General features: G+C 69.1%; 50 protein-coding genes, 2 tRNA genes and 5 pseudogenes (1 of these 57 running past the window's edge). 33 read left to right on the forward strand and 24 right to left on the reverse strand.

Features of this window, described 5'->3' with window-relative positions:
• A pseudogene (locus ACLBX8_RS25390) lies at nt 1–118 on the forward strand (IS5/IS1182 family transposase); the annotation flags it as partial.
• A 152-nt stretch (nt 119–270) separates the two neighbouring features.
• On the opposite strand, the gene ACLBX8_RS25395 reads toward ACLBX8_RS25390, so the two are convergent.
• Entirely contained in the window at nt 271–1,275 is a 1,005-nt protein-coding gene (locus ACLBX8_RS25395) for a helix-turn-helix transcriptional regulator (protein ID WP_447715929.1), read from the reverse strand.
• A 278-nt stretch (nt 1,276–1,553) separates the two neighbouring features.
• Between ACLBX8_RS25395 and ACLBX8_RS25400 the strand changes: the two genes are divergently transcribed.
• Both ACLBX8_RS25400 and ACLBX8_RS25405 read left to right on the forward strand, forming a co-directional pair.
• Nucleotides 1,554–1,967 carry a MucR family transcriptional regulator gene (locus ACLBX8_RS25400; RefSeq protein ID WP_447715930.1) on the forward strand — a complete coding sequence of 138 codons (414 nt, stop codon included), beginning with the start codon at nt 1,554–1,556 and terminating at the stop codon, nt 1,965–1,967.
• Nucleotides 1,968–2,128: 161 nt separating this feature from the next.
• Nucleotides 2,129–2,260, forward strand: a complete 132-nt coding sequence (locus ACLBX8_RS25405; protein ID WP_447715967.1) for a hypothetical protein — start codon at nt 2,129–2,131, stop codon at nt 2,258–2,260.
• On the opposite strand, the pseudogene ACLBX8_RS25410 reads toward ACLBX8_RS25405, so the two are convergent.
• Nucleotides 2,257–2,481 (reverse strand): annotated as a pseudogene (locus tag ACLBX8_RS25410) (integrase core domain-containing protein); the annotation flags it as partial. The gene ACLBX8_RS25405 and the pseudogene ACLBX8_RS25410 sit on opposite strands and share 4 nt — an antisense overlap.
• A 61-nt stretch (nt 2,482–2,542) precedes the next feature.
• Here ACLBX8_RS25410 and ACLBX8_RS25415 point away from each other — a divergent pair.
• Both ACLBX8_RS25415 and ACLBX8_RS25420 read left to right on the forward strand, forming a co-directional pair.
• Nucleotides 2,543–2,815, forward strand: a pseudogene (locus ACLBX8_RS25415) (IS3 family transposase); the annotation flags it as partial.
• Nucleotides 2,816–3,006: 191 nt separating this feature from the next.
• Nucleotides 3,007–3,812, forward strand: a protein-coding gene (locus tag ACLBX8_RS25420; RefSeq protein WP_091981788.1) for an IS5 family transposase whose coding sequence is annotated in 2 segments (ribosomal slippage) — nt 3,007–3,337 and nt 3,337–3,812 — 807 coding nt in all. Because the reading frame shifts where the segments join, the coding sequence is not laid out codon by codon here.
• Nucleotides 3,813–3,941: 129 nt separating this feature from the next.
• Here ACLBX8_RS25420 and ACLBX8_RS25425 read toward each other — a convergent pair.
• Nucleotides 3,942–4,301, reverse strand: a pseudogene (locus ACLBX8_RS25425) (transposase); the annotation flags it as partial.
• Between the two features lie 83 nt (nt 4,302–4,384).
• Between ACLBX8_RS25425 and ACLBX8_RS25430 the strand changes: the two are divergent.
• From ACLBX8_RS25430 to ACLBX8_RS25440, 3 genes and pseudogenes are all read left to right on the forward strand, one after another.
• A pseudogene (locus tag ACLBX8_RS25430) lies at nt 4,385–4,636 on the forward strand (IS256 family transposase); the annotation flags it as partial.
• A gap of 355 nt (nt 4,637–4,991) precedes the next feature.
• On the forward strand, nt 4,992–5,312 hold the full coding sequence (locus ACLBX8_RS25435; protein WP_447715931.1) for a hypothetical protein: 321 nt from the start codon (nt 4,992–4,994) through the stop codon (nt 5,310–5,312).
• A gap of 134 nt (nt 5,313–5,446) precedes the next feature.
• Nucleotides 5,447–5,707 carry a hypothetical protein gene (locus ACLBX8_RS25440; RefSeq protein WP_447715932.1) on the forward strand — a complete coding sequence of 87 codons (261 nt, stop codon included), beginning with the start codon at nt 5,447–5,449 and terminating at the stop codon, nt 5,705–5,707.
• A 23-nt stretch (nt 5,708–5,730) separates the two neighbouring features.
• Here ACLBX8_RS25440 and ACLBX8_RS25445 read toward each other — a convergent pair whose 3' ends face one another.
• Both ACLBX8_RS25445 and ACLBX8_RS25450 read right to left on the reverse strand, forming a co-directional pair.
• Nucleotides 5,731–7,131, reverse strand: a complete 1,401-nt coding sequence (locus tag ACLBX8_RS25445; protein ID WP_447715933.1) for a DUF2254 family protein — start codon at nt 7,129–7,131, stop codon at nt 5,731–5,733.
• Between the two features lie 1,034 nt (nt 7,132–8,165).
• Nucleotides 8,166–9,419: a cation:proton antiporter gene (locus tag ACLBX8_RS25450; RefSeq protein WP_447715934.1), complete on the reverse strand. Its 1,254-nt coding sequence runs from the start codon at nt 9,417–9,419 to the stop codon at nt 8,166–8,168.
• 83 nt (nt 9,420–9,502) lie between these two features.
• On the opposite strand from ACLBX8_RS25450, the gene ACLBX8_RS25455 reads away from it, so the two are divergent.
• Complete coding sequence (locus ACLBX8_RS25455; RefSeq protein ID WP_447715935.1) at nt 9,503–10,795, forward strand: DUF2254 domain-containing protein; 1,293 nt, start codon at nt 9,503–9,505, stop codon at nt 10,793–10,795.
• 178 nt (nt 10,796–10,973) lie between these two features.
• Here the strand turns inward: ACLBX8_RS25455 and ACLBX8_RS25460 are convergent, their stop codons facing one another.
• A complete protein-coding gene (locus ACLBX8_RS25460; RefSeq protein WP_447715965.1) occupies nt 10,974–12,452 on the reverse strand; it encodes a methyl-accepting chemotaxis protein in 1,479 nt (492 codons plus the stop codon).
• Nucleotides 12,453–12,925: 473 nt separating this feature from the next.
• Nucleotides 12,926–14,077, reverse strand: coding sequence for a diguanylate cyclase domain-containing protein (locus ACLBX8_RS25465; protein ID WP_447715936.1), 1,152 nt, complete (start codon nt 14,075–14,077; stop codon nt 12,926–12,928).
• 480 nt (nt 14,078–14,557) lie between these two features.
• Between ACLBX8_RS25465 and ACLBX8_RS25470 the strand changes: the two genes are divergently transcribed.
• Both ACLBX8_RS25470 and ACLBX8_RS25475 read left to right on the forward strand, forming a co-directional pair.
• Complete coding sequence (locus ACLBX8_RS25470) at nt 14,558–14,974, forward strand: DUF3768 domain-containing protein (RefSeq protein WP_447715937.1); 417 nt, start codon at nt 14,558–14,560, stop codon at nt 14,972–14,974.
• A gap of 191 nt (nt 14,975–15,165) precedes the next feature.
• A complete protein-coding gene (locus ACLBX8_RS25475; RefSeq protein ID WP_447715938.1) occupies nt 15,166–15,429 on the forward strand; it encodes a hypothetical protein in 264 nt (87 codons plus the stop codon).
• A gap of 12 nt (nt 15,430–15,441) precedes the next feature.
• Here the strand turns inward: ACLBX8_RS25475 and ACLBX8_RS25480 are convergent, their stop codons facing one another.
• Nucleotides 15,442–16,284 (reverse strand): hypothetical protein, encoded by an 843-nt coding sequence (locus tag ACLBX8_RS25480; protein WP_447715939.1) that lies wholly within the window; start codon nt 16,282–16,284, stop codon nt 15,442–15,444.
• The gene (locus tag ACLBX8_RS25485; RefSeq protein ID WP_447715940.1) at nt 16,281–16,646 is read right to left on the reverse strand and encodes a hypothetical protein; all 366 of its coding nucleotides are present in this window, start codon (nt 16,644–16,646) and stop codon (nt 16,281–16,283) included. The genes ACLBX8_RS25480 and ACLBX8_RS25485 overlap by 4 nt, the downstream gene beginning before the upstream one ends.
• A gap of 152 nt (nt 16,647–16,798) precedes the next feature.
• On the opposite strand from ACLBX8_RS25485, the gene ACLBX8_RS25490 reads away from it, so the two are divergent.
• Both ACLBX8_RS25490 and ACLBX8_RS25495 read left to right on the forward strand, forming a co-directional pair.
• Nucleotides 16,799–17,059, forward strand: coding sequence for a helix-turn-helix transcriptional regulator (locus ACLBX8_RS25490; RefSeq protein WP_447715941.1), 261 nt, complete (start codon nt 16,799–16,801; stop codon nt 17,057–17,059).
• Nucleotides 17,060–17,624: 565 nt separating this feature from the next.
• Nucleotides 17,625–17,882 carry a hypothetical protein gene (locus tag ACLBX8_RS25495; protein ID WP_447715942.1) on the forward strand — a complete coding sequence of 86 codons (258 nt, stop codon included), beginning with the start codon at nt 17,625–17,627 and terminating at the stop codon, nt 17,880–17,882.
• Nucleotides 17,883–18,964: 1,082 nt separating this feature from the next.
• Here the strand turns inward: ACLBX8_RS25495 and ACLBX8_RS25500 are convergent.
• Complete coding sequence (locus ACLBX8_RS25500) at nt 18,965–19,831, reverse strand: hypothetical protein (protein WP_447715943.1); 867 nt, start codon at nt 19,829–19,831, stop codon at nt 18,965–18,967.
• A gap of 180 nt (nt 19,832–20,011) precedes the next feature.
• Nucleotides 20,012–20,087: transfer RNA gene (locus ACLBX8_RS25505), tRNA-Glu, on the reverse strand.
• Nucleotides 20,088–20,249: 162 nt separating this feature from the next.
• Here ACLBX8_RS25505 and cobU point away from each other — a divergent pair.
• The 5 genes from cobU to ACLBX8_RS25530 all read left to right on the forward strand — a co-directional run bounded on the left by cobU (nt 20,250) and on the right by ACLBX8_RS25530 (nt 24,572).
• The gene (gene cobU / locus ACLBX8_RS25510; RefSeq protein WP_447715944.1) at nt 20,250–20,792 is read left to right on the forward strand and encodes a bifunctional adenosylcobinamide kinase/adenosylcobinamide-phosphate guanylyltransferase; all 543 of its coding nucleotides are present in this window, start codon (nt 20,250–20,252) and stop codon (nt 20,790–20,792) included.
• Entirely contained in the window at nt 20,789–21,391 is a 603-nt protein-coding gene (gene cobO, locus ACLBX8_RS25515) for a cob(I)yrinic acid a,c-diamide adenosyltransferase (protein WP_447715945.1), read from the forward strand. Before cobU ends, cobO begins: the two co-directional genes overlap by 4 nt.
• Before the next feature lie 35 nt (nt 21,392–21,426).
• The gene (locus tag ACLBX8_RS25520; protein ID WP_447715946.1) at nt 21,427–22,869 is read left to right on the forward strand and encodes a cobyric acid synthase; all 1,443 of its coding nucleotides are present in this window, start codon (nt 21,427–21,429) and stop codon (nt 22,867–22,869) included.
• A gap of 78 nt (nt 22,870–22,947) precedes the next feature.
• Complete coding sequence (locus tag ACLBX8_RS25525) at nt 22,948–24,294, forward strand: MFS transporter (protein ID WP_020095589.1); 1,347 nt, start codon at nt 22,948–22,950, stop codon at nt 24,292–24,294.
• 101 nt (nt 24,295–24,395) lie between these two features.
• The gene (locus ACLBX8_RS25530; protein WP_010687019.1) at nt 24,396–24,572 is read left to right on the forward strand and encodes a hypothetical protein; all 177 of its coding nucleotides are present in this window, start codon (nt 24,396–24,398) and stop codon (nt 24,570–24,572) included.
• A gap of 41 nt (nt 24,573–24,613) precedes the next feature.
• Here the strand turns inward: ACLBX8_RS25530 and ACLBX8_RS25535 are convergent, their stop codons facing one another.
• Together ACLBX8_RS25535 and cbiB are read right to left on the reverse strand one after the other, a co-directional pair.
• Entirely contained in the window at nt 24,614–25,528 is a 915-nt protein-coding gene (locus ACLBX8_RS25535; protein WP_447715947.1) for an NAD(P)-dependent oxidoreductase, read from the reverse strand.
• 175 nt (nt 25,529–25,703) lie between these two features.
• Nucleotides 25,704–26,699, reverse strand: a complete 996-nt coding sequence (cbiB, locus tag ACLBX8_RS25540) for an adenosylcobinamide-phosphate synthase CbiB (RefSeq protein WP_447715948.1) — start codon at nt 26,697–26,699, stop codon at nt 25,704–25,706.
• On the opposite strand from cbiB, the gene cobD reads away from it, so the two are divergent.
• Nucleotides 26,691–27,725, forward strand: a complete 1,035-nt coding sequence (cobD, locus tag ACLBX8_RS25545; RefSeq protein WP_447715949.1) for a threonine-phosphate decarboxylase CobD — start codon at nt 26,691–26,693, stop codon at nt 27,723–27,725. The two genes, cbiB and cobD, sit on opposite strands and share 9 nt — an antisense overlap.
• Here the strand turns inward: cobD and ACLBX8_RS25550 are convergent.
• Nucleotides 27,718–28,893 (reverse strand): MFS transporter, encoded by a 1,176-nt coding sequence (locus ACLBX8_RS25550; RefSeq protein ID WP_091683150.1) that lies wholly within the window; start codon nt 28,891–28,893, stop codon nt 27,718–27,720. The genes cobD and ACLBX8_RS25550 overlap by 8 nt on opposite strands.
• A 332-nt stretch (nt 28,894–29,225) precedes the next feature.
• Here ACLBX8_RS25550 and ACLBX8_RS25555 point away from each other — a divergent pair, with 332 nt between their 5' ends.
• The 3 genes from ACLBX8_RS25555 (at nt 29,226) to ACLBX8_RS25565 (ending at nt 32,717) form a co-directional block, all read left to right on the forward strand.
• A complete protein-coding gene (locus ACLBX8_RS25555) occupies nt 29,226–29,417 on the forward strand; it encodes a hypothetical protein (protein WP_012318462.1) in 192 nt (63 codons plus the stop codon).
• 256 nt (nt 29,418–29,673) lie between these two features.
• Nucleotides 29,674–31,083 (forward strand): malonyl-CoA decarboxylase, encoded by a 1,410-nt coding sequence (locus tag ACLBX8_RS25560; protein ID WP_447681831.1) that lies wholly within the window; start codon nt 29,674–29,676, stop codon nt 31,081–31,083.
• Between the two features lie 116 nt (nt 31,084–31,199).
• Nucleotides 31,200–32,717 carry a malonate--CoA ligase gene (locus ACLBX8_RS25565; protein WP_447715950.1) on the forward strand — a complete coding sequence of 506 codons (1,518 nt, stop codon included), beginning with the start codon at nt 31,200–31,202 and terminating at the stop codon, nt 32,715–32,717.
• A 175-nt stretch (nt 32,718–32,892) separates the two neighbouring features.
• On the opposite strand, the gene ACLBX8_RS25570 is transcribed toward ACLBX8_RS25565, so the two are convergent.
• The 4 genes from ACLBX8_RS25570 to ACLBX8_RS25585 all read right to left on the reverse strand — a co-directional run bounded on the left by ACLBX8_RS25570 (nt 32,893) and on the right by ACLBX8_RS25585 (nt 35,225).
• Entirely contained in the window at nt 32,893–33,720 is an 828-nt protein-coding gene (locus tag ACLBX8_RS25570) for a hypothetical protein (protein WP_447715951.1), read from the reverse strand.
• Nucleotides 33,721–33,848: 128 nt separating this feature from the next.
• A complete protein-coding gene (locus ACLBX8_RS25575; protein WP_020095580.1) occupies nt 33,849–34,220 on the reverse strand; it encodes a DUF3618 domain-containing protein in 372 nt (123 codons plus the stop codon).
• A gap of 5 nt (nt 34,221–34,225) precedes the next feature.
• The gene (locus ACLBX8_RS25580) at nt 34,226–34,675 is read right to left on the reverse strand and encodes a phage holin family protein (RefSeq protein ID WP_170855257.1); all 450 of its coding nucleotides are present in this window, start codon (nt 34,673–34,675) and stop codon (nt 34,226–34,228) included.
• Between the two features lie 4 nt (nt 34,676–34,679).
• A complete protein-coding gene (locus tag ACLBX8_RS25585) occupies nt 34,680–35,225 on the reverse strand; it encodes a hypothetical protein (RefSeq protein ID WP_447700082.1) in 546 nt (181 codons plus the stop codon).
• Between the two features lie 430 nt (nt 35,226–35,655).
• Between ACLBX8_RS25585 and ACLBX8_RS25590 the strand changes: the two genes are divergently transcribed.
• Both ACLBX8_RS25590 and glgX read left to right on the forward strand, forming a co-directional pair.
• Nucleotides 35,656–37,077, forward strand: a complete 1,422-nt coding sequence (locus ACLBX8_RS25590; RefSeq protein WP_042672419.1) for an alpha,alpha-trehalose-phosphate synthase (UDP-forming) — start codon at nt 35,656–35,658, stop codon at nt 37,075–37,077.
• A 54-nt stretch (nt 37,078–37,131) separates the two neighbouring features.
• Complete coding sequence (glgX, locus tag ACLBX8_RS25595) at nt 37,132–39,255, forward strand: glycogen debranching protein GlgX (protein ID WP_447715952.1); 2,124 nt, start codon at nt 37,132–37,134, stop codon at nt 39,253–39,255.
• Between the two features lie 45 nt (nt 39,256–39,300).
• Here the strand turns inward: glgX and ACLBX8_RS25600 are convergent, their stop codons facing one another.
• Together ACLBX8_RS25600 and ACLBX8_RS25605 are read right to left on the reverse strand one after the other, a co-directional pair.
• Entirely contained in the window at nt 39,301–40,245 is a 945-nt protein-coding gene (locus tag ACLBX8_RS25600) for a ribose-phosphate pyrophosphokinase (RefSeq protein ID WP_012318471.1), read from the reverse strand.
• A gap of 226 nt (nt 40,246–40,471) precedes the next feature.
• On the reverse strand, nt 40,472–40,708 hold the full coding sequence (locus ACLBX8_RS25605; protein ID WP_020095575.1) for a DUF4170 domain-containing protein: 237 nt from the start codon (nt 40,706–40,708) through the stop codon (nt 40,472–40,474).
• Nucleotides 40,709–40,916: 208 nt separating this feature from the next.
• Here ACLBX8_RS25605 and ACLBX8_RS25610 point away from each other — a divergent pair, with 208 nt between their 5' ends.
• Nucleotides 40,917–41,312, forward strand: a complete 396-nt coding sequence (locus tag ACLBX8_RS25610; RefSeq protein WP_447715953.1) for a hypothetical protein — start codon at nt 40,917–40,919, stop codon at nt 41,310–41,312.
• Between the two features lie 22 nt (nt 41,313–41,334).
• On the opposite strand, the gene ACLBX8_RS25615 is transcribed toward ACLBX8_RS25610, so the two are convergent.
• A complete protein-coding gene (locus ACLBX8_RS25615) occupies nt 41,335–41,595 on the reverse strand; it encodes a hypothetical protein (protein WP_056524639.1) in 261 nt (86 codons plus the stop codon).
• 210 nt (nt 41,596–41,805) lie between these two features.
• Nucleotides 41,806–41,898: transfer RNA gene (locus ACLBX8_RS25620), tRNA-Sec, on the reverse strand.
• A gap of 131 nt (nt 41,899–42,029) precedes the next feature.
• Between ACLBX8_RS25620 and ACLBX8_RS25625 the strand changes: the two genes are divergently transcribed.
• The 8 genes from ACLBX8_RS25625 to ACLBX8_RS25660 all read left to right on the forward strand — a co-directional run bounded on the left by ACLBX8_RS25625 (nt 42,030) and on the right by ACLBX8_RS25660 (nt 52,688).
• Entirely contained in the window at nt 42,030–44,480 is a 2,451-nt protein-coding gene (locus tag ACLBX8_RS25625; protein ID WP_100253347.1) for a sensor histidine kinase NtrY-like, read from the forward strand.
• On the forward strand, nt 44,477–45,841 hold the full coding sequence (ntrX, locus tag ACLBX8_RS25630; RefSeq protein WP_020095571.1) for a nitrogen assimilation response regulator NtrX: 1,365 nt from the start codon (nt 44,477–44,479) through the stop codon (nt 45,839–45,841). The genes ACLBX8_RS25625 and ntrX overlap by 4 nt, the downstream gene beginning before the upstream one ends.
• 196 nt (nt 45,842–46,037) lie before the next feature.
• A complete protein-coding gene (hfq, locus tag ACLBX8_RS25635) occupies nt 46,038–46,289 on the forward strand; it encodes an RNA chaperone Hfq (protein ID WP_007563033.1) in 252 nt (83 codons plus the stop codon).
• Nucleotides 46,290–46,538: 249 nt separating this feature from the next.
• A complete protein-coding gene (gene hflX, locus ACLBX8_RS25640; protein WP_020095570.1) occupies nt 46,539–47,951 on the forward strand; it encodes a GTPase HflX in 1,413 nt (470 codons plus the stop codon).
• Entirely contained in the window at nt 47,951–49,276 is a 1,326-nt protein-coding gene (locus ACLBX8_RS25645) for an adenylate/guanylate cyclase domain-containing protein (RefSeq protein WP_447715954.1), read from the forward strand. The genes hflX and ACLBX8_RS25645 overlap by 1 nt, the downstream gene beginning before the upstream one ends.
• Nucleotides 49,277–49,432: 156 nt before the next feature.
• Complete coding sequence (locus tag ACLBX8_RS25650) at nt 49,433–50,407, forward strand: putative selenate ABC transporter substrate-binding protein (RefSeq protein WP_447715955.1); 975 nt, start codon at nt 49,433–49,435, stop codon at nt 50,405–50,407.
• Between the two features lie 5 nt (nt 50,408–50,412).
• A complete protein-coding gene (locus ACLBX8_RS25655; protein WP_447715956.1) occupies nt 50,413–51,129 on the forward strand; it encodes an ATP-binding cassette domain-containing protein in 717 nt (238 codons plus the stop codon).
• On the forward strand, nt 51,129–52,688 hold the full coding sequence (locus ACLBX8_RS25660; protein WP_091683138.1) for a PhnE/PtxC family ABC transporter permease: 1,560 nt from the start codon (nt 51,129–51,131) through the stop codon (nt 52,686–52,688). The genes ACLBX8_RS25655 and ACLBX8_RS25660 overlap by 1 nt, the downstream gene beginning before the upstream one ends.
• A gap of 154 nt (nt 52,689–52,842) precedes the next feature.
• Here ACLBX8_RS25660 and ACLBX8_RS25665 read toward each other — a convergent pair whose 3' ends face one another.
• Both ACLBX8_RS25665 and ACLBX8_RS25670 read right to left on the reverse strand, forming a co-directional pair.
• Nucleotides 52,843–55,089, reverse strand: coding sequence for a TonB-dependent siderophore receptor (locus ACLBX8_RS25665; protein ID WP_447715957.1), 2,247 nt, complete (start codon nt 55,087–55,089; stop codon nt 52,843–52,845).
• Nucleotides 55,090–55,318: 229 nt separating this feature from the next.
• A protein-coding gene (locus ACLBX8_RS25670; protein WP_447715958.1) for an alpha/beta hydrolase crosses the window boundary here: on the reverse strand, nt 55,319–55,406 show its final stretch. The gene runs 1,277 nt beyond the window's last position; the window shows 88 of its 1,365 coding nt (coding positions 1,278–1,365); its start codon lies beyond the right edge, outside the window; the stop codon is at nt 55,319–55,321.

The raw sequence follows: 55,406 nt of genomic DNA on the forward strand, positions 1-55,406 counted from the left end.
CGCCCAGTTCCGTCGCCTCGCCATCCGCTACGAGCGGCGACACGACATCCATCTTGCCTTCTCCACCCTGGCCGCAGCCCTCATCGTCTGGCGCTTCATCGAACGATGGTTTTGTTAGGCGCTCTAAAGCAGATGCAGGGATACCTGTTCAGCAGGCCGATTCCTATCGAGCAAATCTCCGAGCTGATGTCGATAAATATCAGCGCATCCAATCATGAGAGCGATATTTATTCAGCTAATAATAATTATAATTCTACTTCCTTATCAAAATTATAATGTCGATCTCCGTGTTTCAGACGGCGTACAGCCATACTGCATGCGATAACGTCTGGAGAAATCACTCATGTAAACAAAACCCCACGCACGAGCTATTTCAGATATAGACAAGTCTCGGTTTTTGTCGGATAGAATGTCCTCGTGCGCGCGTGCCAATCTTCGGCTAATTATGTATTTTATCGGCGTCTGGCCGATTTCGATTTTGAACTTATTTTGAAGCGACCGAACGCCAGTGCCCGCTGCAGTTGCGACATCGACTAGCGTTAGCGGAGAGGAAAGATGCGTTTCGATGTAATCGATTGCTAACCTAAGCTGCCGTGGCACTGCAAGCTCATTTAAAACTGGCGCAGTTTTTGCTGCTTTTTTCGGCCAGAAAGACAATATTTGGTAGCTAATTACTTCCCTTATCAAAGGTACTATTAAATCAGATTGCCCATCAAGATTGTCAAGTCTATCCTGCAAGATGCGAATGGTGCATAACAGGGCTGTCATGCCGGGAAACGACATACTAGCAACCCGTTCCAACAGCGGAAGACCAGTATATTCATTACCCGCAAGGGCCTTTTGCGCGGCTGCGAGAGTTTCAACCGCGATCGTCGCGCTCAAAGCGCAGACCGCACCGGGCGCACGAACTTCACGAAGGCTATCAAAGCCCGTCAAGACGGCAATCATTCTTGACGCGATCTTGTCGCCGGTTTGATCCGCATAAACAATATGGCCGTCCGTGACGAACCGAAACGTCAGAAGGCCTGCTGCAAATTTAGGCTTTGAAATGAATCCACTCGAAGAGGTGGTTTTCCAGAAGCTAAATGTTTCGGCTTGGCTGCCGCAAACACTTATATTTGGCCTACCAGCTGTATTTACATCGAGATACACGGCAATGCCGCCCGTATCGTTGAACAAATCAATCTGCTTTTTCGATTTCAAATTTGCCGAAAAACTCGCTTGAGGCCGCCAAATACTGGGGTCGCGCCGCAACTGAGCCAACTTCACACCCATAAAACAAGATTTAGAGTCACGGATTCATGCCACAGCCAAACGGACGTTGGGCGCCCTTACAGAAAAAAACTCTCCAGATCAAGCCCAACCAACAGAGTGGATAGTTCAAATGCGCGAAAAGTATAATATTTGCGAAAACATGCAAATATAGCGCAACACGAGTCCTGTTGGTTTGCTAAATAATTATTGCTCAACCACAGGCGAAGATGTATATGGTATAATCTCTCGTTGATCAGGCGCTCCTGAGATAGCGAGCATCCAATGGATGGGACCGCACAATGAGCATTGCAACCTCGGGATCGAAGTCGGCATCAATGATGACGCTGACCGCTGCCCTAGCCGCGGCCTATGTTTCGCGAAACGCTGTCACTTCGGCAGACATGCCGATGATGATCAAGTGCATCTACTCGGCGTTGATGTCGTTGCAGACCAAGACACTGCCCGATCGAACACACGCGCCTCGCAGCAAGTCGGAGATCGCTGATTCGATCCGTTACGATCGCCTCGTCAGTTTCATTGATGGCAAGGAGTACAAGTCGATCAAACGCCATTTGTCCGCCCACGGGATAACGCCTGATGAGTACCGCAGCCGATACGGCCTTCCGCGGGATTACCCGCTAGTTTCTCCTGGGTATGCCGCAGCTCGATCACATATTGCCAAGAAAATTTATTGCCGTCACCAAGTCCATTAAACGATGCCATTCCGTAATATCATTATCCTTACCGATCGACAGGACCGCTGTCGTACCTTCTTCGAAGCAGCACGCCCTGTCTGCCGTCAGCACTCCTGAGACAGATTGAGGGTCTTCACGAACAGAGGGTGTCTGGTTCATCGTAGCCCCCAGGAGCGAAGATGAAACAGACGTCCAGGCCGGCACAAAAGCCGGCAGAAGCCGTAATCAAGGACATCCGCCGCGCGACACGGCGGCAGTTCTCGGCCGAGGAGAAGATGCGCATCGTGCTGGAAGGTGTTGTTGCCCCCTAAAGACCGGACAGGGTCTCCTGGGTTGATCGGGCGATGAACTCGCGCGGCGAACGGTAGCCGAGCGCACGATGAGGATGAAGGTCGTTATAGTGCGCCAGCCAGACAGGAAGCTGGCGCAGCACGCTCTCGGCGTCCGGTAGCACCGAGACACGTACGTAATCGCGTTTCAAGGTTCGCACGAACGCCTCGGCCATGCCGTTGCTCTGCGGGCTCTCCTGACCTGACCGGCTGGCTTTGGACCGGACTGATTGAGAGGATCAGCCAGGACCGAAGGAGTCGGACATGCGGCGAGGTCAGAAGACGAGCGCGGAGCAGGTCGTGCTGAAGCTGCGCCAGATCGAGGTGCAGACAGCCTAAGGCAATAGTTTAGTGCTGGCGTGCAAGTAAAAGGAAATATACGAGCAAAATTGCTATCGCTAGCGCAAGTAGTACTGCGACCTACAAGTGGACCAGACCAGGAAGATGAAGGACCTCGAGCGCGAGAACGCGCGGCTGCGGCGGCTGGTAGCCGATCTATCCTTGGTGGGTCAGGTGCTGGCGGACGTCGCCTCGGGAAACTCGTTCTCTATTCGGGGTTCATCGGTCAACGCCCTTTCGTGCGCATCCTGGTTCGACGCGTGATCGGTCCTTTGGAGCTCTTGCTTCTCTCGGAGGTCAGCGAGCGCCGCCTCATGATGGGGTTAGAGGGAGTGGGCGGATCCATCTAAGAGCCTCTAACAAAACTGGGTTTCGCGCGTTGAGGGGAGATGGCGAGACCGCTCCTTCCCGATGGCCTGTGGGCCGAGATCGCACCGCTGCTTCCGCCTGAACGGGCCAAGCCGAAGGGCGGTCGGCCTCGAACCTCCGACCGCGCGGCACTGACGGGGATCCTGTTCGTGCTGCGCTCGGGCACGCCGTGGGAGCTGCTGCCCCGGGAGATGGGCTGCGGTTCGGGGATGACCTGCTGGCGGCGCTTGCGGGATTGGCAGAAGGCCGGAGTGTGGGACCGTCTGCAGCACGCGCTGCTCGACCGGCTCGGTCGCCAGAACGGCATCGACTTCAGTCGAGCTTCCCTCGACAGCGCCTCGATCGCCGCCAAAAGGGGGGCCCGGCGACGGGCCCGAACCCGACCGATCGGGGCAAGCCGGGCACGAAGCGCCACATCGTCACCGATGCGAAGGGCATCCCCCTCGCTCTGAAGCTGACGGGGGCGAACGTCCATGACAGCCGGATGCTGGAGGCGGTCGTGGATGCCATCCCGCCGATCCGCTCATGCTGGGGACCGCCGCGCACGCGTCCCTCGAAGCTGCACGCCGACAAGGCCTACGACCATCGCCGCTGTCGTCAGGCGCTGACCCGCCGTCGCATCCAGCCCCGCATCGCCCGGCGCGGGATCGAGAGCAGCCAGCGGCTGGGACGTCACAGGTGGGTCGTCGAGCGCACGCTGGCTTGGTTCGCTCAGTTCCGTCGCCTCGCCATCCGCTACGAGCGACGGGCCGACATCCATCTCGCATTCTCGACGCTGGCGACCGCCCTCGTCGTCTGGCGCTTCATCGAACGATGGTTTTGTTAGGTGCCCTAAGCCGCGCGCTCGGCAGAACCGACGCTCGAGTTTCCTCGGTCTCACCCGCTCCCGTCGTCCCCACAGGGACCTCCTCCACGCCGGAGGAGCTCGGTGTTACGTGATGCTGATCCGTAAGCTTCAGGCCGCCGTCGCGGCTTCGGTCGACCAGCGGAAGTCCATCTCGTCGCGCCACATGCGATGCAGCACAATCGCCAGCTTGCGAGCGACGACCACGAGGACCTTCTGCATGCCTCTGCGCTTGGCCACAGCCAGCCCCCAGAACTTCAGCGAGGACCATCGAACCCGAGGGCCAGTCAGCAGCACGAGCGCGGCCTCATACAGTGCGGCGCGCATCATCGTGTCGCCGCACTTCGAGACCCGGCCGACCCGCAGCGTCTCGCCGGACAGGTAGAGCCGCGGCGTCAGACCATAATGCGCCCCGACGCATTGCGATCGTCCGAAGCGGGCTGGGTTGTCGACGCAGGAGCTATGCGGGAGATTGGGTGACGACGGTGAGTTGAAGGCGGCGTATCGAGGCGGGTGTCGAGCCTGCCAGAACCTCTCAGCGAGAGCGATACGCCATGGAGACACCTACCAACGTCGTCCGACTTCGTCATCCCGAAGACCTCGACGATCCCCTGACCGAGGTGCTGCGGGCCGGCGCCCGCCGGCTGCTCGCCCAGGCTGTCGAGATTGAGGCGGACGCCTTCTTGAGCGCAATGCAGGATCTGCGGCTGCCGGACGGACGCGCGCGGCTGGTGCGGCACGGTTACGGGCCGGAGCGGGCGATCCAGACCGGCATCGGCCCGGTGCCGGTCGCGCGCGTTCGCCTGCCGAACTCGGACGAACGCTTCCTCCCCGGCCAGTTCGTGGGGGCCCGAGTGAAGACCGGGACAGAGGAGATGGTTCTCATCCCGACGATCGCCCTCTCAGCGCAACTCGCTCAGCAGATCGTCTACGTGGTCGACGACAAAGGCGTGGTGCATCAGAAGCCGGTGACGACCGGCGACAGCTTCGGAGAGTGCACCGCCATCGTCGCGGGTCTCAAGCCCGGCGAGAAGGTGGTTACGGACCACATCCAGGACATGCGCCAAGATCTCAAGGTCGAGACAAAGGCGGTGGAAGCCAGTTCGTCGGACGAGCCGCCGGTGAACGGGCCCCCCTCCGGCCAGCCGGGGTGAGACGCCGATGCGCAAGAAGATCCTCGTCCCAATCTCGCTCGCCCTGATGCTCGCCGCATCGGCCGCCGACGCAGCTCGGTCCCCAGCGCGAGGCCCTGCCGCGTCGACCGCGCCCAATACACCGCTCTCAAGCACGGCATGCGTTACAGCCATGTCCGCGACCTGCGTCGGCTGCGGGGGACGGCGCGTCTCGCATCTCACCATCGGCCGCGAGAAGCGCGCGACCTATTCCTGGCGCGGTCGCGGAACCTACGGCGCCAATCTCACGCTGACGTTTCGCAACGACCGGCTGACGGACAAGTTGCAACTTGGGCTGAGCGCGGACTGAGCCGTCCGCAGTGCGCGGGCGTCGAACGTCGGACTGATCGTGAGATCGAAACAGCGATGCGTGGACGCGCTTCCCTGTGCCGACGAACCGATCTGATTCTTACGCGTTGCGGCAGGCCTTTTTCGGAGACCATCATGCTTGCACGGGTTCTCACTGCTGCAGCCCTGGTCGTCGTCGCGACGGACCTCGCGCGTGCGGAGACCGCTGCGCCGAACGCCGCCGGAACGGCAACCATGACGACCCGGAAGGCTCCGTCCTCCGGCGCCGGAGCGCCCACCGGAAACCCGCCGGCCTCCTCCGTGGGCGGCGGAATCATCGGTAGCGATGCCGTGCACGGCACGGGCGCCCATGAGGCGAAAGGCCTGTCCCCCCAAGCCGTCGCGCGCCTCGCCTGAGAAAGAGTGACGGGCGACCCTGCTCAGGCGGATGTAGGCACGCGCGTCCCGCGTGAGTTGAGCGTGCCGATGCTCTCGGCGAGCGTTTCGGCCGCCACCCGAATGGCCTCGGCGGCATCCGGCTCGCCTCTGTTCTTCAGGCTCTGACGGCAGCGGCACAGCTCCTCGCCGAGATCACGGGTCAGGACGTGATCCCCGAGGCTGGATAGGAGCCGTCGCACCGTGTCGGTCAGCGCCGGCAACCGTTCGCCCGGTGCATCATCGATCAACGTCGCGAGGGTCCGCCAGACCTCGGCAGCCAGCGTGCTCTGCATGCTCTCAGAAGCGACGACGCCGATCGAGGCGATTGCCAGGATCGCATCGTCCACCCCCCGATCGGCATAGACGACGCGGGACGCACTGTTCTCCGGGATCGTATCGGTGCGGCTCCAACGGGCGATGATGTCCCGCAGGCAGTGGCACACGAGGATCGCGGGTTGCGGGTTCTGCTTCGACGTCGAGGCGGTCGTCCAGGCGATCGAATAAAGCTGCTCGATCCCGAAGCCGGCATCGCTGTCGATGGTGCGACGCGGTTCGATCGTGATGGCGGCTGTCACCGCCTTCTCCAACGCCAACAGCGCGTCGGCCGATGGCGGCCGTGCGGCATGGATACGGAAGAGCGGGTCGCGGAAGGCGAGATTGGTGCCGACGCGGCCAATAATCTCGATATCGGCGCCATGCTCCTCTGCGGACCGTTCGATCGTCGACAGATCGATGCCGCAAACCACACCGTACGCGTCCGTTCGGACCGTCTGCGACCATGAAAGACCGGCACGGAGAGATCGGCGAGTGCCCTTGATCATGCGCCCGTCCACCGCGCGGGCCTTGATCGTATGATCGTGGATCGCGGTGATGACCGAGTGCGGCCGCATCTGATCGATGGTGCTGTAGATCAGGATCACCACCATGCACAGCGCCGCGCCCGTCATCAGGAGCGATAGCAGCGCTCCGATAATCGGTTTGTGGTCGGGGTTGGCGCTGCCGAGCGTCAGCAGCACGAAAACGCTGAGTCCGACGAAGAAACCAAAACTGAGTTTATTCGAGCGTCGCTGGATGAACTGGTCGTAGACGTGCGTCGAGAGCGTCGAGGCCGTCTGCTGCACGGCGATCAGGAGAAGTGAAAAGGTGATCGAGGTCACCGTGATCATGCCGGACGCAACGGTGCTCAGCAGGCTGGCGATCGCAGCCGTGTCACCGAGCAGATGGGCCAACCAGGCAATCGGCGCGGGCCCGGGACCACCCCACAGCGTATCGTCGAGCAGATAAGTGAGTGCGAACAGGCCAAGAAATGCACCGACCACCAAAAGTGGAAGACCGATGAATTCCTGCAATGATCGCCGGATGAGCACGAGAAAACGGTCGCGATCCTGATTTACGATGTTCATCCGGCGATATCGAATACGGTTGCCGCTGCTGTGTCACGCTCAAGTCTTTCAGCAGCGCGATATGTGGCCAGCAGGAAACCGTTCTCCCGCCGGCCGCTGATCATTCAGCTTGGTCCGGCCGATTACCGCTTCATGTTCTCGGGCAGATGCTGGATCGGATTGACCGTGCCGCTGCTCCCGCCCCCCTGGACGGGGCCTCCCTGCATGACATCCGTGGACGAGCTAATCGCGCTCGGCGGCGCGACACGCCCGGTCGGCTGGTTTGCTGGCGCTGTGGAGCTGTCCGTGTTGTGAGTCCCGGCGGGCAAGGTTCCTGGGGTCGGCTGATCGATCCGGCTGCCAACCGACTGCGCCTGTGCTGCGCACGGAATCGCCAGGATCAACAGGCCCAGTCCGCTCGTGACGGCAAAGCGGATCGAAGAGCTACGTGCGTGTCGCATCGACAAGGGACTACCTTTCGTCGCGTGGCGGGATGACCGGCCATGCGCAAGCGCGTGCATGGCCGAGGTGATGACGTTGGAACCGCCGCAGGCACCGCCAACCTATCGGCGACGAAGCCGGTCGCGACGTCTTACTTGACGCCGCTCGGCTGGCCGGTCGGACCCATCCCGTACCCGCGACCATTCGGTGCCGACGCCGAAGCCGTTCCCGCTCCCCTATTCCGGTATACCCGACGACCCATCTTCGAGCGGTGGCCGGTCATCCTGGCCCAGCTTGTCGGCGTGTCTTTCAAACCTGCTGCTCGATCGACACCGTTTGCCGAAGCCGGGGTTGTGAAACTGAACGCTGCGAGCGTGAGACCCGCTGCTATACCCAGGAACCGAACCGTCATACCACCACCCTCAAAGTCCTAGAAACACTCCGGAAACAATCGCCTAACCCAAGGTGTAGCGGTAGGTTCCGAGAAGTCTGGATCATCACTGATGAATGCGATGCATCTGAGCGGACGTTGTCGCCAGATCCTCACGCGCCTCAACAGGCCCCTCGTGATTCCGTCTGTTGGTTCGCTTTGGCCGAGCGAAAGTCGCTGACGGTTAGTTTGCTCGAAGGGTTCGCCGCGCCACGAGACCAAGGGTCGAGCCCTGCACGATGGTGGTGAACAGCACGACAGCGTAGGTTGCCGCCAGGATGGCCGGCTTGGCATCGCTTTCCGGGATCGAGAGTGCCAGCGCCACCGAGATGCCGCCGCGCACCCCCGCCCAGGTCAGGAACGGCACGTTGCCGAGCGAGAGGTTGCCGCCCCAGCGGAACAGCAGGACCGGTGTCGAGACCGCGACGAGGCGGGCGAACAGCACGATGGGGGCGGCGCAGGCGGCCAGGGCCAGGCCGGCCACCTGGAAGCGCAGGACGAGTACCTCCAGGCCGATGAGGAGGAACAGGACCGAGTTCAGCACCTCGTCGATCAGGGTCCACAGGGCGGAGACGTACCTCTGGGTTGTGTCGCTCATCGCGTAGCGCGGCGCGCGCTCGCCGATCAGCAGCCCGGCGGCCACCACCGCGAGCGGCCCGCTCGCCCCGAGCTTCTGCGCGATGGCGTAGGTGCCGGTCACGAGGGCCAGGGTGATCAAGACCTCCACGGGGAAGTCGTCGAGGGCCTTCATCGCGCGGTAGGCGACGTAGCCGGTCACGATGCCCAGCAGCACGCCGCCCCCGGCCTCGTGGAGGAGCAGCGTCGCCACACCGCCCGCGCTCGTCGCCTCGCCACCTCGGCCGGACGCGAAGGCGACGAGCACGGTGAACAGCACGATGCCGATGCCGTCGTTGAACAGCGCCTCGCCTTGCATCTCGACTTCGAGGGCTTCCGGCACCTCCACGTTCTTCAGGGTGGCCAGCACCGCGACGGGGTCGGTCGGGCTGATCAGCGCGCCGAACACCAACGCCCAGGCCAGCGGCACCGGGGTTCCGAGCGCCTGTCCCGCCGCCCAGAACGCCCCGCCGACCAGTGCGGTCGAGATGACGGTCCCAAGCAGCGCGAGCGTCGCCACCGCCATGGCCCGCTCACGGAGCGCCCGGAGGTCGAGGTTCATCGCCCCGGCGAACAGCAGGAAGGCCAGCATGCCGTTCATGACAACGCCGGTGAAGTCGACCTGGTCGAGGACGCGGGTGAGGTCCTGGTAGAGGTGTTGCGCCGGGAAGGCGACGTCGACGAGCACAAGCGCGAGCGAGGCGAGGAGCCCCATCACGAGCAGGCCGATGCTGTGCGGCATGCGCAGGAAGCGGCGGTTCAGCCAGCCGAACAGCGCCGACAGCGTCAGCAGCATCGCCGCGAGGTCGAAGATCGAGATCAAGGGCCGTCCTTCTCGCCAGCGGTCATCCGGAACGCCCCATCGTGCCGGTCGTTGCCGGGCTCGGAAGGGGTCGGTCCGTAACGATGAACGCGCGCGTCAAAGCTTGGCTGGAAATCCTCGGCGACATGTTCTGGCTCCGGCCGGCCCTCGTCGTCCTCGGCTGCATCCTGTTGGCTCAGTTCGGGGTCTGGCTGGAGACGGCCCACGTCGCCGGCTTCGACCCCTCCTCGCCGGACACGAACTGGGGCTACTCCGGCGGGGCCGAGGGTGCGCGGGCGCTGCTGAGCGCCATCGCCTCATCGAACATCGGGGTCGCCGGCACGACCTTCTCCATCACCATCGCTGCCCTGACCCTGGCCTCCGGCCAGATGGGTCCCCGACTCTTGCGTAACTTCATCCGCGATGGCCGCAATCAAACGGTGCTCGGCATCTTCCTCGGGACCTTCGCCTACGCGCTGATGGTCCTGCGCACGGTGCGCACCGTGGAGGAGGACCCCTTCGTCCCGCACCTCGCCATCACCGGTGCCCTCGTCCTGGCGCTGGTCGCGGTCGGCACGCTGGTCTGGTTCGTCCACCACATCGCCACGAGCATCAACATCGAGACCGTGGTCGACGCCGTCCAGCAGGACCTGTGCAAGGCCATCGCGACCCATACCCGGGACGAGCCGGGGATCGCCCGCCCCGGTGATGCCCCGACAGGAAGGGCCCCTGCCGCAACCGGCGGCGGCTACGTCCAGGCCATCGACGAGGATGCCCTGGCGGACTGCGCCCACGAGCGCGGGATCAAGGTCACCCTGCGGGTGCGACCCGGCGACTACGTGCCGAGCGGTTTCCCCATCGCGTTCCTGTCGGGCGAGACCGAGGGCGCCGAGGCCGCCGTCCTCGACGCGGTGACGCTCGGACGCCGCCCCGCCGCGCTCCAGGACCCGGAATACTCGGCGCGGCAGTTGGTCGAGATCGCGATCCGCGCGCTCTCACCCGGCATCAACGATCCGTTCACCGCCGGCAGCGTGGTCGACCATCTCGGCGACGCCCTGTGCCGAATCGCGCCGAGGCACCTGCCGACCGGCGTGACGGTCCGCGACGGTCGCACCGTGCTTGTCCACCCAGTCACGGATTACGATGGTCTATGCGATGCCATGTTCCACATGATCCGGCAGAACGCCGCCGGTTCGGTTCACGTGCTCGGCCGGATGCTCGTAGTGCTCGCCCGCGTCGCCGAGGTCGAGAGGCGGCCCGATCGGGCGGCGGAACTCTCCCGTCATGCCGGCCTCGTCATCGCCGCGGCCCGCCGCGACGTGGCGGACCCGTCCGACCTCGTCGACCTGGAAGACCGCTACGGACGGTTCGGCGGTGTTGACACAGTCGGCACCTAGTATGCCCCCACATCGGGATGTTCAGAAGATTGCCGCAGCTCGTCTGCTTTGAGGGATGTCCGCGGGGCCGCCCAATGACTGAATTGGGTCGACACCGGAATGGCGGCTCGGGGTGATTTCTCGACAGTCTACAATCGGCCAGTTACTTGGCCGAAGCAGACGTAGCGGGATCAGGCATCTAAGCGACCATGGCTCGCGATGCTTCGCGCACAAGCCGCGTGGAAGCATCGATTTCTTGGGTCGAGCCGGCGATCATGCTGACGTTACGGCTGATCTCTCCCACGGCCTGGGTCATGGCCTGCATGTTCGCCGACATTTCCTGGGCGACGGCAGCCTGCTGTTCCACGGCTGTCGAGATAGCCGAGGAAATCTCGTTGACCTCGCCGATCGTCTGCCCGATGCCGGAGATGGCAGTGGCAGCTTGGTTCGCCGCGGCCTGAGTCTGCGCGATCTGACTGCTGATGCTCTCGGTCGCCTTGGCGGTCTGCGTTGCGAGGGACTTCACCTCGGAGGCCACCACCGCGAAACCCTTGCCCGCTTCGCCGGCCCGGGCCGCCTCGATGGTCGCGTTAAGCGCCAGCAGGTTGGTCTGGCCCGCGATCGTCTTGATCATCTCGACCACCTCCCCGATGCGCTGCGCGGTGGAGGCTAGTCCAGCAACGACTGTCGAGGTTGCAACCGCCTGCTCGACCGCCCGACCAGTTACCTGCAACGCACGGTTCACCTGGGCGCTGATCTCGCCAACCGACGCGGCCAGCTCCTCTGATCCGGCAGCCACGCTCTGCGTATTACCAGAGGCCTCTTCAGCGGCGCTTGCTGCGCCGACCGCCTGTTGCGATGCCTGAGATAGCGCTATGGCAATGCCGTCCAGGTCGCGGTCGACGCCCCGATGCAGTTCTGCCCGCCGCAGTCGGTCGGCAACTGCCTCAGTGATGTCGGTAGCGAATTTCACCACCTTTACGAGGCGGCCCGCAGCATCACGAACCGGATTGTAGGTGGCCTGGATCCAGGCCTCTCTACCGCCCTTTCCGATGCGCTTGTACTCGGCTTGTTGGAACTCGCCGCGCCTCAACGTTTCCCAGAAAGTGCGATAGGCTGCACTGTCGCGCTCTGCTGCATCGACGAACATCGCGTGGTGCTTACCCTTCACCTCGTCAAGGCTGTAGCCAACCACCGCAAGGAAGCTGGCGTTGGCGGTGATGACCATTCCGTCGAGGTTGAATTCGATAATGCCCTGCGAGCGGTCGAGGGCATTCATCTTGCCCTCGAAATCAGCGTTTCGCAGCGTCTGCGCAGTGACGTCGGTGGCACATTTGAACACGCCGTACGGCTTGCCGTTACGGCCGATCAGCGGACTGTAGCTTCCTTGGATCCACACCTCGCGACCGCCTTTGCCGACTCGCTTGTACTCGGCGACCTGATGATCACCTCGGCGTAACGCCGCCCAGAACTCCTTGTAGGCTGGGCTTTCGCGCTCGGTGGGATCGACGAATAGGGAGTGATGCTTCCCGCGGATCTCATCTAGTTCATAGCCGAGAAGCGCCAGAAAGTTTCTATTGGCGGAGATGACTTTGCCCGCGAGGTCGAACTCGATCAGAGCATGCGCGCTGTCCAACGCAGTCAACTTGGTCTGGCTATCAGAGCGGTTCAGCAGCATCACGGCCTACAACTGTCAATTGCACAGGGTGCCTTAATAAATCATAGATCATTTAATATAATTTTAACTCAGGCTCGTGACTGCAATAGCGAGGCGCAAATTAAGTCTTCTCTTTTTTTGAGATCCAAGCTCACCTCATTGTCATGAGCGTGACTTGATTCTCGGTCGCAACCTATTGCGATGGCAAGCGCTTCGACGAACCAAGCCGCTCCTCCTAATTCTGATTTGTGATAGGGGTTGGCCAGCATCCGCGCGCACGTCCGGCCTAGGATCGCCGAAAGCCGCTGCCAGCGGGAGTTCGATTGGATTGATAGGGGGCTGTCTGCTTTTTCGGCAGACAATCTCCGAAATAGAGTAGTCGCTAACGCAAATTCCACCCCTGCAGACGGCGCGAGCAAACGTCTGGTTAGATGAAAAGCTGCATTCCCGATTGCGGATTGAATATAGTGCGAGGCTGATCAGTCGGCTGTGGCTTAGACGTGACCGCGACGAACTGAGTCAGCTCGATCTTCCGGCAGCCCGCGTCGGCGAATTGATTTCATTCTGTAGGATTCTGCATCTGCTCGAATAAGCAACTTGTCGAGATCTGTCGGCTTGAAGGATGACGCGGCGCAACCGACGCTGGCGCCGATCGTGACCTCTTGGTCGCCGAGAGGGAATGGTTTGTGCAGGCATTCCATGATCTGCTCGACGTGGGCCGCGAGATCGCTTCGTCGGTGCAGGCCCGGCTTCAGGATGACGAACTCGTCGCCGCCCATGCGGACCACGGTCGCGTCGGGGGCAGAGACAGCGACGAGGCGGGCGGCAACCATCCGCAGCAGGGCGTCGCCGGCCGCGTGACCGTATCGGTCGTTGACCGTCTTGAACCCGTCCAGATCCAGGCAGAACACGGCGACCGAATCGTCGGCATTGATGGCCCGGAAGGCCGCGCGCAGACCGATGCGGTTGGCCAAGCCCGTCAGGGGATCCTTGTGCGCGAGGGCTGCCATCGCCAGCTTCATCCCGACATGCTTCACCGCGGTGCGATGAACGTGGCGCACGCTCTCGAAGCTTCCGAGCAGGAAGATCGAGAACACGACCACGATGATGTGGTGGGGGACATCGCTCCACGTCGCCGCCGCGACGATCGGCGGAACCGCCGCCAGCACGATGGCCATGAGGGCGATCTTGGGCCTGATCCCGACACGGCTGACGATGCCGGAGCAGTAGCCGAAGATCAGGCCCGTCGCGAGCATCTGCAGGCTCAGGTCGGGCTGCAGGAAGATCGCCGTCGCCGTGAGGCCGACGGAGGCTGCGACGAGGCTGGTGATCGCGGCATGTGCCGCCTTCCACGCGTTCGTCTCGGCGCGCGCGGGAAGCTCCAGGCCCGGACGCCGCCTCTGAAGCTGCATCAGTGCGACCTTAGCCACCGACGCCAACCCGCCGCCGATGGCGGCGGCAAGGAGGGCACTCATCCCGGTCGACGCGTAGGCAAAGCTCGCGACACCGACCAGGGTGCAACCCATGATGCTGGTTGGCACTGTGGAATGAGCCAGCTCGGCGACGAGAGCGGAGCGAACGGCACTGGTCTCCTCCTTCTCACGTCCGTCGACGGCCACGTAGCGCCCCCTGACCCGGTTGGTCATGCACGGGACCTAATGCATATTAGTTGACACTGGTTTTCCCGGCAGCTCCGCGAACCTCGAACTGGGCCTCACGCCTTTCCGCTTTCGGGCAAGCACCTGGGGGCGTTTACCGACCGAGTTGGGTCGTGTGCAGGCTGTCCGATTTTCCGGCGGGTCTGCTCCGAAGCAGCCATTCTGCTTACGGCCAGATCCGGACATAGCAAGTGATCAGTTCTTCTCCATTCCCGTTGCGGTGGAAGCCCAAAAATTGGTCGCATACGTGCCCGCTTACCTCACCAGTTTGCGACCTTGACACTAATATTATATTCCTATATACGTGTTGTCATGACTTTTTGCTGACGAGCCCCAACATGTCGCGACGACCACAACACTGAAGGCGCTCGACCTCGTCACAACAGGCCCGGCGATCAAGCCACCGCAGTCCGAGCACTACCAGCAAGGGGTCCCACACGGGGCCCCTTCTTCTTTGCGAGGTCGACCATGAGCAGCGCTGAACTTCCGACGCCACCCGACCGTTCTGCCGCGTTCGGCAGTTCGCAGAAGCCGAGCAAGCCAGTGGTCGCTGTCACCACCGATTTGGCCGCTCGCGTGCGCGCGCTGAACGATGCCTTTCGGCGAAGCTTCGCCGGCGGGCGGGTGGTCGAGACGCCCGGCGTGGTGGGTCTACCCGAGGTCGACCGCATCGCCCTTCTGCTGGCTGTGCGCCGCTTCAGCTGCTTCGACCCTGACAACGACCCGTACGGTGAGCACGACTTCGGCGCGGTCGAGATCGGCGGCCAGCGCTTCTTCTGGAAGATCGATGCTTACAATCGGGCGCTGCTCGGTGGTTCACCGAATCCCGCCGATCCCGCGGTGACCACCCGTGTGCTCACGATCATGCGCGCCGACGAGTACTGACGTGGCGCCCCTCGCGCGGCATCGCGCCCATCCCGGACCGTTCCGTCCCACGGCGGCGAGGTCATACGTCTCCAGCCGCGCGGCGAGGCCGAGCTCGACGCCGATACTGAGTGGGACGAGGACTGGCTCTCTGATGACGATGGCGACTGGTCCGGTTGCACCCTCGATGGTGAGAGCGAGAAGGGCTGATCGTGAACTCCTCTCCCGACCCGACCAGACTGATAGCTTTGTGCTTCGGCAAAGCTGCTGAAGCGGCCGATGGCACGGTGTCCGCGGCAGCTTCCTTCCCGAACAGCCTGTACGCAATGCCCGCGACGACCCCTGTCGGCATCCTGCTGAAACTCGTGGTGCTGTCGAGCCTGGGGGAGCCGGGCGCGGCCGAGCGCGATGCATCACTCTGGCGCGAACTTCGCCTGATCCTCCTCGACCTCAGCGCGATCGACGATCGAGGCTGATGACGAATTTTCTTATGGCCCATCGCCGAGTTCGCGCAGCTTAACGACCTCGATGTCGGCGGTGTACTGCGTGAGGTCGAATACTGCCGCGTCGACGCCGATGAGCTGGCGCGTGCCCTCCCGGCGGAACACGAAGGTGCAGCCAATCCCGCTGATGCCACCCTGGTCGCAGAGGGCCTCGGGGAAAGCTTGGCACAGGCGCTCAAGGGTGGGCTCGCAACGCTTGGCCACCGGATCCGGCACCGGGAAGGCGCTGTAGCCGCGCTGCTGCAGCGAGTTGCGCACGATCGGGTACTTCTGCCCGAAATAGGCTGCCTGCAGGCCAGACAGCAGCGGTGACTCAGCGGGCCCGTTAGCATCTGAGACTGACACGGCCTTACCCTCCAGCCCGGCATCGAGCCACAGCTTATCGAGGAACTGCGGCTGGTCGAAGCCACAGACCACCTGCTTGGGTTCGTTGCAGGTGTAGACCCGGTACCGGTCCTCGCCCAGGGGTTCGATGAATACGCTCTCGAGATCGACGTACTGCACGGGTTGCAGGCGTTCGGCGTAAGCGTGGTCGACGAAGGCGGCAACCTTGTCCTTGCTCCTCACGGTCGTGATCGCCTTGCCTGCCGCGCGCAGAGCGTCAAAAGCTTGCATCGCCTCGGGCCACGCCTTGCAGTCCGGCGGCTTGGCGTAGGCGGCTTTGTCGCCGTTGAAGTAGAAGACGCGATTGAGTTCGAGCGTGTGCGGCGATGCTTCACCGAACTGAGCTGCGGCGGGGCCGGATCCCAAGAGAGCACAACCAAGGAAACCGGCTACCAATAGGCCAATCGAGGCCCGTGAGCGAGGTGGGTGGGCTGGCTGCTTCATGAGCTCAGCTCCGTCCCGCTGGCGGGCACTTTTCGTCGGCGCTGCTCGCGCACGCTGAGGTAGGCCATGGCGGCGAGCACGAGGGCGACGAAGCCCCAGATCCTTTGGTCGTGAAAGCCCGAGCTGCTGCCGACGCCGATGCCGAGCGGGGCGGCGATGAGGAACATGGCGACCGAGGCCCGGGGCAGGCCGAGAGCGAACGTTGAGCCGAGCAGGTAGAGCAGGGCGACGAGCACACCGACGGCACCGCCTGCGCTGATCGCCTGATCCTTGGCCATTCCGCCGCCGAGGCTGACCGCGCAAGATTGCAGGCCGACGGCAAGGGACAAGCACAGCCCAATGATGAGCACAGCGATGCGCATGGCGGGTCCTTGGCTGCGCTGATGATTCGTGGCTCAGGAAAAGGGACATGACGCCAGCGCGGCGCATCCCCGGGCGGGGGCGAAACTGACGTAGGTTTCATGTCGAATATATTCGGTGTTTTTGCGGCGAGCAAGGTGATGCCAGTGCCGGCATGGAAGGCCGAGCGCGCGTCGCCTGGAACCTGCGGCAGCTGCGGGTTGAGCGCGGCATCACCCAGGAAGGTCTGGCAGTCGATGCCGGCGTGGACCGCACCTACGTCAGCGGTATCGAGCGGCGCGAGTTCAACCCGACCGTAGATCTGCTCGACCGCTTGGCGGTGGCTCTAGCGGTCGACATCCTAGACCTGCTGGCGGTGCCAGCGAGCAACGAGGCCGCACCATCGCCCTTGCCGGCGGGACGGAAGCGACGTTGATCGTGAATGAAGAGGGATCGTGCAACCGGCTTCGCGGCACGATCGGCATGGTTTGCCGGCCGAACCGATGATGCCTTACACGGGATGTACGCGCTGCATAGGCTTTTGCGAGCGTGGGTAGGGGGTTCAGGCGTCGGCACCCAGGTGCAGTTGCCCAACTCACTCAACCAGCCCTCGATGCCCTCAAACCCGCCTCCGAGCGGCTCAACCTAGTCGAAGACTCTGCCGACGAGGGTTTAGGTGTTTGGCTGCCGCTGAGCCTCACCGCGATCGCTTTGAAGCATATGGCCGAGCTCAAACGGGGCGACGTGGTAAGTTGGGTTCTTGGGCCTGCTGAATCTCGGCCCCAACCCCGTGAATCATTCCTCCACGCCATCGAACCCGTCTGTTATGTCGGTACTCGCAGCGACGGGGTGGAGCTGGGTCGTGCGGTTCAACCATGTCGCCAACCGGGTGAACCCGGGTCATTTCCAGACCGTGGTGGACATGTTCGTCGGGCAGCTGGGACTCTTGGAGTTGCGACGGACCGAACGCGCCGTGTGGTCGCGACAGCCCGGGGCCAAGTGTGGACCTGCAGCTCAGCCGTAGCGACACCGGGCATCGGGATCATGACCGGCAGCGCTCACAGATTTCATTCCTCAGCGACATGCCGGAAGCCGATCTCAATCGGCTGGCCGCGTGGTTCAATGTGAGGGGATTGCCCGCTCAGGTCGATGCCTATTCGGATCGCGAGTTCTACCTGGACGTGCCGGCGGCCTTCGTCGAAATCATTGTCGAGGCGATGTTGCCCGAACTGGCCGCTTACGAACCTCCGTTCGGATGATCGTTAGTCGTCTGTGGTGAATACGATGTATCCCGCCAGCTTAAAGACATTACTGATCGGACTGGCAAGAGACGTTCGCGCTGTGCTGAAGTGACTTGATCCGTTGAGGAGGCACTCAGCTTAAGCAGCACTAGGCAAGACTGCCCCATAACTGACATTGAGGATGGCCCCATGTGGCTGTCAGGCGACGTGGCCTGCATCGTCTGAGACGCATCACACGCCTTGGCGACGACCCAACGTCATCGACTTTTGCCATTCATCGAAAGAGCAGGCTCGCGCCTATCGCATCGCTGGCATGCGTAAAATGCATCTTCAGACATGTGTCGGACGTCAACGTACAACATCGGATCTCCTTAGATTAAAACTGCAAAAATTGCCACCTTGTCCGAAATTTAATACGATCTTCAAGCCCGATTCCGGGCGCGAAAGTTGTATTTTGCAACATAATGAGACCATACATGAGAAAATATATCGCGCAGTTCGTTGGATCTCATCCAACAACAAAGGTCATTGCGCACGTCGACCGCACACCGAACCTAGCTTATCTAGATGTTTGCCGCAAATTGAGCACAGAGCTCGCAGCACTCTATGAAGAACACGTTAAAGATATTGAATGGATGAAAAACATCTCAGATAAATTGCAATACTCACAGTTCGAACGTGATGCATACGCTGTCTTATATGGATCATCTGATTTGAGGCCGCATATTACAGTACGAAGTCTACCGCAGGGCTCATGAAAAAATATTAGAACTAAGCCCCCTTGAGCAATCAAGGGGGTTTTGATCTGCGCGTCTAATTACGTTTTCTTCTGATAGTATTTCCTGTAATTACAAATCACAGTAAGACTGGATTATAATTATAATCTATTGTCTTTGGATTCTATGCGAATATAAATTTTTAAAGCTCGTACAGCTCGTTTATTGGGAAATAATTCCTATAGTATGTCGGACAGAAAAATCTCCGACTATTTATCTAGAAAGCAATCGCGATCGCCACCTCATGCTGGTGCCGCGGATGTGGTTTCGTCCCACGAGGTATCCAGAGCGAAAATTGAGCGGGCATAGCCGACGAAAATGCGCTCAGGATCGAGAGATCTTCATCGGCGTAGGCCCTGACATCAAGGCTTTCGCGCGCGCCCGTAAATCGGCAATCTCGGATCCCAGAACTCGTGTGATGACGTATCGGCGCTGTGCCTTTCGAGTGCCGTCCGGTCGGAGCGTCGTGATACTTAATTCGTGAATCAAAGCGCGCTGTTTCGCCTCAGCCTTCGCTTGACGGGCATTCGCGATTGCGTTCGGCGGGGATTGGGACACCCGTCTCGCCACTGCCCGCTGGCGCGCCCAGGCGTGCAGCCCCTGGCCCGGTGTCGCCGCCAATGCCTGAACCCGGCTCGGCAGCACCTTGGCTGCTTCGAGGTGCTGGATCGCCCGCACGTCCCGGCTGATCAGCTTGCGCGCCGCCAGCCGCTCGGTCTGCGTCTCACCGCCGTAGGAGACGAAACGCTCGACGATGAGGTGCAGGTCGTGGGTCATGCGAGAGCGTTTGCGCCCGCTCAACGTTTCAAGCTCGGTCATGATCGCAGCATGCAGTGGGCTCGCATTGATTCGGATGTAGGTCGCGTAGGCCAACGCGATGGCTTCAAGATGCTGCACATCCGACGCCTTGCGGATGTTCAAGCCGGCGCGCTGCAACCAACCCGCGCTGCCGAGCGGCTGCGACCCGGCACTCTTGGCGTGATGCAGGAAGCGTTCAGCGTCGGCGGCCACAGCGTCACGGCTGCTGGCCTGAGCACCGGTTCGATCTGCTTCGGCGACCTTGGTCGCAAGTTGAGCCGAATTTTGCCCATCAGGCGCTTTCGCCGGCTCGTTGCGACGCGGCGGCCGGGTTGAAGGGGAGGGGGGACGAGGTCGGTTAAACCGAAATGTCGGAACCGTGTCGTTGAACATGGCCTGGATCCATCCCGAGCAAACGGCCGTGCTTTGAGGCAGCGCGACACTTCGTCGATATGAATTGGCGACCTGCTGATGGCCGACTGAAGCCAGCATCGTCCAACGTTGTCCGGCCCGCTCGACGGGACACAAACTGGACACCGCTTGAAGCAACTTGGGCTAAGTGCTTGAAAACCCTGGCGCGCCCTACGGGAATCGAACCCGTGTTTTCGCCGTGAAAGGGCGACGTCCTGGACCGCTAGACGAAGGGCGCTCTGGCTGGGCCGGGGTTCTATAGTCGGACCGGAGACGCCCGGCAACCGTCCAGGCGCGGCACAGGTGCCACAGGTCCCGAGTTTGCAGGTCCTGAGGTCACAGACCCCGAGTCTGTCGGTCCTGGGTTTGACCGCGCACCGGGTTGGGGCGATGGAGAGCCATGCCCCAGCCCACCCCTCGCATGACCCTCGTCCTCGGCGGGGCGCGGTCCGGCAAGAGTGCCTACGCGGAGGGGCTGATCGAAGCCTGCCCCGGCCCGTGGCTCTATCTCGCCACCGCCCAGGCCTTCGACGACGAGATGGTCGACCGCATCGCCCAGCACCGCGCGCGGCGCGGCGGCACTTGGCGCACCCGCGACGTGCCGCTCGCGCTGCCGGAGGCGGTCGCCGAGGCCGAGGGACCGGTCCTGGTCGACTGCCTCACGCTCTGGCTCACCAACCTGATCCTGGCGGAGGCCGACGTGGCGGAGGCGACGGCGCGGCTCCTCGCCGCCTGCGCCGACGTCCCGGGCCCGCTCGTGCTGGTCGGCAACGAGGTCGGGCTCGGGATCGTCCCCGACAACGCCCTCGCCCGGCGATTCCGCGACGCCGCCGGCCGCCTCCACCAGCAGCTCGCCGCGCGGGCCGACCGGGTCGTCCTGACCGTGGCCGGCCTGCCGCTGGTCGTGAAGCCGCGAACCTCTGAGACAGGAGCCTCCGCATGAGCGACGACGCCGCGCGCCACCGCGAGAAGATGGAGAAGCGCAAGGCCGTCCAGGACGCCGAGGTCGCGGGCAAAACCCTCGAGAAGGGCCTGCTCCTCGTCCATACCGGCCCCGGCAAGGGCAAGAGCACGGCGGCCCTGGGGCTGATGCTGCGGGCGCTCGGCCGCGGCTGGCGGGTCGGCATGGTGCAGTTCATCAAGGGCGGCTGGGACACCGGCGAGCGCCACGCCGTGGCGGCCTTCGGTGAGAGGGTCGCGTGGCACACCCTCGGGGAGGGCTTCACCTGGGAGACCCAGGACAAGGCGCGCGACATCGCCGCCTGCCGCCACGCCTGGGCGGTCGCCGAGAGCCTGATGGCCGATCCCGCGATCCGCCTGCTCGTCCTCGACGAGCTCAACATCGCGCTGCGCTACGACTATCTCGACCTCGACGCGGTGCTGGCCGCCCTGCGCGCGCGCCGGCCGGACCTGCACGTCGTCGTCACCGGCCGCAACGCCAAGCCCGCCCTGATCGAGGCCGCCGACCTCGTCACCGAGATGGGCAGCGTCAAGCACCACTTCGCCGCCGGCGTGAAGGCGCAGGAAGGGATCGAGTTCTGAGCCCGCCGCGCGCGACAGCGCCCAGGAAGGCCCTGATGATCCAGGGCACCGGCTCCGATGTCGGCAAGTCCCTGATCGTGGCGGGGCTGGCGCGCGCCTTCACGGAGCGGGGCCTGAGGGTCCGGCCGTTCAAGCCGCAGAACATGTCGAACAACGCCGCCGTCACCGCCGACGGCGGCGAGATCGGCCGGGCGCAGGCGCTCCAGGCCCGCGCCGCCCGGGTGGCGCCCTCCGTGCACATGAACCCCGTGCTGCTGAAGCCGCAGAGCGAGGTCGGCTCCCAGGTGGTGGTGCAGGGCCGGATGGTCGCCACCGTGAAGGCGCGCGACTACCAGGCCTGGAAGCCCCGGCTGATGTCCGCCGTCCTCAACAGCTTCTCCCAGCTCGCGGACGAGGCCGACTTGGTTCTGGTCGAAGGCGCGGGCTCGGCGTCGGAAATAAACCTGCGCGCGGGCGACATCGCCAATATGGGCTTCGCCCGGGCCACCGACACGCCGGTGGTGCTGGTCGGCGACATCGACCGGGGCGGCGTGATCGCGAGCCTCGTCGGCACGAAGGCCGTGATCGACCCGGAGGACGCCGCGATGGTCGCCGGCTTCCTCGTCAACCGGTTCCGCGGCGATCCGAGCCTGTTCGCCGACGGGATGCGGCTGATCGCCGAGCGGACCGGCTGGCCGGCGCTCGGCCTCGTGCCGCACTTCCCCGACGCCGCGCGCCTGCCGGCCGAGGATGTGCTGGGCCTCGCCGGCTCGGACCCGCGCGGGCCCGGCTCCGTCACGGTGGCGGTGCCGGTGCTGCCGCGCATCGCCAATTTCGACGATCTCGACCCTCTGCGGGCGGAGCCGAACGTGTCGGTGGTGCTGGTCCGGCCCGGAACGCCGATCCCCGCCGGGGCCGCCCTCGTGCTGCTGCCGGGGTCGAAGACCACGATCGACGATCTGGACTTCTTCCGCGCCGAGGGCTGGGACGTCGACCTGCGCGCCCATGTCCGCCGGGGCGGCCGGGTGCTCGGCCTGTGCGGCGGCTACCAGATGCTGGGCAACAGCCTCGCCGATCCGCACGGGATCGAGGGGGCGCCGCGCACCGTGGAGGGCCTCGGGCTCCTCGCCGTCGACACCGTGATGTCGCCCGAGAAGCGCCTGGCCGCCGTCACCGGCACGAGCCTGCCCGACGGCGTGCCGTTCTCCGGCTACGAGATGCATATCGGCACGACCGCGGGGGCCGACGCGGACCGGCCGCTGCTGCGCCTCGCCGACGGGCGCCCGGACGGGGCGGTCTCGGCGGACGGGCGCGTGGCCGGGACCTACGTCCACGGCCTGTTCGCCGACGACGCCCAGCGGGCGGCGTGGCTCGCGCGCCTGGGCACCGTCTCGGCGGGCGCCGGCTACGAGGCCGGGGTCGAGGCGGCGCTGGACGGCCTCGCGCGACACATCGCGGCCCATGTCGACTGCGACCGCCTCCTGGCGCTTGCCCGGTAGGCGGGGCGCGGGCCAGGGATTACTCTGTGTTATGCCGGCCCCGCCACGAAGGGCCGCACGCCCCCGGAGGAACGCCCCATGCCGCCCACGCCGTCCCCCGCCGGGGAGGATCTCGCCGCGAGCACCGTCCGGACCGTGACCCTGCGGCTCATGCCGCTCCTCGGCCTGCTCTACCTGATCGCCTATATCGACCGGCAGAACGTCTCCTACGCCAAGCTGGAGATGGTCGGCAGCCTCGGCCTCTCCGAGACCGCCTACGGGCTCGGGGCCTCGCTGTTCTTTCTCGGCTACTTCCTGTTCGAGGTGCCGGCCAACGTCTTCCTGGAGCGGGTCGGCGCGCGGATCTGGTTCGCCCGGATCATGATCACCTGGGGGATCGTCACCGTCCTGCTGGGCTTCACCCAAGGCACGGCGATGTTCTACGTGCTGCGCTTCCTGCTCGGCGCCGCGGAGGCCGGCTTCTTCCCCGGCGTGCTGTTCGCCCTGACCCTGTGGTTCCCGCAAGCGCACCGGGCGCGGATGATCGGCTGGTTCATGATCGCCAGCGCCATCGCCAACGCGGTCGGTGCGGCGATCGGCGGCGCGCTGCTGGGCCTCGACGGGCTCCTCGGCCTCCAGGGCTGGCAGTGGGTGTTCCTGGCCACCGGCGCGCCGGCGATCCTCATGGCCGCGGTGGTGCTGTTCGTCCTGCCGGACGGCCCCGAGACCGCCCCCTGGCTGTCGCAGGCCCAGCGCGACTGGCTCGCCCGCACGCTCCGGGCCGAGCGCGAGGACGGCGGCCACGTCGACCACGGCAACCCGTTCGCGGCGCTCCTCGACCGGCGGGTGCTGATGCTCGCCGGGGTCTACGTCTCCCTGCCGCTCGCCGCCTACGGCCTGGGCTACTGGCTCCCCACCGTGGTCAAGGGCTTCGGCGTCTCGAACCTCACCAACGGCTTCCTCAACATCATCCCGTGGCTCGCCACAGCCTTCGCCCTGTGGTGGGTGCCGCGCCACGCCGCCCGCACGGGGGCGCAGGGCAACGCCCTGACCTGGCACGTGGTCGGGCCGGCGCTGGTCGGGGCGGCGGGCCTCGCGCTCTCCGTCGTCCTGCCGGGCAACGCCGTGAAGTTCGCCTGCCTGTGCGTGGCCGCGGCCGGGACCTTCGCCGCCCAGCCGGTCTTCTGGTCGATGCCCGGGACGTTCCTGCGCGGTGCCTCGGCCGCCGCCGGGATCGCGGCGATCAATTCGGTCGGCAATCTCGGCGGCTTCGTCGCCCAGAACGCCGTGCCGTTCATCCGCGACCAGACCCAGAGCGACCTCGTGCCGATGCTGTTCCTGGCCGCCTGCCTCGCCGTGGGGGCGGGCCTCATGTTCGTGGTGCTCTCCGCCCTGCGCCGCGACGCGGCGCGGCGGGCGGTGCCGACGGCCGCGAGACCGGCCTGAACACGGTCCGGATTCGTGCGTTATCCTTCCTCAGGCCGGCGTGACCGGCAGGATGATGCAGACCCGCAAGCCCGCGGGCCATCGTCGAGGAGGGCACCGCGATGAGTCAGGGATTTCCGCTCATGATCCTCGCCTTCGGGACGCTCGGCGGCATCTGGTTCCTGGCCGCCGCGGCTAGGAAGCAGGTCGCCGACGCGAAGGGGAGCCCGGAGCGCTCCAGCGTGATCCACCACCACGGCGGCGAGCCGCGCCCGAACATGCAGGGCACCGAGCACTAGGAGAGCCGAGCACCGGGGCGGCCGCTCCCGCGGCGCAGCTGTCAGCCGGCGGCGATCCGCCGGCAATGGTCGAGGGCAGCGCCGATCAAGTTGTCGCTCGCCTCGGGCGTGCGGAACGCCGAGTGCGCCGACAGGGTGACGCTGGGCAGGTGCGCCAGCGGGTGATCCGGCGGCAGGGGCTCGACGGTGAACACGTCGAGCCCGGCCCGCGCCACGTGGCCGGTGCGCAGGGCCGCGACCAGGGCGTCCTCGTCGAGCACCGCCCCGCGGGCGGTGTTGATCAGCATCGCGCCGGGCTTCATCGCGGCGATCCGCGCGGCCGACAGGAAGCCGCGCGTCGCGTCGGTCAGGAGCAGGTGGAGCGAGACCACGTCGCTCTCGGCGAGCAGGCGGTCGAGCGGGACGAAGTCGACGCCGGGATGGGTCTTCGGGGTCCGGTTCCAGGCGAGCACCCGCATGCCCACGCCCCGGCAGAGGCGCGCCATCTCGGCCGCGATCCCGCCGAACCCGACGAGGCCGACGGTCTTGCCGGTGAGCTGGATCCCCTCGGTGCGCAGCCAGGATCCGGCGCGCATCGCCCGGTCCATCTCGGGCAGGCCGCGGGCGGCGGCCCACATCAGCGCGAAGGCGCACTCGGCGACCGCCGTGTCGCCGTAGCCCTTGATGGTGTGGACGGTGACGCCGAGGGCGTCCCGGAGCGCCTCCGGGTCCATGTAGCTGCGGGCGCCGGTGCCGAGGAACACGACGTGCTTCAGGCCCGCGCAGGCCCGGGCCACGTCGAGGGGGAGGGCGGTGTGGTCGATCACCGCGGTCTCGGCGCCGTCGAGGATCGCGGGCAGGTCCTGCGGCGCGATTCCGGGATCCGCGTGGATCGCGAAAGGCGGATCGTCCGGCTGCAGCAGCCGCCGGGCCACCGCCGCCAGGGTCTCGCTGGCATCCACGAACACGGCACGCATCGGCGTCTCCCTCATCCAGCCCCGTCCGGCCACGATGCGTCCGGTGCGCGGGCCGTGCCAAGGCCCGATCGGGAATTGCCGCCGTCTCTGCGAGCGGAGCGAAGCGATCCCGTCGGCGCCACGATCTCAGAGGTCGCGCGGCCCTGGCGCGCTTCGCTCCCTCCGCGAGGACGGCTCAGCCGGTGAGCGACAGGCAGAGCGCGAGGAGCGCCAGCACGAGCCCGCCCTGCAGCCAGCAGGCGGTGCGGTAGAGGGCCAGCGCCCGGGCGATGTCGTCGGCCGTGGCGGCGTCCCGGCCGTCGCCCATATGGGCGTCCGGGACGAGGGTGCCGTCATAGACCCGCGGCCCCGCGAGCCGCAGGCCGAGCGCCCCCGCCATGGCGGATTCGGGCCAGCCGGCATTGGGCGAGCGGTGTCGGCGCGCGTCCCGGGCCATGGCCCGGAGCGCCCCGCGCGCGTCGGCGCCGCGCAGGGCCGCCGCCCCGGCGATCAGCAGGCCCGCGAGCCGGGAGGCCGGCAGGTTCACGCCGTCGTCGAGCCGGGCCGCCGCCCAGCCGAAGGCGGCGTAGCGCGGGCTGCGGTGGCCGATCATGCTGTCGGCGGTGTTGACCGCCTTGTAGAGGGCGCCCCCCGGCAGGCCGAGGCAGCCGGTCCAGAAGGCCGGCGCCACGATCCCGTCGGAGAAGTTCTCCGCCAGGCTCTCGATCGCGGCCCGGCAGACCGCCGCCTCGTCGAGGCGGTCGGGGTCGCGCCCCACGATCATCGCCACGGCCCGGCGCCCGGACTCGAGGCCGCCCGCGCGCAGGGCCGTCTCCACGGCGGCGACGTGCTGGTGCAGGCTGCGCTGCGCCGGCAGGCTCGCGCCGAGCAGGCCGAGGAGGAGCAGAGCGGGGAGGGGGCCGGCGAGCCCCGCCAGCGCCGTGACGGCGAGGGCGGCCGAGCCGACCGCAGCGAGGAGCAGCGCCAGCGCGGCGCAGCCGGCGACCCGCCGCCGGCGCGCCGAGCCGCGGTTGAGGCCGCGCTCCAGGGCGGTGATCAGCCGGCCGATCCAGGTGACAGGGTGACCGACCGCCCTGTAGAGCGCGTCGGGATAGCCGGCCGCCGCCTCGATCCCGAGGGCGACGGCGAGGACGGCGAGCGTGTCGGCGAACGTACCGGGCAGATGGACCATTCGGTGTGGAGCGTTCCCGCGCGTGAGGCCGCCCCGATCGCGCATGGCGGCGATCTCGGCGGGCTCCGACAAGCCTTTCCCGACGCGCCGGAGCCCTGGCTCGACCTCTCGACGGGGATCAACCCGGTCCCCTATCCCGTGCCCGCCCTGGAGGCCAGCGCCTGGGCGCGCCTGCCCGAGGCCGCCGAGGTCCGCGCGCTCCGGGAGGCCGCCGCCGCGGCCTACGGCGCGCCGGACGCCGACCATGTCGTGCCCGCGCCCGGCACGCAGGTCCTGATCGAGACCCTGCCCCGGCTCCTGGCCCCGACCCGGGTCGCGGTTCTCGGGCCGACCTACGCCGAGCACGCCGCCGCCTGGGCGCGGGCCGGGCACGCGGTGGCGGAGGTCTCGAGCGTCGACGCCCTCGGCGCGGCCCAGGTGGCGGTGATCGTCGATCCCAACAACCCGGACGGGCGGACCCATCCCCTGGCCGAGCGCCGGGCGCTCGCCGCGGCGCTCGGCCGGCGCGGCGGCCTGCTGGTCGCCGACGAGGCCTTCGCGGACCTGGAGCCTGTGGAGAGCCTGTGCCCGCACGTCACCGCACCGGACTCGGCGCCGGGCCTCGTGGTGCTGCGCTCCTTCGGCAAGACCTACGGGCTCGCCGGCCTGCGCCTCGGCTTCGCGGTCGCCGAGCCCGGCACGGCGGCCCGGATCGCCGCGGCGCTCGGACCCTGGGCGGTGTCGGGCCCGGCCCTGGCGATCGGGCGCGCGGCCCTGTCGGACGCGGGCTGGCGCGCGCAGGCCGCCCGGGACCGCGCGGCGGACGCGGCCCGCCTCGACCGGATGATCGCCCGGGCCGGCGGCCGGGTCGTCGGCGGCACCTGCCTGTTCCGGACCGCCGATTTCCCCGACGGGCCGGACCTCTACCGGCGGCTGGCGGCGGCCGGCATCGCGGTGCGGCGCTTCGCCGGGCGCCCGGAGCGCCTGCGCTTCGGACTTCCGCCCGACAGGGCGGCCTGGTGCCGGCTGTCGCGGGTGCTCAGGTAGCCCGGGCCCCCGGCGGGTGCGGGTCGCGGGCCGCCACGAGCACGGCCAGCGCCGAGAAGGCGAGGCCGACCGCGCAGACGCCCGGCCAGCCCACGAGCAGGAAGGCCTGCGAGCCGGCATAGGCGCCGAGCGCCCCGAACACGAACAGGGTCGTGAACAGCACGGTGTTGATGCGGCCCCGCGCGCCCGGGACCAGCGCGTAGGCGCGGGTCTGGTTGGCGATGAGCGCGCCGTTCATGCCGATGTCGATGAGCAGCACGCCGAGCGCCACCGCGGCGAGCGACCACGTGCCCCCGGCCCACAGGACCACGAAGGACAGCGCGACCAGCAGGCTGCCGCCGAGGACCACGGGCTTCGCGCCCCGGCGGTCGGTGAAGCGGCCCGAGATCGGCGCCACGAAGGCCCCGCAGACGCCGATCACGCCGAACAGCCCGGCCCCGGCGGCGGTGAGGCCGAAGGGCGGCGCCTCGACCAGCAGGGCCAGGGTCGCCCAGAAGGCGTTGAAGCCCGCGAACAGCAGCGCCTGCGACAGGCTCGCCGTGCGCAGCACCGGCTGCGTGCGGGCGAGGTGGAGGATCGACAGCATCAGGGCGCGGTAGCGCAGCGGGTGCGTCTGCACCGTGTGGGGGAGGGTGGCCCGCGCGATGCCCGCCATGGCGAGCGCCACCACGGACGCGACGAGGAAGACAGGCCGCCAGCCGAGATGCGCCCCGAGGAAGCCGCTCGCCGTGCGGGCGAGCAGGATGCCGGTGAGGAGCCCGGTCATGACCTGGCCGACGATCCGCCCGCGGCTCGCGTCCGGGGCGAGCTCGGCCGCGAACGGGACCGCCTGCTGGGCCGCGCAGGACAGCACGCCGACCACCAGATGGGCGAGCGCGAGGCAGGCGAGGTTCGGCGCGAGGCCCACGGCGAGCAGGGCCAGGGCGAGGCCGAGGCACTGCCCCACGATCAGGGCGCGGCGCGGCAGGGCGTCGCCGAGCGGCACGAGCCCGACGATGCCGAGCCCGTAGCCGACCAGGGCCGTGGTCGGCACCCACAGGGCGGCGCGGTCGCCGAATTCGGCCACGATCAGGCCGAGCAGCGGCTGGTTGTAGTAGATGTTGGCCACGGCCCCGCCGGCGATCAGCGTCAGGCCGAGCCGGGCCTTCGCGTCGAGGGGTGCGGTCACGGCCGGGTCGGGGGCAGGCGGGTGGGCCGCCGCGGGAGAGCCATGGTCGGGTCCGTGTGGGGAGGGCGATCGGAGCGGCGAGCGATACGGGCGGAGCGCGCCGCCGGGCAAGCTGCGGCGATGCATCCCTGCCGGGACGCCCCGGGCCCCTTCACCGGAGCCGGCGGCGCACCATATGCAACAGACGCAGCCGGCGCCGCCCGCATGCGGGCGGGCGCCGCGACCGATGCGCCGGGCGCCGAGCCTCGCGAGGTTTACGGACCGGACTACGAATGAGAGGGCGGTTTCGTTCCGTGCGAACGGCGCCGGGCCGCCGCAGCAGGGAGTACGGGATGCCGAACTACCGCGTCGACTTCGCCAAGGAGATCCTCGGGGTGCCGTTCACGATCGGCTCGGTCGCGATCGCGCGGGCCCGCGATCCCGAGCGCGCCCGCCGCGCCGCGGAGCTGCGCTTCGCCCGCCAGCACGGCGTCGGCGACTGGCGCGAGCGGGCGGACCTCGCCACCGTGGCCGAGCGGCTCTGACGATCGTCCGGATCCGTCGCACCACCCCCGTCACACGATGGTCGTGCCGCGCCCGCACACGGGGAGCCCCGTGGGGAGCCCCGCGTCGGCGACCGGTCAAGCTCTGGTCGCGGCGGCCGCGGCGCCGTAGAATGGCGGGCGGATCGGGACGCCCGCCGGCGTCCGGATCCCGTTCCGTCCGCGCCCGACCGACGAGCCGGCGTCGCGGGACCGGACACGTCTCGAATCCGGGTCATCGGGGGTCAGTGCGAAGGTCATGGCGGCGATCTCCTTCTTCGGCGACCTGCTTCAGACCATCAGCGAGCGCGGCCGCGACCTGATCGGGATCGGGCGCGGCGACCTGGGGCCCCGGGCGAGCGCCGGCGACCTCGTCAAGCTCTGCGAGGACCTGATCTCCCGGCGCGGCGAGGCCTCCGGGGTGGCGCTGGCCCGCCTGATCCTCGACCGCTACGCGAGCTTCGGCCAGGCGGAGCGCCACGCCTTCCTGCGGGCCATCGCCCTCGACTTCGACGCGGACCACGCCGCCGTCGACGAGGCCATCGCCGCCTACCGCGCCGCCCCCTCCCGCGCCCGCCTGGGCAGCCTGCACGAGGCCGCCGAGCCGCGCAGCCAGGAGCTGATTCGCCGCCTCAACCTCGCCCGCGGCGGCACGCTGAGCCTCGTGCGGATGCGCGAGGACCTGTTCGACCTGCGCCGGGCCCTGCGCGCCGGCGACGAGGCCGACCCCGCCCTGATGGACGCCGTCGACAGCCTCGACTGCGACTTCGAGCACCTGTTCGCGTCGTGGTTCAACCGCGGCTTCCTCGTGCTGCGCCACATCGACTGGACGACGCCGGCGCACATCCTGGAGAAGATCATCCGCTACGAGGCGGTCCACGCCATCTCCGGCTGGGACGACCTGCGCGCCCGCATCGAGCCGCCGGACCGGCGCTGCTTCGCGTTCTTCCACCCGGCGCTCGCCGACGAGCCGCTGATCTTCGTCGAGGTGGCGCTCACCGACCAGATCGCCCCGGCGATCGCCCCGATCCTGTCGCAGGAGCGCAAGCCGCTGCAGCCGCAGGCGGCCACCACGGCGGTGTTCTACTCGATCTCGAACTGCCAGAAGGGCCTCGCCGGCGTCACCTTCGGCAACTTCCTGATCAAGCAGGTGGTCGAGGACCTGACCCGCGAGGTCCCCACGCTCAAGACCTTCGTGACGCTCTCGCCGGTGCCGGGCTTCGCGGCGTGGCTGGCGCGGGAGCGCCGGGCCGACAGCCCGCAGGGCCTGCTGCCCGAGGATGTCGAGACCCTGCGGGCGCTGGACGACCCGGCCTGGCCGGCCGACAAGGCCCGGGCCGAGACGGTGCGCCGGGCGCTGATCCCGGCCGCGGCCGCCTATTTCCTGCGCGCCAAGAACGAGCGCGGGCGCCCCCTCGACCCGGTGGCCCGGTTCCATCTCGGCAACGGCGCGCGCCTCGACCGGATCAACTTCCTGGGCGACACCTCCAAGAAGGGGCTGGCCCAGTCCCACGGGCTGATGGTCAACTACCTCTACGACCTCGCCGCCATCGAGCGGAACCACGAGACCTACGCCAATCTCGGCACCGTGGTGGCGGCTCCGGCGGTGACTCGGGAGCTGCGCGCCAAGCTGCCGCCGCCCCGGGCCGTGGTGCTCGCCGAGGCGTAGGCGTCGCGACTCACCGGACCGCGCGGACGACGCGCCGCCGGAAAGGGCTCGCCGAGGGGGCCTCCGGGCGGCTATGGGTGCGCGCGACCCATAGCCCGTGATAGCCCAGCCTCACGATGACGAACCACCTCTTCTCCCTGGTGCGGGACGGCGCCGCCGATCCCGCCAAGACCGTGATCGAGACGCCGGACGGGCGCCGCTACGCGTACGCGGACCTGATCGCCCGCTCCGGCGCCTACGCAGCGGCCCTGCGGGCGGCGGGCGTCGCGCCCGGCGACCGGGTGGCCGTGCAGGTCGAGAAGAGCCCCGAGGTGATCTTCCTGTATCTCGGCGCGGTCCGGGCCGGCGCCGTGTTCCTGCCGCTCAACACCGCCTACACCCCGGCGGAGATCGGCTACTTCCTGGGCGACGCCGAGCCGACCGTGTTCGTCTGCGACCCGGGCCGGCGCGACGCGCTCGCCGAGGCCGCCGCCGGCGTCCGGCAGGTCTGGACCCTCGACGCCGCAGGGGGCGGCAGCGCCGCGGAGGCCGCTGACCGGGCCGCCGATGCGGGCGCCGCCTTCGCGGACGTGCCCCGGGGTCCGGAGGATCTCGCGGCGATCCTCTACACCTCGGGCACGACCGGGCGCTCCAAGGGCGCCATGCTGACCCACGACAACCTCGCGTCGAATGCCCGGACGCTGGTCGCGTACTGGCGCTTCACCGCCGACGACGTGCTGATCCACGCCCTGCCGGTGTTCCACACCCACGGCCTGTTCGTGGCGACCAACACGGTGCTGGCGAGCGGCGGGTCCATGCTGTTCCTGCCCCGGCTCGACCCGAAGCTGATCCTGAGCCTGATGCCGCGGGCGACCGCCCTGATGGGCGTCCCGACTTTCTACACCCGGCTCCTCAAGGAGCCGGGCCTGACGCCGGAGGCGGCCCGGGGCATGCGCCTGTTCGTGTCGGGCTCGGCGCCGCTGCTCGCCGAGACGCACCGGGAGTGGCAGGCCCGCACCGGCCACGCCATCCTCGAGCGCTACGGCATGACCGAGACCAACATGAGCACCTCGAACCCCTACGCGGGGGACCGGGTCGCCGGCACGGTGGGCTTCCCTCTGCCGGGCGTGTCCCTGCGGGTGGTCGATCCCGAGACCGGCGCGGCCCTCGGGCCCGACGCGGTCGGCATGATCGAGGTGAAGGGCCCGAACGTGTTCCAGGGCTACTGGCGCATGCCCGAGAAGACCGCGGCCGAGTTCCGGGCCGACGGGTTCTTCATCACGGGCGACCTCGGCAAGGTCGACGGCCGGGGCTACGTCCACATCGTCGGGCGCGGCAAGGACCTGATCATCTCGGGGGGCTTCAACGTCTACCCGAAGGAGGTCGAGACCGAGATCGACGCCCTGCCGGGCGTGGTCGAATCCGCCGTGATCGGCCTGTCGCACCCGGATTTCGGCGAGGCCGTCACCGCCGTGGTGGTGGGCGGCGCCGGCTGCCCGGACGAGGCCGGCGTGCAGGCCGCCCTGGAGGGGCGCCTCGCCCGGTTCAAGTGCCCCAAGCGCGTCCTGTTCGTGGACGAGCTGCCGCGCAACACGATGGGCAAGGTCCAGAAGAATCTGCTCCGCGAGGCGCATGCGGGGCTGTACCGGGACTGACGCGCCGTCCCGTCAGAAGGGTCGACGGAGCGAGGATCCGGCCACCGCGTCGCTGCGAGCGGAGCGAAGCAATCCGGGCGGCGCCACGCTGCTCGACGTCGCGCAACTCCGGGGCACGTCGCCTCGCCCGGGATGACGGCGCCGAGGCCCCAACGGAGGGGCCCCGGCCACCGAATCAGAGATTGTGCTGCGTGCGCTCGCCAGCGGGCGGCGTGTGGCTCTCCGGATCGACCACCTTGCGGGCGGCGGCGTTGAGGTTGTCCGGGTCGAGGGCGGTCTGGACGAACTCGCGGCCGATATTGGTCACCTCGCGGGCGTAGCGCAGGCCCTGGTCGCGGACCTCGTCGGCCCAGGGACCGATGCTCCGGTCCTCCTGGCGGGTGCGCGGCAGCAGCGCGCCGAGGAGCAGGCCCGCGGCCACGCCGACGACGCCGACGAGGAGCGGGTTGTCGTCCACGAAGCGCTCGACGGCGGTGCGCCCGCGGTTGATCCCCTCGATCCCCTGGTTGGTCAGGTCGTCCAGCGCCCGCATGTTGCGGCGATGGAGGGCGCCGGCCCGCTCCCGGGCCTCGTCGTAGGCCGCGGTGGCGCGGTCGCGCGCCTGATCGGCCGCCCCGCCGAGGCGGTCGTTGATGTCGTCGGCGAGGCCCGAGACGGTGCGGCGCGTCTGCCCGGCGAACTCGGTGGCCCGGTCGCCCGCCGCCCGGATGCCGTCCTTCGCGGCCGAAGCGGCGTCCTGGGCAGCGTCGTGAGCAGTGTCGCGGGCGGCGTCGTGCGCGGCCGCGTCGTGCGAGCCCGTCGCCGCGCCGGGCCGGAGCGGGTCGTGCAGGCCGCGCGGATCCGGCCGGAGGGTGAAGTCGCCCGCGGCGGTGCCGGGCGCGCCCGGGTCGCCGAGGCCGGCCGGATCCGGCCGTAGGCTCTTGTCGTCGGCGCCGTGCGGCATCCCCGCCGCGGCGGCGAGCTGCTCGGGGGTGCTGGAGGGGATACCCGGCTTGTCGGTCATGGCGCTGTCCTCAGATGTCGGTCTCGCCGGCCCGCCTTCGGCGCCGGTCTGCCCGGTCGTCCGGCCGGGCGGCACGGTGTCTCGTCCCGGACCCGGCCGGATCTGGCCGGACCTGGACGGGTCCGTCCTCAGATCTCGGTCGTGTCCAGCGGATCGCGGGCCGGGCGGACCGTCGGGCGGTCGGGGTCGTAGCCGCGGGCCGCGCCGGTGTTCAGGGTGGGCACGCGCTCGGCCGAGACCTCGGTGCGGCGGCGCTGAGCGTCGCGGGCCATCCGGTTGAACAGCAGGCCGACGCCCGCCGCGATCAGCAGCACCGGCACGGGATTGCGGCGCACCGCCTCCAGGGCCGAATCGTAGGTCGTGTTCAGCGCCGGCACCCGCCGGGCATTGCCCAGCATCTCGTCCACGAGATTCGGCACCGAGAGCCGGCCCTGGATGCGGTCGATCGTGTCGTCGAGCCGGGCGCGGCTCTCCTCGATCTCCTTCTCAAGGTCGTTCATCGTACTCATCCGGACACGCGCTCCGAGAGGGCCTGGGCATCCTGGCGGACCTGGCGCGTCGTGCGCTTCGGGGCCAGGGTCGAGAGGGAGAGGACGCTGCGCGCCCACAGGGCCATCCCGAGGGCGAGGAGCAGCAGAACGCCGCCGACGATCAGGGCCGAGAGCCACTCGGAGCCCACGATGGTGGCGAGCCACTTCACGAAGGCGCCGATCAGGACCAGCAGGGCGACCACGGCGAACACCGCCGAGCCGACCATGCAGGCGAGGCCGACGATGAGCTGGCGGACGTTGCCGGCCATCTCGGCCCGGAACAGCGCGATCTCCTTGCGGGCGAGCTCGTTGGTCTCCCGCAGGGCGTCGCCGATCAGGCTCTGGATGCTGGAGGGGCCCGTGGCTGGGCCCGTGGAGGAACCCGTGGAGGGGCCCGCCTGGCGCGGGTCGGAGCCGTAGGTCATGGCGTCAGGCCCGGAAGCTGTCGCGGGCGTCGCCGTCCGGCGCCTCCGGCGGCAGGCTGGACGACTTGATGAAGCGGGCGGCGATCAGGCCGGCCACGAAGGTCCCCACGGCCACCGCCACCGGCGCGCGCCGGGCGAAGGACTCGGCCTCGCTGTAGAACTCGCCGAGGCTGCGGCGCTCGATCGAGGAGCCGAGCTGCTCCAGCCCGTCGGCGGCGCTGTCGAAGAAGGCGCGGACGTTCGGCTTGTCGCCGAGATCGCGGCCGGAATTGCGGATCGTCTGCGCCAGGTCCTGGACCGACTGCGCGGCGTCGCTCTTGCGCTGCTCGACGTAGCTCTGCGCCTGCAGCCGGGCCGCATCGAGCAGGCCGCGCCCGCGTTCGGCCGCCACGTCGGCGAGCCCCTCGACGTCGCCCTGGAGGGCCCGCCACTGCGCGCGCTCCTCCGCGGCGGTGTGGGGCGCGTCGTGCGGCGCGGCGTGCGACCCCTCGCGGTGCGGATCCGCGATCGGATCCGCGGGGGTGCCTTGCGGTAACTCGTTGCCGGCCATCTCGAAAACACTCCTCGCGGCGCGGGGACGGTGCCGCTCGCGGCGACCGCGGGCCCCGCGATGGCTGAGTAACCGACTCGGCTGTCGCGGGTTCCGGTCCCTGTGCGCCCTTCCGATGCGTGCGCGGGGTCCGGCGCGACGGGCGGCACCGCTCACGCGCCGTTCAGGCAAGATCTGCCAGAACCGCCACGCTTGTACAACGCTCGCACGGGGCGCCCGACCGGGGCGCCCAACCGGGACGGAGCGGCCGCCCTGTCCCGGAACGGCAGGGCCTCGACTTGACCCGCGCCCGGCTTCACGCTTGGGTTGCGGGACGACCGACAAAGGATCGCGCAGGGCCTCCGCGCGTTCTGACATAGTAGTGACGTCCCGATGCAGGCGCGGCGAGATCCTCGACCCGACCCGCGCCCCTGATCCGGAGCCGACCCGCGTGGCACGCCTTGTGATCGTATCGAACCGCGTCGCCGTCCCGGAGGAGGGCGGCAAGGCGGTGGCGGCGGGCGGCCTCGCCGTCGCGGTCAAGGAGGCCTTCACGGCCTACGAAGGTCTGTGGTTCGGCTGGAGCGGCACCATCACGGACGAGCCGTCCGAGGAGCCGACGCTGATCGACCGGGGCCGGGTCCAGTACGCCGTCGTCGACCTCTCGCCGCAGGATCACCTGGAATACTACGCCGGCTTCGCGAATCGCGCCCTGTGGCCGATCATGCATTACCGGCTCGGGCTCGGCGCCTTCTCGCGCTCGGACTATGCCGGCTACAGCCGCGTGAACCGGACCTTCGCGCGGGCGCTGGCCAAGCTGGTCGAGCCCGACGACATCATCTGGGTCCACGATTACCACCTGCTGCCGCTCGCCGCCGAGCTGCGCGGACTCGGGCTCGACAACCCGATCGGCTACTTCCACCACATCCCCTGGCCCGCCGCCGACGTGTTCAACTCGCTGCCGGCGAGCGGCGAGCTCCTGCGCGCCATCGTCGACTACGACCTGATCGGCCTGCAGACCGAGGCGGACGTCCAGAACCTGCAGCGCAACCTCGTCGATACCCAGCGGGCGATCCCGCTCGGCGGCGGCTCGCTGATGGTCGACGGCCGCCGGACCCGGATCCGCGCCTTCCCGATCGGCATCGACGTCGCGGGCTTCAAGGAGGCCGCCGAGAAGGCCAATTCCAACAAGGTCGTGCGCGAGACCATCGCGGGCCTGCGCACCCGCAAGCTGCTGATCGGCGTCGACCGGCTCGACTATTCCAAGGGCGTGCCCGAGCGGATGGAGGCGGTGGAGAGCTTCTTCGCCTCGAATCCCGACCAGCGCGGCAACGTCACCTACATCCAGATCACGCCGAAATCCCGTAGCGAGGTGCCGGAATACGAGCAGCTCGCCCGCGAGGTGAACGAGAAGGTCGGCGAGATCAACGGCTCGCTCGGCGACCCGGCCTGGACGCCGATCCAGTACATCACCAAGGCCTATCCGCGGCCCGTGCTGGCCGGCCTCTACCGGGCCGCCCGGGTCGGGCTCGTCACGCCGATGCGCGACGGCATGAACCTCGTCGCCAAGGAGTACGTCGTCGCCCAGAGCGAGGACGATCCGGGGGTGCTGGTCCTGTCGAAATTCGCCGGCGCCGCCCGGCAGCTGCCCGAGGCGCTGCTGATCAACCCCTACGACCGGTTCGAGGTCGCCGAGGCGATCCGCGCGGCCCTCTACATGCCGAAGGCCGAGCGGCTGGCGCGCTGGAAGCCGATGGTCGAGCGCATGACCCGCGAGGACGTCGACTGGTGGGCGCGCAACTTCCTGGCGGAACTCGAGAACTTCCGCACGGTCGAGCGCGAGCCGCCCACCGCCGCCGCGGCCGCCGAATAGCCGGCGCCTCCCGCTGCTCCCGCCCGCCGCCATCCGTGTGACCGGACGCCCCGCATGATCGCCGTCGACGACGGGGTGCCGGCACCGCTCGGCGCCCATTTCGACGGGCGCGGCGTCAACTTCGCCCTGTTCTCCGAGCACGCCACCGCGGTCGACATCTGCCTGTTCGAGCCGGGGGAGCGGCACGAGACCCGCACGGTGCGGCTGCCCTGCCGGACCGACGACGTCTGGCACGGCTACCTGCGCGGCGTGCTGCCGGGCCAGCTCTACGGCTACCGAGTGCACGGCCCCTGGGACCCGGCGGCGGGCCACCGGTTCAACGCCTCGAAGCTCGTCCTCGACCCCTACGCGCGGGAGATCCGCGGCCGGATCCGCTGGCACGACGCGCTCTACGGCCACCGCCGGGGCGGCGGGCGCGAGGACCGGATCGACCGGCGCGACAGCGCGGTCTACATGCCGCGCTGCGTGGTCACCGCGCCGGAGGTGCCCGACCTCGCCCTCAACCCGGTCCGCCGGCCGCTCGCCGAGACGGTGGTGTACGAGGCGCACGTCAAGGCGCTGACCCGCACCCATCCCGACATTCCCGAGGCGGAGCGCGGCACCTACGGGGCGCTCGCCCACCCGGCGATCATCGAGCACCTCGTCAAGCTCGGCGTCACCGCCCTGGAGCTGCTGCCGATCCAGGCCTTCGCGGACGACCGCTTCCTGGTGGAGAAGGGGCTCGTCAATTTCTGGGGCTATCAGCCCCTGGGCTACTTCGCCCCGGAGCCGCGCTACCTGGGGGAGGGCGGCCTCGGCGGCCTGAAGGCGGCGATCCGGGAGCTGAACGCCGCCGGGATCGAGACCTGGCTCGACGTGGTCTACAACCACACCGCCGAGGGCGACCATACCGGCCCGACCCTGTCGTTCCGCGGCATCGACAACGCCAGCTACTACAAGCTCGACCCCGCCGACCCGCGCCGCAACCGCGACTGCACCGGCTGCGGCAACACCTTCGACGCGAGCCACCCGCGGGTGATGCAGCTCGTGCTCGATTCCCTGCGCCACTGGGTCACCGCCTACGGCATCGCGGGCTTCCGCTTCGACCTCGCCTCGAGCCTCGGGCGGGCGCCCTTCGCCTTCACCCCGCAGGCGGCGTTCTTCCAGGCCGTGGCGCAGGACCCGGTGCTGGCGCGGGTCAAGATGGTGGCCGAGCCGTGGGATGTCGGGGAGGGCGGCTACCAGCTCGGCGGCTACCCGCGCGGCTGGAGCGAGTGGAACGACAAGTTCCGCGACGCCGCCCGGGGCTTCTGGAAGGGCGATTCCGCCACGCTCGCCAAGGTCACGCAGGGGCTGACCGGCTCGCGCGAGGTGTTCGCCCCGTCCGGGCGCTCGCCGCTGGCCAGCGTCAACTTCATCGCCAGCCACGACGGCTACACGCTCGCCGACACGGTGTCGTACGAGGAGAAGCACAACGCGGCCAACGGCGAGGACAACCGCGACGGCCATAACCACAACGTCAGCCGCAACTACGGCGTCGAGGGCGACACCGACGACGCGGCGATCCTGGCGCTCCGCGCCCGCCAGAAGCGCAACATGCTGGCGACGGTGATGCTGGCCCAGGGCGTCCCGATGCTGCTCATGGGCGACGAGCGCTCCCGCAGCCAGGGCGGCAACAACAACGCCTACGCCCAGGACAACCCGACGAGCTGGATGGACTGGAGCGTCGATCCGGATCCGGCCCTCACGGACTTCGTGGCCAACCTGCTGGCCCTGCGCCGGGCCCAACCGGCCCTGCGGCGGCGGCGCTTCTTCACGGGCGCGCTGATCGACCCCGACGAGCCCCTGCGCGACGTGCACTGGCTCTCCCCCGAGGGCATCGAGATGGAGGTCCGGCACTGGTCCGACGACGGGCTCCAGGTGTTCGGCATGCAGATCGGCAACGACGGCGACCCGGGCGAGCGCCTGCTGATGCTGTTCAATGCCGGGGCGGAGGCCGTCAGCTTCCGCCTCGCCCCGGTGATCGGCGGCCCGTGGACGCCGGCCTTCGACACGGGCGAGCCCGCGGGCGCCCGCGCCCCCGGCGCGCCGGCGATCGCGGCCGGGACCGCCGTGCCGCTGCCGGGCCGCACGGTCCTGGTGCTCACCGCGCCGGGCACCGAGACCGGCAACCGGGGCGGCTGGGTGCCGGGCCGGTAGGGGCGGGGCGCCTCAGGACCGGCCGGAATCGGCCGGACGGCGCCGTCAGTCGAACAGGCTGGAAACGCTGGATTCGGTCGCGGTCCGGCCGATCGCCTCGCCGAGCAGCGGCGCGATCGTCGCCACCCGGATGTTGCGGGCGAGCTTGACGGCCTGCGTCGGCTGGATCGAGTCGGTGATCACCAGCTCCTTCATCCGCGAGGCGGCGATGCGCGAGACCGCGCCGCCCGACAGCACGCCGTGCGTGATGTAGGCCGAGACGTCCTTGGCGCCGGCGTTGAGCAGGGCCTCGGCGGCGTTGACCAGGGTGCCGCCCGAATCGACGATGTCGTCCACGAGGATGCAGGAGCGGCCCTCGACCTCGCCGATGATGTTCATCACCTCGGACTCGCCGGGGCGCTCGCGGCGCTTGTCGACGATGGCGAGCGGGCAGTCGATCCGCTTGGCGATGGCGCGCGCCCGGACCACGCCGCCGACGTCCGGCGAGACCACCATCCGGTCGGCGCTCGGCAGCCGCTCCTTGATGTCGCGCACCATCACGGGGGCGGCGAACAGGTTGTCGGTGGGGATGTCGAAGAAGCCCTGGATCTGGCCGGCGTGGAGGTCGAGGGTCAGGACGCGGTCGGCGCCGGCCTCCGTGATCAGGTTCGCCACCAGCTTGGCCGAGATCGGGGTGCGGCCGGAGGTGCGCCGGTCCTGCCGCGCGTAGCCGAAATACGGGATCACCGCCGTGATGCGCCGGGCCGAGGACCGGCGCGCGGCGTCGATCATGATCAGCAGCTCCATCAGGTGGTCGTTCGCCGGGAACGAGGTCGACTGGACGATGAACACGTCCTCGCCGCGCACGTTCTCCTGGAGCTCGACGAAGATCTCCATGTCGGCGAAGCGCCGGACCATGCACTTGGCGAGCGGCAATTCGAGATAGGCCGCGATCGCCTCGGCCAGGGGCCGGCTGGCATTCCCGGCGATGATCTTGATCGAGGATTTCATGGGCGGCCGCTCGCTCGCGGCCGGACCTCCCGCCGCTCTTGTTCAGACCGGTCTCCCGAGGAGCCGGAACGATCCGATGACGGGCGAGGCTCTTAGCAGCGGGCCGGAAGTGTCACAATGCCTTCACGGCCGCGCCCTCACCGCGCTCTTACCCCGCTCTCACCGCGGACGCGCGCGGCGGACCCGGCCCCGGACCCGGGTTCGGATCCCCGCGCGCCCGGTCCCCTCAGGGGGCCGGCGGCTCCAGCAGCCGGTGCAGGTGCACCACGAAGTAGCGCGTCTGCGCGCTGTCGACGGTGGCCTGGGCCTTGGCCCGCCACGCGGCCTGGGCGGTGGCGTAGTCCGGGAAGATGCCGACGATGTCGAGGTTCTTGATGTCCCGGAACCGGACCCCGTCGAGATCCTGCAATTCACCGCCGAACACCAAGTGCAGTCTCTGGTCGCTGTCGATTTCCGTCGTCATGGCCCGTCCTCCGTTCCTGCGCGGCGCTCGCAAATGGCGGGCCCGCGGTCAAGCCTGAACATCCGCAGGCGAGCCCCGAATCCGCCGCAGGTCTGCGGCGGCCGGGCGAGGGGGCCGGCCGAGGGGCCGGCCGAGGGGCCGGCCGGGGGGCTGAGCGTAGCGGCGCGGTGGATGCGCAACACCGGACGCGCCGTGCTACGAGCGGCCCATGACACGCCGCCTCCTCCCCGACGCCGTCCTCGTCGCGCTGGCCCTCGGCCTCGGCGCGGCGCCGGTCCAGGCCCAGCAGGCGCCCCGCGCGCCCCGTCCCGACAGGAGCGTCCCGGACCGGCGGGCCGGGCCGCCGGTGATCGGCTGCCCGTCGCTGGCCAATTACCGCATGCTGATGCGCGACGGTGCGGCGGCGGCCGCGGCGCACTTGGCCGACCCCAAGGCGGACCATCTCGGCTGCGCGGCACTGGCGCGCACGGACCTCGCCGGCATCGTCGACAAGGTGACGCTGGGCGGCGCGAGCTACGACTGCGCCGCCGTGCGCGGCACCACGGCCTGCCACTGGATCGCGCCCGGGACGATTCCCGAAGCCCCCGCACCGGCCAAGCGCTGACGGTCGGCCGCGCGGCCCGCGCTCAGCGCAGGTGGCCGCTGGCGCGCAGGTCCCGCTCGACGGCGTCGTGGAGGGCCTGGAGGGGATTGTCGTTGATGGCGGCGGGCGGGTGCAGCGGCGCCATCGGGGCGGGCCGCGCGTCGAGCCCCGGCAGGATCGTGGCCTCGGCGCCCGGCCGACGCGGGGGAAGTCGCACGGGAAGTCGCACGGGCCGGCGCGCCGCGAGGGTTCGCAGCGCCTCGCGGGCTCCGGGCGGGAGGAGCGTGACGAGTCTGTCCAGCATGGCCGGCCTCAGCGCGCGCGGCCGGCCGCGGCCGGCGGGAACGGGACGGTGGCGGCGGATCGGTTCTTCACGCGGGCACCCGTGCGGGATCGATCGCGGGAAACGAGCCGGCACCCCCACAGTTCCGATGAAGCAGTATCGCGAATTTAATCGCACGTGTCGCCTGAATATCGGCGAACACTGGTTCATCGGTTTCGATTGTCTGAAGCGTGGCGGAAGCGGATGGGAATCGAACCCACCGTACGCTGTTGGCGTACCACTGGTTTTGAAGACCAGGAGGGCCACCAGACCCCGTTCGCCTCCGCGACCGGGGGTACGGGCGGGGCGGGGCGGGGTCAAGGCCGCCCGCGTGCGGCGGATCGCGCCGCCGATCCGCCGCCCGGACGCCCGGATTCGTATTAATTCCGCCACACTGTTGTGGCCCTGCACCAGTCATGCCGTTCCTGAGACGCTCACGGACAGAGGAAGGCCCCGCGTCGGTCCCCGAGAGGGGTGCCGACGGGGCGGGCCAGGACGCGGTCCAGCAGGACGCGGTCCAGCCGGCCGCGGATCAGCGGGACGCGGGCACGCCCGCGGGCCCCGAGGCGTCCCAGCCGTCCGGCACGCCCCTGGCGGAATCGCTGCGGCCGGGCCCGCGCGGTCCCGGCTGGATCGGCGCCGCCATGGTGATCACCGCCCTGGTCTCGGCGCTCGCGACCTTCCTGATCCTGGCCGGGGTGATCCGGGTGACGCCGACGCCGGCCTACGGCGTGACGCTGCTGGCCATCAACGCCGCCCTGGTGCTCGGCCTCGCGGTCATCATCGCCTGGGAGGCGCGGGTCTTCCTGCACGCCCGCAAGGCCAACGCCGCGGTGGCGCGCCTGCACACCCGCATCGTCGGCCTGTTCTCGCTGATCGCGATCCTGCCGACGATCCTGCTCGCCGTGGTCGCCTCGGTGACGATCGACCGGGGCCTGTCGCTCGGCTTCACCGACCGGGTCCGGGACGTGGTGCTGAAATCCGTGGAGGTGGCCGACGCCTACCAGGAGAACCAGTGCCAGAGCCTCGCCCGCGAGATCCGCATCCTCGCCGACGACCTCACCCGGGCCCGGCCGAACTTCGACGTGAACCGGGACTGGTTCCAGACCTTCCTGACCACCCGGGCGACCAATCTCGGCCTGCCGGTGGCGCAGATCATGCGCGGCCCCACCGAGGTGGTGGCCCGGGCCAAGATCGACGTCCTGAAGACGAACCGCCTGCCCTCGGCGGCGGCCTTCGAGGACGCGGCGAACTCCGCCGATCCGATCTGCCTCCTGCCCACCGAGGGCCGGGTCTTCGCCGCGCTGCTGCGCATGCCGGCCTACGACGACGCCGTGCTGATGGTGCAGCGGGAGGTGAGCCAGCTCGCCATCGAGTTCCCGGGCGTGTCCCGGGCGGCGGCGGCCGAGTACCTCACCTACGATTCGCTGCGCCGTTCGATCCAGATCACCTTCGCGTCGGTGTTCCTGCTGATCGCGCTGATCGCGCTGCTCTCGGCCGTCTGGTTCGGCATGAACTTCGCCAACCGGTTCGTGGCGCCGATCCGGCGGCTGATCAACGCCGCCGACCAGGTGGCGTCGGGCAATTTCTACGCCCAGGTGCCGACCAAGAAGACCAGCGGCGACCTTGCCCACCTGGGCGAGAGCTTCAACAAGATGACCCAGGAGCTGCGCCGCCAGCATGCCGGCCTGATCGCCGCGAGCGACCTGATCGACACCCGCCGCCGCTTCACCGAGGCCGTGCTGTCGGGGGTCTCGCCCGGGGTGATCGGCCTCGACGCGGCGGGCTTCGTCACCATCGCCAACCCCGCCGCCGAGCGGATGCTCGACCTCGCGAGCGACGCCCTGGTCGGCGAGCCGCTGGCCCGCGCGGTGCCGGAGCTCGCGCCGGTGCTGGCCGAGAGCGAGGCGCGCCCGCGCAGCCTGCAGCAGCAGCAGGTCCAGCTCACCCGGTCCCGGGGCGAGCGCACCATCACGGTGCGGGTCACGAGCGAGCAGGCGCAGGGGGCGTCCCGCGGCTCGGTGGTGACGCTCGACGACATCACCGACCTCGTCCAGGCGCAGCGCAGCTCCGCCTGGGGCGACGTGGCGCGCCGCATCGCCCACGAGATCAAGAACCCGCTGACCCCGATCCAGCTCTCCGCCGAGCGGATCCGCCGCAAGTACGGGAAGGTCATCACCGCCGACAAGGAGGTGTTCGACCAGTGCACCGCCACGATCGTGCGCCAGGTGGACGAGATCAAGCGCATGGTCGACGAGTTCTCGGCCTTCGCGCGGATGCCGAAGCCCGCCATCGCGCCGAACGACCTCACCGAGATCGCCAAGCAGAACCTGTTCATGATGCGGGTCGCGCACCCGGACATCGACTTCGCGTTCTCGGCCCAGGGCGGCGCGGGCAGTGCGGAGAAGATCGTGGCGGCCTTCGACATCAGGCTGCTCAGCCAGGTGATCACCAACATCCTCAAGAACGCCGTCGAGGCGGTGGCCGAGGTGCCGGAGGCCGAGCTCGGCAAGGGCAAGATCAGCCTGAACCTCGCCGTCGAGGACGGGTTCGCGGTGATCGCCGTCACCGACAACGGCAAGGGATTCCCGGCCGAGGGGCGCCAGCGCCTGCTCGAGCCCTACATGACCACCCGCGAGGGTGGAACCGGGCTGGGGCTTGCTATCGTCAGCAAGGTGCTCGAGGAGCACGGCGGCGGGATCGAGCTGAACGACAATCCCGCCGGCCGCGGCGGCCAGGTCCGGATGCGGGTCCCGCGCGAGCACGGGCCCGAGCCGGCGGCGGCGGCCCCTGAGACCAGTCCCGTCACGACAGAGGAGAAGGGCGCCGCGCCGACGGCCCCCCGGATCGCGGAGATGCACGCATGAGCGCCGATATCCTGATCGTCGACGACGAGGCCGACATCCGCGACCTCGTCGCCGGGATCCTGGACGACGAGGGCCACCGCTGCCGCACGGCCGGAGGCTCGGACGAGGCGCTCGCCGCCATCGAGGCGCGCCGGCCGCACCTCGTCTTCCTCGACATCTGGCTGCAGGGCTCCCGGCTCGACGGCCTGCAGGTGCTCGACCTGATCAAGGCCGCGAACCCCGACCTGCCGGTGGTGATGATCTCGGGCCACGGCAACATCGAGACCGCGGTCTCGGCCATCAAGGCGGGCGCCTACGACTTCATCGAGAAGCCGTTCAAGGCCGACCGGCTGATCCTCGTGGCCGAGCGGGCGCTGGAGGCCTCCCGGCTCCGGCGCGAGGTCCGCGACCTGACGGCGCGCTCCGGCGCCACCAACCGCATCGTCGGCACGTCGCTCGCCATCAACCAGCTGCGCCAGACCCTCGACCGGGTGGCGCCGACGAACGCCCGGGTGATGATCACCGGCGCGCTGGGCGCCGGCAAGGAGCTCGCGGCGCGCAGCCTGCACAAGGCCTCGGCCCGCTCGAACGGCCCGTTCGTGCTCCTCAACGCGGCGGCGATCCTGCCCGAGACCATGGAGGCCGAGCTGTTCGGGGTCGAGGGCGAGAGCGGCCGGCGGGTCGGCGCCCTGGAGGAGGCCCACGGCGGCACCCTCTACCTCGACGAGGTCGCCGACATGCCGCGGGAGACCCAGAACCGGATCCTGCGCGTCCTCGTCGACCAGAACTTCCAGCGGGTCGGCGGCACGACGCGGGTCCACGTCGATGTCCGCATCATCTCCTCGTCCTCCCGGGACCTTCAGGAGGAGATCGCCGCCGGCCGCTTCCGCGAGGACCTGTTCCACCGCCTGTCGGTGGTGCCGATCCGGGTGCCGGCCCTGTCGGAGCGCCGGGAGGACGTGCCCGAGCTGATCCAGTTCTTCATGGACAACATCTCGTCCCAGACCGGCCTGCCCAAGCGCCGGATCGCCGAGGACGCCATGGCGGTGCTGCAGTCGCACAACTGGCCGGGGAACGTGCGCCAGCTCAAGAACAACGTCGAGCGGCTGATGATCCTGACCCAGGCCGACCCGGAGCAGGAGGTCACCTCGGAGATGCTGCCCTCCGAGATCGGCGCCCTGGTGCCGACGACGCCGGGCGGCGCGGGCGGCGAGAAGCTGATGAGCCTCGCGCTCCGGGAGGCCCGCGAGATCTTCGAGCGCGAGTACCTCGTGGCGCAGATCGCGCGGTTCTCGGGCAACATCTCGCGCACCGCCGAGTTCATCGGCATGGAGCGCTCGGCCCTGCACCGCAAGTTGAAGTCCCTCGGCATCGGCCCGTGAGGCCGCGGCGCCGGGGCGCGCGTTGAGGGCGGGGCCGATCCGTCACGGATCGGCTGGAACGGGGGTTGCTTGCACCCACGCTTTCACGTCGTCATGGTGTTGGTATACACGGCCCTGGACCGGATGATCGGACGATCCGGCCCGCGGCATACTCCTCCCGGACCGAGCGAGCCGGGACAACAAGAAGGCCAAGAAGATGGCGGGCGAACGCGCACAGAACCTTCAGGACACCTTTCTCAACCATGTCCGCAAGAACAAGATTCCGCTGACCATCTTCCTCGTCAACGGCGTCAAGCTGCAGGGCGTGGTGACGTGGTTCGACAATTTCTGCGTGCTGCTGCGCCGGGACGGGCACTCGCAGCTGGTCTACAAGCACGCGATCTCCACGATCATGCCGGGCCACCCGGTGCAGCTGTTCGAGCCGGACGAGACCGCCGAGAAGGCGTGAGGGCCGGCGGCCCCGGCGCCTAGCGGGCCGGAAGCCGGGGATCGGGCGGGTCGGAGGCCCGATGCGCCGCGCGGGCGGCGCCGCGCGACCGGCGCGGCCGCGGCGGGGGGAGGGCGGAGACCCCGCCCGCCGACGGATATCTGTGCCCGTTCGCGGCCGGCATCTTGGCCCGGCCCGCCCGCATCCCCATTCTGACACTCCGACCTCTCCAACGAAGCCGTCGCCCGGGGCGGCGGCGCCGAAGGCCGTATGACCGAAACGCTGACGTCCGGCGAAGCCCGCCTCCAGGCGCAGGCCGCCCCCGAGGGCGAGATCGCCGCGGCGACCCACACCCTGGTGATCGGCCCCTACCTCGCCCGCGGCGCGGCGGGGGCCGGCCCCGGACCGGCCGCGCCGTCGCGCTCCGTGGAGGCCCGCCTCGACGAGGCGACCGGGCTCGCCGCCGCGATCGAGCTCGACGTGGTCGAGAGCCTCGCCGTCAGCCTGCCGCGGATCCGGCCCTCCACCTATCTCGGCAAGGGCCGGGTCGAGGAGATCGCCGGCCTGATCCGCGCCCGCGAGATCGGCCTCGTCGTGATGGACTGCGCCCTGTCGCCGGTGCAGCAGCGCAACCTCGAGAAGGCCTGGGGCGCCAAGGTCATCGACCGCACCGGCCTGATCCTGGAGATCTTCGGGCGCCGCGCCTCCACGCGCGAGGGCACGCTGCAGGTCGAGCACGCCCACCTCGCCTACCAGAAATCCCGCCTCGTCCGCTCCTGGACCCACCTGGAGCGCCAGCGCGGCGGCTTCGGCTTCCTGGGCGGCCCCGGCGAGACCCAGATCGAGGCCGACCGGCGCATGATCCAGGAGCGCATGACCCGGATCGAGCGCGACCTCGACGCGGTGGTGCGCACCCGCGGCCTGCACCGGCAGAGCCGGGCCCGTGTGCCGTACCCGATCGTCGCGCTCGTCGGCTACACGAACGCCGGGAAGTCGAGCCTGTTCAACGCCCTGACCCGGGCCGAGGTCACCGCCAAGGACATGCTGTTCGCGACCCTCGACCCCACCGCGCGGGCGACCAAGCTGCCCCACGGCGAGACCGTGATCCTGTCGGACACGGTAGGCTTCATCTCCGACCTGCCGACGCCCCTGATCGCGGCCTTCCGGGCGACGCTCGAGGACGCCATCGAGGCCGACGTGCTGCTCCACGTGCGGGACGTCGCCCACGTCGATTCCGAGGCCCAGGCCGAGGATGTCGGCGAGGTCCTGCGCGAGCTCGGCATCGAGACCAGCACCGACCGGATCATCGAGGTCTGGAACAAGGCCGACCTGCTCGACGACGACGAGCGCGCGCGGCTCCTGAACCTCAGCGGCCAGGCCAGGGCCCGCAACGACCGCGACAGCGCCGCGCCGGTCCTGGTCTCGGCGGTGACCGGGGAGGGGCTCGCCGCGCTGTCGGCCCGGATCGAGGCGCGGATCGGGCGCAACCGCGCGAGCTTCGCGGTGGCGCTGCCGCCGGAGGACGGGGCGGCGCTGAACTGGCTCTACGAGAACGCCGAGATCCTCGACCGCCGGTCGGAGGCCGACGGCACCCTGCATCTCGCGATCCGGATCGCCCCCGAGAAGGAGCCGCGCTTCCTCAACCGCTTCGCGGCGGCCCGGCGCCTCGGCCGGGGCGGTTGATGGCCTCGGGCAGCGCCGGCAACCCGACGCTCTCCGCGCTGCGGCCCGCGCGGGCTCCTGCCGAGGGCCGGGCGGATCCCGGATCGGACGACGAGGCGGTTTTGCGGACCATGCAGGCCGGCGGCGGCCTGCGCCTGCTCGGCCTGCGGGTGGTGATCGTGCTGGTGCTGCTGATGGCGGCCCAGGCCTATGACGGGTCGCTGCACGCCCTGAGCCACTGGTTCATCCTCGGCCTGTACGGCCTCGGCACGATCTGGTTCGGGCTGCGGGAGCGGGGCGGCGGCCCCGCGGCCACCGTCTACAGCTGGGCCGGCACCGGCCTCAATGCCGGGCTCGCCGTCTACGTGATCATCGAGCACATGCTGGCCGGGGGCGGGGCGGGGCTCGGCGCCGACGCGGTGAGCCGCCTGCCCGCCTTCCTGCTCCTGCTCCAGACCGGCCTGAGCATGCGGGTGGCGCAGACCCTGCTGTTCTGCGGGCTCGTCACCGTCTGCTGGAGCGCGGCCTTCCTGGTCGGCCTGATCCATCCGGACCTGTTCCCGAACGCCGACACCTTCCCGACCGCGCAGCTCACCGGGCTCGCCACCTTCATGGCGGCGGGCCTCCTGGTGGTCGACGGCATGGTCCGCCTGCGCGCCGCGGTGGTGCGGGCCCTGCGCATGGAGCACGAGCGGACCCAGCTCGCCCGCTTCGTGCCCGACACGGTCGCCCTCGACCTCGCCGCCGACGACGGCGATTCCGGCCTCGGCATTCACCGGCGCCACGCCTGCCTGATGATCCTCGACATCCGCGGCTTCTCGCGGCTCTCCCGCGAGCACCCGCCCGAGGCCATGGTGACGGCCCTGCTGGGGGTCCGGGCGGCGGCCCAGGCGGCGGTGGCGGAGCAGGGCGGCCTCGTCGACAAGTATATCGGCGACGCGGTGCTGGTGCAGTTCGTCGTCGGCCATCCCGACGTCCAGGCGCGCGCGGCGCTCGCCTGCACCCTGTCGATCCGCGACCGGATCGCCGCGCTCAACGCGGCCCGCGCCCGGGAGAATCTGTTCCCCCTGCGGGTCGTGGTCGCCCTGCACGCGGGCGACCTGCTGGTCGGGGTCTTCGACGACGGCGTGCGGGCCGAGTACACGGTGCTGGGCCCGGCGATGAACGCCCTGGCGCGGATCGAGACCCAGGCCAAGGCGGCCGAGATCGAGATCGCCGCGTCGGGAGACTTCTTGGACCTGCTCGGTGGCGTGCTCCCGGCCGGGATCCGGGCCGTGCCGGTGCCGGACGCCGCCCTGCCGGAGCACCTCACCCTGTCGGCGATCGCGGTGGCGCCCGGCGCCTGAGACGGATTCCCGGGGGATCCCGGCGGCGTCTCGGCGGTCTCCCGGCGCCGCAGGGCGCCGGGATCGCGAGGATCGAGGCTGGCGCGCGCGGCGTCTTCTGCTACGCCCGCCGTGTTGCGAGCCCACCGTGCGTGGGCGTGGTGCCACGAGGACGCGATGCAGGGATCGACGCTGGGATCGAAGCCGGGCTCCAAGCCGGGCTCCAAGCCGGGATCGAGGTCGGGATCGAAGCCGGGACCGGGCTGGCTGGGGCGGCTCGCCCTGGGCATCCTGGCGGCCCTGGCCGCCGCCGGGCCGGCGCGGGCGCAGGAGAAGCCGGCCGCGAAGGCGCTCCCGCCCCTCGTCTTCACCGGCATCCCCGACCAGGACGAGAGCCGGCTGGTCGAGCGCTTCGGCAAGGTCGCCGCCTATCTGGAGGCCGAGCTCGGCGTGCCGGTGCGCTACATCCCGGTGAAGAGCTACCCGGCGGCGGTCACCGCCTTCACCAACGGGCAGGTGCAGCTCGCGTGGTTCGGCGGCTTCACCGGCGTCCAGGCGCGCAAGGCCGTGCCGGGCTCCCAGGCGATCGCGCAGGGCGCCGAGGACGCGGCGTTCAAGACCTATCTCATCGCCAACGCCGCGGCGGGGCTGAAGCCCGGGAAGGATTTCCCGAAGGCCGTCGCGGGCAGGACCTTCACGTTCGGCGCCCGCGCCTCGACCTCCGGGCGGCTGATGCCCGAGTACTTCGTCCGGCAGGCCTTCCCGGGGAAGACCCCGGAGCAGGTCTTCGCCCGGGTCGGCTTCTCGGGCGACCACACCCGGACGATCCAGCTGGTCCAGTCCGGCGCCTTCGCGGTCGGCGCCGTCGACTACTCGGTCTGGGACCTCGACTCGAAGGCCGGCAAGGTCGACCCGAAGGCCGTCTCGGTGATCTGGGAGAGCCCGACCTTCCCCGATTACCAGTGGACCGTGCGGGGCGACGTGGAGCAGACCTACGGCGCCGGCTTCACCGACAGGCTGCGGGCCGCGCTGACCGGCATCGCCGACCCGGCGATCCTGGAGCCGTTCGGGCGCTCGAAGTTCATCCCCGTGACCAACGCGGCCTACGAGCCCCTCGTCGAGGTCGGACGCTCCACCGGCCTCCTGGACTGACCCGCGTGTCGCGCGGCGCGGCAGCCGGCACGGCAGCCGGCGAGGAGTCGGGCGCGGGGTCCGGCGCGGCCATCGTCCTGGCGAACGCCTCCGCGGCCTATGACGGGCGCCCGGTTCTGTCGGGCCTCGACCTGACCGTGCGGGCGGGCGAGCGGGTCGCGCTCATGGGGCGCTCGGGGGCCGGCAAGTCGACCCTGATCGGCCTGATCCACGGGCAGGCCCCCGGGCGGGTGGCCCTGGTGCCCCAGGCGGCCGCCCTGGTGCGGCCGCTCTCGGTGTTCCACAACGTCTACATGGGCCGCCTCGACCGGCGCTCGACCCTGCACAACCTGCGCACCCTGGTCCGGCCGGCGCGGGCCGACGTCGCCGCCGTGGCGGCGATCCTCGACCGGGTCGGGCTCGCGGACCGGCTCTGGGACCGGGCCGGGGAGCTCTCCGGCGGCCAGCAGCAGCGCGTCTCGGTGGCCCGCGCCCTCTACAACGGACGGCCGATCCTGGTGGCGGACGAGCCGGTCTCGGCGCTGGACCGCCAGCAGGGCGGCCGGATCCTCACCGAGCTGGCCCGCGGGCACGAGACCCTGATCCTGGCGCTCCACGACGTGGCCCTGGCCCTCGCCCACACCGACCGGGTCGTGGTGCTGGAGGCCGGCCGGATCGTCCTCGACGCGCCCTCGGCCGGCCTCGACCCGGCGCGGCTCAGCCCGTTCTACGAGGCCGCCTGATGGGCGCTCTCGCCGGCAAGGCCGCGTTCCTGCCGCGGCCGGGCTACGCGGCGGTGAGCCGCTGGTTCCTGGCGGCGGCGCTCGCCGGCCTGCTGGTCGCCGACCTGCAGGTCACGACCCTCCACCCCTTCGCCGACCTCGCCCGGCTGCTGGGCGGCCTGATCCGGCCCGATTTCCCCGCCGTCGAGGGCTGGAGCGTCCTCTACACCGTGGCCTTCGCGATGCTCGGCGTCGGGCTCGGGGCCGGGACGGGGCTGCTGCTCGCCGTCCCCTTCGCCCGCTCGCGCGCCGTCCGGCTCGCCTGCGCGGGCCTGCGCGCCGTCCACGAGCTGTTCTGGGCGCTGCTGCTGATGCAGGTCTTCGGCCTGTCGGCGACCACCGGCGTCCTCGCCATCGCGCTGCCCTACGCGGGCATCTGCGCCAAGGTCTACGCCGAGTTGATCGAGGAGGCCGACCTCGCGGCGCTCCGCGTCCTGCCCGCGGGCACCGGCGCGGTCTCGGCCTTCCTGTACGCGCGCCTGCCCGAAGTGGCCGGACGGATGCGCGACTACACCCTCTATCGCCTCGAATGCGGCCTGCGCTCCAGCCTCGTGCTGGGCTTCATCGGCCTGCCGACCATGGGCTTCGCCTTCGAATCCGCCTTCCGCCAGGGCCGCTACGCCGAGGCCGGGGCGCTGCTCCTGATCTTCTACGCGCTAATCGGCACGCGCCGGCTCTGGGTGCGCGCCCGGACCCTGCCGTTCCTCCTCGTCGGCGCCGTGCTGGCGCTGCCGCCGACCGTCGGCAGCGCGGCGATCGGCCCGAGCCTCGCCCGCTTCCTCGGCCACGACGTCGTGCCGGCCCCGCTCCGGGGCGCGCCGCTCGCCGAGCCCGAGACCTGGGCGCGGCTCTGGTCGTGGCTGCGCCCGATCCTGACCGAGCAGGTCCTGCCCGGGACCGCCCAGACCCTGATCCTGGCGCAGATCGCCCTGGCCGCCACCGCCCTCGGGGCCCTCGTCCTGTTCCCGCTGACCGCGCGGCGCTTCGCCGGGCCGATCGGGCGGCCGCTGGGGCGGGCGCTCCTCGTGGTGGTGCGCTCCACGCCGGAATACATGCTGGCCTACGTCGCCCTGCAGCTGCTCGGCCCCTCGATGCTGCCGGCGATCCTGGCGCTGGCCCTGCACAATGCCGGCATCGTCGCCTACCTGATGGGCCGGCACGCCGACGCGATCCCCTACCGGGCGGACGCCCCCCGGGGCCTCGACCTCTACGCCTACGAGACCGTGCCGCGGCTCTACGGGCAGTTCCTGGCCTACCTGCTCTACCGCTGGGAGCTGATCCTGCGGGAGAGCGCGATCTTCGGCATCCTGGGGGTCACGACCTTGGGCTTCTATGTCGACGCCGCGATCTCGGAATTGCGCCTCGACGTGGCCCTGGTGCTGATCGCCGCCACCGCGCTGGTGACGATGGCGGTCGACGCGTTCTCGCGGGCGCTCCGCCGGTCCCTGCGGATCGACACCCTGCCGACCCGGCTCTCCGGGCCGCAGCCGATCACCGGGGCGGAGGCTGCGGACGGCTGATCGGAGCGCCGCCGTCGTTGCGAGCGGAGCGAAGCAATCCAGCAGCGCCACGCCCGCCGATGTCGCGCTTCCCTGGATCGCCTCGCTGCGCTCGCGATGACGGGGCTGGTCACCATGCTGCGGGCGGCCGCTAACAAGAACCGCCCGGACCGCCTCACCACTTGTAGCTGACCTTCGCCAGCACCCGCCGGGCGTCGCCGTAGAAGCAGGACACGTTCGACTGGCAGGAGGCGACGTAGCGCCGGTCGGCGAGGTTCGAGGCGTTCACCTGGAAGCGCCAGTTCTCGTAATCGTAGTGCACCTGCGCGTCGAACAGCACGTAGTCGGGCACCCGCAGGGTGTTGGCCACGTCCGCGAAGGAGCTGCCGACGTAGCGCACGCCGCCGCCGAAGCCGAAGCCGCGCCACGGCCCGAGCGGGATGGTGTAGTCGGCGAACAGCGAGGCCAGGGTCTGGGGGATGTTGACCGGCGTCTTGCCCACCCGCACCGGATCGGCATCCCGCTCGGTGGTGAAGTCGAACTTGGTGAAGGACGCCACGAGGTTGAGGCCGTCGGCGACGTTGGCGACGAGCTGCGCCTCGAAGCCTGTGGAGCGCACCGCGCCGACCTGCGTCTGGAAGATCGTGTTCACCGGGTTGGGGGTGAGCACGTTGCTGCGGTGGATGTCGAAGCCCGCCAGCGTCAGGAAGTAGCCCTGGCCGGGCGGCTCGAACTTGACGCCGCCCTCGACCTGATCGCCGGTATCGGGCCTGAAGGTGCGGTTGTTGATGTCCACGCCGATCTGGGGCTGGAACGAGGTCGCGTACATGATGTAGGGCGCGAGGCCGAAGTCGAAGTTGTAGATCGCCGCCGCCCGGTAGGTGAAGGCGCTGTCGTTGCGGCCGTTGGTGTTGGCGGGCGTCAGGCGGTCGTAGACGGTGTTCTGGACGAAGTCCTGGCGGCCGCCGAGGATCAGGGTCAGCTCCGGCGTGAGCTTGATCTGGTCCTGGAAGTAGAGGCCGACCTGCTGGAACGAGTTGGCGTTGATCAGGTAGGGCGAGGCCGAGACCGCCTGCGGGCCGTAAGAGGGCGCGAGGATGTTGAGGTCGGGGCCGGGGAAGCCCGAGGCCTGGTTGTCGTGGATCTGGAAGTTCCGGTACTCCACGCCCATCAGGAAGTCGTGGCGGAAGAAGCCGTCGAAGAACTTGGCCTCGGCCTGCGTGTCGACGTCGAGCTGCGCGATCTTGGCGGAATCCCGGAACAGGTAGCGGCCGAGCTGGGTCTGGAGCGGGTCGGTGTAGCCGAGCTGGCCGATATAGGAGTTCTGGAAGCTCTGCGTGTAGCCGTAGCGGGCGTTCTGGCGCACCGCCCAGGTGTCGTCGAAGACGTGCTCGAACTCGTAGCCGATGAAGGCCTGGTCGCGCCGGAAGGTGTTGAAGCCGGCATCGCCCACGTTGAGCGAGCGCGGGATGCGCAGGCCGAGCACGGTCGGCCGGGCCGTGCCGTAATAGGGCAGGAAGTTCGCCGTCACGGCCGTGTTGTCGTGCTGGAAGCTCGACAGGACCGTGAACTTGGTCGACCCGTCCGGCTTATAGGTGAAGGCCGGGGCGATGTAGTAGCTGTCGTCCGGCGCGCCCTGGACCTGCGTGCCGCCGTTGCGGGCGTAGCCGGTCAGGCGGCCGAACCAGTGGCCCTCGGCGTCGGCCGGGCCGCCGACGTCGAAGGCGGCGTAGCGCTGGTCGAAGGAGCCGCCGCCGACCTCGACGAGCCCGAACGGGGTCTCGGTCGGGCGCTTGCTGATCTGGTTGATCAGGCCGCCGGGATTGCCGGCGCCGAACAGCACCGCGGAGGGGCCGCGCAGCACCTCGATGCGCTCCAGCCCGAACGTGTTCACGCGGCTGTAGGCGAAGCCGTAGTTCAGGAGCTGCAGGCCGTTGAGGTAGAGGCCGTAATCGCTGACCACGAAGCCGCGGAGCTGGAAGAAGTCGAGGCGCGTGTCGGCGCCGAAGGTGCCCGCGTAGGTGCCGGCGACGTACTGGGTCGCCTGGGTGAGGGTCTGGGCGTTCTGGGTGTCGAGCTGCTTGCGGCCCACGACGCTGATCGATTGCGGCGTCTCGATCAGCGGGGTGTTGGTCTTGGTCGCGGTCGCCGAGCGCCGGGCCACGTAGCCGTCGATCGGGCCGGTCGGGCTCTCCGCGCCGCGCACGGGCGCGCCGGCCGGGGCCCCGGAGGCCGGGCCGCCGCCCTGGCCGGTGACGCTCAGCTCCTCGAGCTGCACGCTGCCGCCGGCGGTCGGGCCGGCGCCGCCGCGGCGCGACGCGTCCTGGGCGAGGCTCGGCGCGGCCTGCGCCAGCACGGCGAGCGAGGCCCCGGCGAGCAGGGCGCGCAGGGTGATGCCGGGGAGGGGGTGGACGGCTCTCATGGTCTCTTGCCGGATGCGACGCTGCGGGCAGCCGACCGCGCGCGCCGGGGGCCACCCCGGCGTCTCGGCCGCGCTGTTTAGAATTGTGATAAAGTACTGTAAAACTTGATCTTTCTCCATCCGGACTACGGGCAGCCGGACGCGGCCGCAAGCGGCCTTCACGCGGAAGGCGACGCCTGTTGCCGTAGCGACACGTATCGGTGGTGGGGCGGGGGGCGGTCCCGCGCGGCTACTTCACCCGGTCCGCGAGCCAGCCGGCCAGGACGTCCGCGACGGCGTCGCTGTTCGTCTCCAGCATCATCATGTGGCCGTTGCCG

Source organism: Methylobacterium sp. D48H, assembly GCF_053345715.1.

Bases quoted from the DNA above. Each gene is read 5' to 3' on its own strand.
- cbiB (WP_447715948.1), bottom strand. From the start codon at position 26,699: ATGGTCCATCTGCCCGGTACGTTCGCCGACACGCTCGCCGTCCTCGCC.
- ACLBX8_RS25645 (WP_447715954.1), top strand. From the start codon at position 47,951: ATGGCCTCGGGCAGCGCCGGCAACCCGACGCTCTCCGCGCTGCGGCCC.
- ACLBX8_RS25440 (WP_447715932.1), top strand. From the start codon at position 5,447: ATGCTTGCACGGGTTCTCACTGCTGCAGCCCTGGTCGTCGTCGCGACG.
- ACLBX8_RS25480 (WP_447715939.1), bottom strand. From the start codon at position 16,284: ATGAAGCAGCCAGCCCACCCACCTCGCTCACGGGCCTCGATTGGCCTA.
- ACLBX8_RS25625 (WP_100253347.1), top strand. From the start codon at position 42,030: ATGCCGTTCCTGAGACGCTCACGGACAGAGGAAGGCCCCGCGTCGGTC.
- cobO (WP_447715945.1), top strand. From the start codon at position 20,789: ATGAGCGACGACGCCGCGCGCCACCGCGAGAAGATGGAGAAGCGCAAG.
- ACLBX8_RS25615 (WP_056524639.1), bottom strand. From the start codon at position 41,595: ATGCTGGACAGACTCGTCACGCTCCTCCCGCCCGGAGCCCGCGAGGCG.
- ACLBX8_RS25600 (WP_012318471.1), bottom strand. From the start codon at position 40,245: ATGAAATCCTCGATCAAGATCATCGCCGGGAATGCCAGCCGGCCCCTG.
- ACLBX8_RS25535 (WP_447715947.1), bottom strand. From the start codon at position 25,528: ATGCGTGCCGTGTTCGTGGATGCCAGCGAGACCCTGGCGGCGGTGGCC.
- ACLBX8_RS25585 (WP_447700082.1), bottom strand. From the start codon at position 35,225: ATGGCCGGCAACGAGTTACCGCAAGGCACCCCCGCGGATCCGATCGCG.
- ACLBX8_RS25470 (WP_447715937.1), top strand. From the start codon at position 14,558: ATGAGCAGCGCTGAACTTCCGACGCCACCCGACCGTTCTGCCGCGTTC.
- ACLBX8_RS25395 (WP_447715929.1), bottom strand. From the start codon at position 1,275: ATGGGTGTGAAGTTGGCTCAGTTGCGGCGCGACCCCAGTATTTGGCGG.
- ACLBX8_RS25560 (WP_447681831.1), top strand. From the start codon at position 29,674: ATGGCGGCGATCTCCTTCTTCGGCGACCTGCTTCAGACCATCAGCGAG.
- ACLBX8_RS25400 (WP_447715930.1), top strand. From the start codon at position 1,554: ATGAGCATTGCAACCTCGGGATCGAAGTCGGCATCAATGATGACGCTG.
- ACLBX8_RS25555 (WP_012318462.1), top strand. From the start codon at position 29,226: ATGCCGAACTACCGCGTCGACTTCGCCAAGGAGATCCTCGGGGTGCCG.
- ACLBX8_RS25610 (WP_447715953.1), top strand. From the start codon at position 40,917: ATGACACGCCGCCTCCTCCCCGACGCCGTCCTCGTCGCGCTGGCCCTC.
- ACLBX8_RS25565 (WP_447715950.1), top strand. From the start codon at position 31,200: ATGACGAACCACCTCTTCTCCCTGGTGCGGGACGGCGCCGCCGATCCC.
- ACLBX8_RS25520 (WP_447715946.1), top strand. From the start codon at position 21,427: ATGATCCAGGGCACCGGCTCCGATGTCGGCAAGTCCCTGATCGTGGCG.
- ACLBX8_RS25485 (WP_447715940.1), bottom strand. From the start codon at position 16,646: ATGCGCATCGCTGTGCTCATCATTGGGCTGTGCTTGTCCCTTGCCGTC.
- ACLBX8_RS25575 (WP_020095580.1), bottom strand. From the start codon at position 34,220: ATGAACGACCTTGAGAAGGAGATCGAGGAGAGCCGCGCCCGGCTCGAC.
- ACLBX8_RS25445 (WP_447715933.1), bottom strand. From the start codon at position 7,131: ATGAACATCGTAAATCAGGATCGCGACCGTTTTCTCGTGCTCATCCGG.
- ACLBX8_RS25650 (WP_447715955.1), top strand. From the start codon at position 49,433: ATGCAGGGATCGACGCTGGGATCGAAGCCGGGCTCCAAGCCGGGCTCC.
- ACLBX8_RS25570 (WP_447715951.1), bottom strand. From the start codon at position 33,720: ATGACCGACAAGCCGGGTATCCCCTCCAGCACCCCCGAGCAGCTCGCC.
- ACLBX8_RS25465 (WP_447715936.1), bottom strand. From the start codon at position 14,077: ATGACCAACCGGGTCAGGGGGCGCTACGTGGCCGTCGACGGACGTGAG.
- glgX (WP_447715952.1), top strand. From the start codon at position 37,132: ATGATCGCCGTCGACGACGGGGTGCCGGCACCGCTCGGCGCCCATTTC.
- cobU (WP_447715944.1), top strand. From the start codon at position 20,250: ATGCCCCAGCCCACCCCTCGCATGACCCTCGTCCTCGGCGGGGCGCGG.
- ACLBX8_RS25530 (WP_010687019.1), top strand. From the start codon at position 24,396: ATGAGTCAGGGATTTCCGCTCATGATCCTCGCCTTCGGGACGCTCGGC.
- ACLBX8_RS25500 (WP_447715943.1), bottom strand. From the start codon at position 19,831: ATGTTCAACGACACGGTTCCGACATTTCGGTTTAACCGACCTCGTCCC.
- ACLBX8_RS25525 (WP_020095589.1), top strand. From the start codon at position 22,948: ATGCCGCCCACGCCGTCCCCCGCCGGGGAGGATCTCGCCGCGAGCACC.
- hfq (WP_007563033.1), top strand. From the start codon at position 46,038: ATGGCGGGCGAACGCGCACAGAACCTTCAGGACACCTTTCTCAACCAT.
- hflX (WP_020095570.1), top strand. From the start codon at position 46,539: ATGACCGAAACGCTGACGTCCGGCGAAGCCCGCCTCCAGGCGCAGGCC.
- ACLBX8_RS25455 (WP_447715935.1), top strand. From the start codon at position 9,503: ATGAACGCGCGCGTCAAAGCTTGGCTGGAAATCCTCGGCGACATGTTC.
- ACLBX8_RS25660 (WP_091683138.1), top strand. From the start codon at position 51,129: ATGGGCGCTCTCGCCGGCAAGGCCGCGTTCCTGCCGCGGCCGGGCTAC.
- cobD (WP_447715949.1), top strand. From the start codon at position 26,691: ATGGACCATTCGGTGTGGAGCGTTCCCGCGCGTGAGGCCGCCCCGATC.
- ACLBX8_RS25405 (WP_447715967.1), top strand. From the start codon at position 2,129: ATGAAACAGACGTCCAGGCCGGCACAAAAGCCGGCAGAAGCCGTAATC.
- ntrX (WP_020095571.1), top strand. From the start codon at position 44,477: ATGAGCGCCGATATCCTGATCGTCGACGACGAGGCCGACATCCGCGAC.
- ACLBX8_RS25580 (WP_170855257.1), bottom strand. From the start codon at position 34,675: ATGACCTACGGCTCCGACCCGCGCCAGGCGGGCCCCTCCACGGGTTCC.
- ACLBX8_RS25435 (WP_447715931.1), top strand. From the start codon at position 4,992: ATGCGCAAGAAGATCCTCGTCCCAATCTCGCTCGCCCTGATGCTCGCC.
- ACLBX8_RS25490 (WP_447715941.1), top strand. From the start codon at position 16,799: ATGGAAGGCCGAGCGCGCGTCGCCTGGAACCTGCGGCAGCTGCGGGTT.
- ACLBX8_RS25605 (WP_020095575.1), bottom strand. From the start codon at position 40,708: ATGACGACGGAAATCGACAGCGACCAGAGACTGCACTTGGTGTTCGGC.
- ACLBX8_RS25665 (WP_447715957.1), bottom strand. From the start codon at position 55,089: ATGAGAGCCGTCCACCCCCTCCCCGGCATCACCCTGCGCGCCCTGCTC.
- ACLBX8_RS25460 (WP_447715965.1), bottom strand. From the start codon at position 12,452: ATGCTGCTGAACCGCTCTGATAGCCAGACCAAGTTGACTGCGTTGGAC.